The following is a 41,569-nucleotide window of genomic DNA, read 5'->3' on the forward strand; positions in this document are numbered from 1 at the left end:
CCGGTCAGGAGTATTGGGCTAACTCCATCGCTCACTGAATTTAAAGCGCCCAAACGCAACGAACCCCGGAAAAACCGGGGTTCGTCAGCAATCTGAGGCACCCGAAAGGGTGCCTTTTTTTTCAGTAGCCTGCTTCAATTCAGCCAAGCACTTCGGCCACGCGCTCACGCAACGCGGGCACCAGCTCCTGCTCAAACCAAGGATTCCTGCGTAACCACAGATTGTTGCGGGGGCTCGGGTGCGGCATCGGCACCAGTGTTGGCCAGTACTGGCGCCACTGGCGAACATTGTCCGTTAACTTCCTGCCGGCATCCGGTAAATGCCAGGCGTGAGCGTGCTGACCGATGACCAGCGTCAGCTCTATCTCCTTGAGTCGCGCCAGCAACGCCTCACGCCAGGCAGGCGCGCACTCGGGACGGGGTGGCAGATCCCCGGACTTACCCGTGCCGGGATAACAGAACCCCATGGGCAGAATGGCCAGCTTCTGCTCGTTGTAGAAGGTATCCCGGGTTATGCCCATCCAGTCCCGCAGACGATCGCCACTGGGGTCGTTGAATGGCAGGCCGGTCTCATGCACCCGCCGCCCTGGCGCCTGGCCCACCACCAGGATTTTCGAGCATTCACTTAATTGAATCACCGGCCTTGGGCCCATAGGCAATACGTCCGCGCATATCTGACAGGCACGCACCTGCCTTACCAGCTCTTCAAATGACAATTCCGCCAACCCATCCTGCATAGTTTCAGCTATCGTGATTCCAGAAAAATGTGGCACCCTCTTCCGGATGACTGGCACCCTTGCGAAACCACCCAAACAGCTCCCGGCCGAAGCCGGCGTGGTTGCCGCTAACGTCTTCCCTGGCCGGCTCGCGGGCCGCCAGCTCCTCATCGGACAGATCCACGGACAACCGGCCATTGACCGCATCCACAGTCACCAGGTCGCCGTCCCTTAGCCTGGCAAGGGGGCCACCCTTCAGGGCCTCCGGATAAATGTGGATAGCCGCCGGAACCTTACCGGAAGCACCGGACATCCGGCCATCGGTTACCAGCGCGACCTGGTACCCCCGGTCCTGAAGCACACCAAGATAGGGGGTCAGCTTGTGGAGTTCCGGCATACCGTTGGCTGCAGGCCCCTGAAACCGCACAATCACGACACAGTCCCTATCCAGCTCGCCGGCTTCGAAAGCCACCTTTAACTGGTTCTGGTCACTGAATACCACAGCGGGCGCTTGTACCCGCTGGTGCTCCGGCGCAACGGCGGACGTCTTTATCACCCCACGCCCCAGGTTACCCTGCAACACCGTTAACCCCCCACCCCAGGCAAAGGGTTCCGCAGCCGGACGGAGAACGTCCGGATTGCTGGATGCAGTCACCGCCGGCTCCCAGCCAAGCCGCTCTCCCTGCAATTCAGGCATGCGGGTATAACGGTCCAGGCCAAATCCCGCCACGGTGTTTACGTCCTCATGCAGGAAACCGCCCTCAAGCAACTCGCGAATCAGATAGCCGGTACCGCCCGCTTCGTGAAACGCATTCACATCCTCCTCGCCATTGGGGTAGATCCGGGTCATGGCCGGCACCACTGCGGACAGTTCGGCGTAATCGTCCCAGTTGATGATGATTCCGGCCGCACGGGCAATGGCAATCCAGTGCATGGTGTGGTTGGTGGAGCCCCCGGTTACCAGCAGGGCCACCAGGGCATTAACAATGGATTTTTCATCCACCATATGACCCAGTCCCAGCTTACCGCCATGGGGACGGGACAAGCGGATCACCTGCTCGGTGGCGGCACGGGTCAGGGCATCCCGCAGGGGCGTATCAGGGTGGATAAACGCCGCACCAGGCAGGTGCAGCCCCATCACCTCCACCAGCATCTGGTTACTGTTTGCGGTGCCGTAGAAGGTGCAGGTGCCGGGGCTGTGATAGGATTTGCTTTCAGCTTCCAGAAGCTCATCTCGGCCGATCTTCCCTTCCGCATAAAGCTGGCGAATGCGCTGCTTCTCCTTGTTGGGAATCCCCGACGGCATGGGCCCACCCGGTACCAGGATGGCCGGCAGGTGCCCGAAGCTCAGGGCACCAATCAGCAGGCCCGGCACAATTTTGTCACAAATGCCCAGTAACATGACGGCATCAAACATGTTGTGACTGAGGGCGATGGCTGTGCTCATGGCGATGGTATCCCGGGAGAAAAGACTCAGTTCCATACCCGGCTGCCCCTGGGTGACACCATCACACATCGCTGGTGTGCCGCCCGCAAACTGGGCAACAGAGCCCATGCCGTGCGCAGCCTCCCGGATAACATCCGGAAAACGATGGTAAGGTTGATGGGCCGACAGCATGTCGTTGTAGGCCGATACCATCGCCACATTGGCCCGGTTCATGAGCTTGAGGGTATCCTTGTCTCCTTGCTGACAGGCGGCAAAACCATGGGCCAGATTCCCGCAGGAGAGTGTGCTCCGAAGAGGCTCCTGCCGCCCCAGCGCTTCCATCCTGTCCAGATAGGCCTGGCGGGTACGCTGGCTCCGGTGGATAATCCGGTCTGTCACTTGCTGGACGGTGGGGTGCATACAGTCTCTCCGGTTATCATGGCTACACTAAAACTCAGTTTACTGTCTTTCGCGCCACCTTTCAGGCGCCGTTGTTCAATCACCAGACAGCTTTAAGGATCACAGTTATGTTAAGGCGCACCAAAATTGTTGCCACTCTCGGCCCCGCCACCGACAGCCCCGACGCGTTAGCGGGCATCATAGCGGCGGGGGTGGACGTAACCCGCCTCAACTTCTCCCATGGCAGCGCCGAAGAACACATGGAGCGGGCCAAACGAGTGCGGGACACTGCGGCTAGCCAGGGCCGCTTTGTGGCCCTGTTGGCGGACCTGCAGGGCCCCAAACTACGTATTGCCCGGTTTGCCAACAACAAGATCACGTTAACCCCCGGCCAGACCTTCACCCTTGATGCCGCCATGGACAAGGAAGCCGGCACCGAACAAGCCGTGGGCATTGATTACGAAGACCTCATCAACGATGTCGCCCCCGGCGACGTGCTGGTGCTCGATGACGGCCGGATCGAAATGGAAGTGACTGAAGTGGGTGAACACAGCATCACCTCCCGGGTCCTCATTGGCGGCCCACTCTCCAACAACAAGGGCTTGAACAAGCGCGGCGGAGGCCTTTCGGCCGATGCTCTTACCGAGAAAGACAAGCAGGACATTGTAACGGCGGCGCGGCTGGGCGCGGACTACGTGGCGGTTTCGTTCGTGCGCACCGCAGACGACATGCATACTGCCCGCCAGCTCCTCAGGGAAGCGGGTTCCGAAGCCGGCCTGGTCGCCAAAATCGAGCGCGCCGAACTGGCCCACGACACCGACGCGCTGGACGCCGTGATCAGTGCTTCCGATGCGGTGATGGTGGCCCGTGGCGATCTGGCCGTGGAAATTGGCGATGCCGAGCTGGTAGCGGTCCAGAAGCACATCATTTCCCGGGCAAGGGTCCTCAATCGCGCGGTGATCACGGCCACCCAGATGATGGAGTCCATGATCACCAACCCGATGCCAACCCGGGCGGAAGTCTCGGATGTTGCCAACGCGGTCATGGACTACACCGATGCGGTTATGCTGTCGGCGGAAACCGCCGTGGGCGATTATCCACAGGAAGCGGTGGAAGCCATGGTGCGCATCTGTATCGGTGCCGAGCGTCACCCCTCCATGCACCAATCCAAGCACCGCATCCACCAGGATATGGTGCAAGTGGATGAAGCCATCGCACTGTCCGCGATGTACGCCGCCAATCACCTGCAGGGTGTTTCTGCAATCATCTGCCTGACGGAGAGCGGTGCCACGCCCCGGCTGATGTCCCGTATCAAGTCCAGCCTGCCGATCTTTGCCCTGTCACGAAACCACACGACCCAACACCGCGTGGTGCTGTACCGGGGCGTGCAGTCCGTTCCTTTTGATTCCGCTACCGTGCCCAATGACCAGGTCAACAACATGGCGGTCAGCAAGCTCAAGGACCAGGGCATTGTCCAGGACGGTGATCTGGTCATCCTCACCAAAGGCGACTACGCCAATGCCCAAGGCGGCACCAACAGCATGAAGATTGTCCGGGTCGGAGCCGATATCCGCTAACCCCTCAAGCCCTGGCCAGGGCCTCCAGGCTGGTCCTGGCAATTTCTGTAATGGCTGCCCAGTCCTGTCGAGCCACTGACTCGGCAGGCGTTAGCCAGGAGCCGCCGACCGTGAGGACGTTTGACTCCTGAAGATATCCCGAAGCGGTGTCCTGTGCGATGCCGCCGGTCGGGCAAAACATAACGTCTGGAAACGGCCCGTTCAGCGCCTTGAGCGCACGGGTGCCGCCCGCCACTTCCGCCGGAAAAAACTTGAAGTATCGATACCCCCGACTGTACGCCAGCATCAGATCCGACGCCGTGGCGACACCGGGCAATAACGGCACGTTGGCAGTCATGGCAAAATCCAGGATGTCTTCGGTGACGCCCGGTGTGATGGCAAACTGGGCCCCAGCAGACTCCACCTGCCGGTATTGCCGCCGGCTCGTCACTGTGCCCGCTCCAACGATCGCTTCCGGTAGTGCCGCCCGAACCGACTGAATGGCTTCCAGCCCATGCTCGGTGCGCAAGGTGATCTCCAGCACACGCACGCCACCCTCCACCAATGCCCGACACAATGGCAACGCATGGTCGGGATTCTGAATGGTAATAACCGGCATCAGCGGGCTGGCTTGCAGGACCTTACGAATCTGTTCCTGGTGCTCTGTGGAAACCTGTGACATAACACTCCTCCAAGCTAGCCGGCTAACGGCTCCAATAGATGTTCAGGCCAGGCCTGAGCAAAGCACGAATGGGCATAGCCTCCCAGTTGCCTGGGTCAACCGTTGCCCTGGCCAGGGTTCTGAGCTTTTCCTCTCCGCGCACATGCAGCGCCGTAAAACGGGCGCTCATCAGAACTGGCAGCGTCAGGGTCACCCGGGTCTGGGCCTGGGAGGGCGGAGTCATGATCGCCACACGCTGCCCATCCTTGGGCGCAAGCCCCTGCATCAGCTCCGGCGCATCCGGAAACAGCGAGGCCGTGTGGCCATCGCTACCCAGCCCCAAAATCAGTACGTCCAGCGGTAATTCAAGTTCGGCCAGACGCGATTCAATCTGAGATACCCCCTGCCGAGGCGCTGCCCCCGGCACAAACAATTGCAACCACTGGGCAGCAGCCGCCCTGTTCTGCAACAGTCGCGCTTTCACCAGGGCGGTATTACTGGCCGGGTCACTTTCGGGTACCCAGCGTTCGTCAGCCAGCAATACCGTGACCCTGGGCCAATCCAGCTCCGCCCGCGAGAGTGCATCAAAAAGCGGCACCGGCGTGGAGCCGCCGGACACCACCAGCGACACCCGGTCAGCCCGGGATAACCGTTGCCGGAGTTCTGCGCTCACAGCCTCGGCCAGAGCCTCAGCCGACTCCTCCGGGGTATCACTGGCCAGGATCTCGACCCCTTCGGGCAGGGCAAGCTCAGATGTCTTCATACCAGCTCCGGCCATCACGGGTGATCATGGCAATTGAGGCCACCGGCCCCCAGGTGCCGGCGGCGTAACGCTTGGGTGGCTCACCACTGTCCTGCCAGTTTCGGATAATCTGGTCGACCCAGCGCCAGGCGTGTTCCACCTCGTCCCGACGTACAAACAGGTACTGGTTGCCCCGCATAATCTCCCACAAAAGACGCTCGTACGCGTCAGGGATGCGCTCGGCCTCAAAAGTTTCCGAAAAGGTCAATTCCAGCGGCCCCTGGCGCAATCTCATGCCCTTGTCCAGACCCTGATCCTTGGTGAGTATTTTCAGGGCCATGCCTTCATCCGGCTGCAGCCGGATAATCAGCTTGTTGTTGGCCAGGTGTTTCTGGTCCGGGTCGAAAATGTAATGGGGCGCCGGCTTGAAGTGGATAATGATCTGGGAATACTTCTCGGGCAGTCGTTTGCCCGTTCGAATATAGAAAGGCACACCGGCCCAGCGCCAGTTGTCGATTTCGGCCTTAAGGGCAACGAAGGTTTCCGTTGAACTGCTTCGGTTGGCGCCCTCCTCTTCCAGGTAACCGGGCACCGGCCGGCCCTCGGACGTGCCAGCGGTGTACTGCCCCCGGACCACGTACTGGTCCATCATGTCCCGGGTGATCGGCTTCAGGGCCTTGAGCACTTTGACCTTTTCATCCCGGATACTGTCGGCGGAAAGATCGGAGGGGGGATCCATGGCGATCAGGCACAACAGCTGTAACAGGTGGCTCTGGATCATGTCCCGCAGTTGCCCGGCCTTGTCAAAGTATCCCCAGCGCCCCTCAATGCCCACGCTTTCGGCCACGGTAATTTCAACATGGGAGATATGGTTCTGGTCCCACTGGGAGGCAAACAGATTATTGGCAAACCGGAGGGCAATAAGATTCTGGACGGTTTCCTTTCCCAGGTAGTGGTCGATGCGAAATAGCTGACTCTCGTGGTAAACCTCTGCCAGTTCGTCATTAACCACCCGGGACGAATCCAGGTCATGGCCTATGGGCTTCTCCACCACCACCCGGGTGCGATCTGTACAGCAATCCTGGGCCCGCAAATTGCGGGCGATCACCCCGTACATGGACGGCGGCGTGGCCATGTAAACAATCAGCTGGTTGCCGGGCGTGCGCCAGCCATTGAGCTCGGAAAATCCTTCGGTATCGTTAAAATCCAGCTGGCAGTAGTCCACCCGCTGGACAAACTGGCGGAACACGGCGTCGTCGATGTCATCCAGCCCCAGCTGGGCCTCAAGCTCCTCCCGCAAGGTGTCCCGGACCTGCTCAGTGGTCATATTACGACGGGCAATGGCCAGAATCCGGTTATCAGGCGCCAGCAGGCCCGCCCGGTCTAACTGAAACAGCGCCGGGAAGAGCTTGCGTTTTGCCAGATTCCCCAAGGCGCCGAAGACCATCAGGTCGCAAGAGGTTGTTTGATTGTCGACCACTGTATTTCCTCCGGACTGGCAGCGGGAGACCGCCGTCATGTGGTAACTTTAGCTAAATAATGACACTTACGTCCGATCACACCAAGAGATAATCGAACATTTGACAGTTTTACTACCCGGACCTGTGCATTAAAAGGTTATACTGTCGGCCACACGACGCAACATAAGGGAGCTGACCTTGATGGTGGAAAACACCGGCCGCCGAGACGACAATCTGATCGAACAGATCCAGAGCCGCCTTCAGCGTTTGAACAAATCCGAGCGCAAGGTGGCTGAAGCCATTCTACGGGATCCCACAGCCGCCACGCGCTACAGCATCGCCGCCCTGGTCCGGGCCGCAGACGTCAGCGAGCCCACCGTTAACCGGTTCTGCCGGGGGTTCTCCGCCACCGGCTTCCCTGACTTCAAGATCCGGCTGGCACAAAGCATAGCGACAGGCACCCCCTATGTTGGCCAGAATATCGAACCGGACGACACTGCGGCGGAATTTACCGACAAAATCATGCTGACCACCATCGCGAGCCTGGACAAGGCCCGGCAGTCGTTGGACCCGGAAGCCATCGCCACCGTGGTGGACTACCTGATCCAGGCCAAGCAGATCAGCTTTTTCGGCACCGGTGGGTCGGCGTCAGTGGCGATGGACGCCCAGCACAAATTCTTCCGCTTCAACATTCCGGTTTCGTTCTACGATGACGTGCTGATGCAGCGCATGTTGGCGGCCGGCTCCAACGTGGGCGATGCCATCGTGCTGATCTCCTACACCGGCCGGACCCGGGAAAGCGTCGAGATTGCCCACCTGGCCCGGGCCAACGGCGCCACTGTCATCGGAATCACCAATCCGGACTCACCGCTGGCCGCCGAATGCACGGCAGTCCTCGGGGTGACGGCGCCAGAGGACACCGAAGTGTATATGCCCATGACGTCCCGAATTATTCACCTGGCGGTGATCGACATCCTGGCCACCGGGGTCACGCTCAAGCGGGGGCCCGACTTCCTCGAACACCTGCGCAAGGTCAAGGAAAGCCTCAAGGCCACACGCTTTCCGCTCCAGTAAACCTGTAAGCGGGCCGGAAACAAAAAACCCCCGCCCGATGGGCGAGGGTTTTTGTTATCACCGAATAGATCAGTTGCGTTCTATCTCGGCGTTTTCTCTCAAGTACTGCTGGTACGCCTGGTACTCGCGCTGGCCATCAAGTTGAGCCAGGAAAGAGATCAACTGCTGGTACTCGCGGGTATCACGGGCCACGTCCGGCTCATTCACCCCTTCAAGCACAAGCACCGCTGCCTGATCGCCAGCGACCTCCTGGGCAACCTCGACGCCCTCATCTCCCGGGCGCTGCATTGAGAAAACGGCCTGCACAAACTGTGGATTCAAATCCGCCACGTTGCGGCCCTGGCCAGAATAGCTCTGCCACTGCTCGGGCATGGGCTGCTCTCCAGCTTCCACCTGGGCCACCAGCTCGGAGGCACGCTCGGAAAGCGCCTCACGAATCTTGCGGGCACGCATCACTTCGCTGATCTGATCACGAACTTCAGCCAGCTCCTGCTGCCTGGGCTCATGGTATTCGCGTACCCGGGCAACCACGGATACGCTTTCCGAGAGATCCACCAGCTCGGTGTTGTAACCGCCTTCCAATACGTCTTCAGAGTACAACTGACGAACCAGTCCGGGGTGGTCAAAGGGGCCGGGGCCGCCATCACGGGTCACGCCGTCAACCTCCTGCACCTGCAATCCCAGCTCCTGCGCCGGGCCCGCCAGATCTTCCGCGGCGTAAGCCGCATCAGCCAGTTGCGCACGCACTTCGGCAAAACGCTCCGAGGCTTTGGCGCGGGCCAGTTCCTGACGCAGTTCACCCTTCAGCTCATCGAAGGCGGGCGGCTCGGAGCGACGAATTTCTTCCAGTTTGATCAGGTGCAGACCGAAACTAGTCCGAACCGGCTCAGAAATCTCACCTTCTTCGAGAGCAAACAGGGCCTGCTCGAAAGCGTCGTCATAAACACCGCGACCGGCAAAGCCCAGGTCACCACCTTCCTTCGCAGAAAAGGTATCCACTGAGTATTCCTTGGCCAGGTCGGCAAAGGATTCACCGGAGGCCAGACGCTCTTGGATGGTTGCCATGGTCTCCTGGGCATTATCGCCATCAATCAGGATGTGGGACGCACGACGCTCCTCGTTGGCGTACTCCGCAGCCTGCTGCTCGTAGTAATCCCGAAGCTCCTGTTCTGAGACTTCAATACTGTCAGCCAGGGACTCCAGCGACAAACGGATGTAGGCAGCATCAATCTGCTCTGGCACCTGAAACTGGTCACGGTTGTCCTGGTAGTAGGCCTCAATGTCTTCGTCGGTAACCGTCACCTGATCGGCAACGGAGGCCTCGTTGATGGTCAGAACCCGGAAGTCGCGGGTCTGGTCCTGGATGGCCAGCAACTGGGCAGCGTTTTCCGGAGCTGCAACACCGCTCTGGGTAATAGCGGCCCGAATCTGGTTCACCACGTAACTTTTGCGCATCATTTCCCGGAACTCGGCCACGCCCATTCCTGCATTACGAACCGTCGCCACAAAACGGTCCCGATTGAACTGGCCGTCCACCTGAAACTGGGGCATCTGGGTGATCAGTGAGTCGATGTCCTGCTCGGACAATTCCAGACCCTGCTGCTGGGCGCTCTGGACCAGTACCGCTTCCCGAATAAGACCATCCAGCACATCGCGACGGATCTGATCTTCATCCAGCAGGGACTGATCAGGATTCTCCATCTGCCTCAGGCGCTGCTGACTTTCCATCTGGACCGAACGCAGGAATTCACGCTCAGTAATGTCCTTGCCATTCACGGTTGCGACGGCTGGCTCACTGGAGAAGCCCCCGATGATGGCGTCCATCCCCCAGATCGACAGTGAGACAATCAAAAGGCCAACGATAACCTTGGCAATGGTACCTTGGGCATTGTTCCGAATATCTTGAAGCATGTTGTTCCTGAATTCCTGTTCAAGGTCCTGGAAGCTATCCAGGTAAGACGTCTATGAAACGCAAAAAGGCGCACCCTGTACGGTGTGCGCCTTGAATTCTACAACAGTTCCCGGAACGGAAACTGTAAAAGAGCCTTTACTTGACGGCGTCTTTCAGGGCCTTGCCTGCCTTGAATCCAGGCACTTTGGAGGCCGGGATCTGGATTTCAGCGCCGGTCTGCGGGTTGCGACCAGTGCGGGCGGCACGCTCTTTAACAGAGAAGGTACCAAAGCCAATCAGGGTAACCTGATCGCCTTGCTTCAGAGCACCGGTGATTGAGTCGGTCATGGCATCCAGAGCACGGCCGGCGGCGGCTTTGGAGATGTCAGCTGACTCGGCAATTGCATCGATAAGTTCGGACTTGTTCACACTAAACCCCTTCGATTTCAGGTTGCAGATGTTATGGGTCGGATTCTAGTTTCGCGGACGTTCCCGACTATCGCATAAGCGGTCGGAGAATTCCATTCTTCCGTTTTCTTATTCCTTTCGGCTGAACACCGGTGATCGGAATAGGCATAAATTGCGCGGGAGCCCTTGATACTGGCTGTTTCACGGCGAAACAGTTATACCAATGGGCTCTCTGACGTGTCAATAACTCCGGCCCGACTCAATGCGTATTTATGCGCTCGGCCGCATCGCCGGACTCGTCTTTGGCCTTCGAAGAACCCGACTCAGAGACCGGCTCAACCGGCCGTGGTTCAGGTGCGTATTCCAGAGCAATATCCAGAACATCGTCAATCCACTTCACCGGGCGAATGTCCAGAGACTCCTTGACGTTGGCCGGTATCTCCTTGAGATCCCTTACGTTTTCGTCCGGAATCAGGACCGTCTTGATGCCGCCCCGATGCGCCGCGAGCAGTTTTTCCTTGAGCCCGCCGATGGCCAGCACGCGTCCACGCAGGGTGATCTCACCGGTCATGGCAACGTCTGCCCGAATCGGAATCCGGGTCAGCGCGGAAACCAGCGCGGTGCACATGCCAATACCGGCACTGGGGCCGTCTTTCGGGGTAGCCCCTTCCGGCACGTGGATGTGCAAGTCGTGTTTTTCATGGAAATCGTCTGCGATGCCCAGGCCGGCGGCACGGCTGCGAACGACCGTGAGAGCGGTCTGGATAGACTCCTGCATGACATCGCCCAGCGACCCGGTCTTGACCACCCGGCCCTTGCCAGGGGTCAATGCCGCCTCAATGGTCAGCAGCTCGCCACCGACGGACGTCCAGGCCAGACCGGTAACCTGACCGATCTGGTTCTTCTCTTCGGCCAGGCCGTACTTGAAGCGCTGCACGCCGGAGTAATCCTCGAGCATGTCCGGAGTGAGCGTAAGTTTGGTTACCTCTTTTTTCTCAACGTTTTCACGCACCACCTTCCGGCAGATCTTGGCGATTTCCCGTTCCAGGCCCCGCACACCGGCTTCCCGGGTGTAGTAACGGATCAGGTCGCGCAGGGTGTCTTCCGGCACCTCCAGCTCGTTCTTGCGCAGGCCGTTGGCCTTGATCTGCTTGGGTAGCAGGTAACGCAGGGCAATGTTGACCTTCTCGTCCTCGGTGTAACCCGGAATACGGATAATCTCCATACGGTCCAGCAGGGCCGGCGGAATGTCCATGGAGTTCGAGGTACACACGAACATCACATCCGAGAGATCGTAGTCCACCTCCAGATAATGATCGTTGAAGGTATGGTTCTGCTCCGGATCCAGCACCTCCAGCAGAGCAGAGGCGGGATCGCCACGGTGGTCCATGCCCATCTTGTCGATTTCATCGAACAGGAACAGCGGGTTCTTGACTTCCACCTTCGACAGCTTCTGGATCAGCTTGCCCGGCAAAGCACCGATGTAGGTCTTCCGGTGGCCCCGGATCTCCGCCTCGTCACGCACGCCACCCAGGGCCATGCGGGTATATTTGCGGTTGGTCGCCCGGGCAATGGACTGGCCCAGGGAGGTCTTGCCCACACCGGGAGGCCCCACCAGGCACAGTACAGGCCCCTTGATCTTCTTCACCCGGCTCTGGACCGCCAGGTACTCCAGAATGCGTTTTTTGACATCTTCCAGGCCATAATGGTCCTGATCCAGGATTTCCCGGGCCTTTTCCAGGTCATGCCGGACGCGGCTGCGCTTTTTCCAGGGCACGGCCAGCATCCAGTCGATATACCCCCGCACCACGGTCGCTTCCGCCGACATGGGCGACATCATCTTGAGTTTGTTGAGCTCGGCCTCGGTTTTCTTGCGGGCCTCTTCGGGCAGGTTGGCTTCCTCAAGCTTGCGCTCGAGGTCTTCAAAGTCGTTGTTGCCCTCACCCAGGCTACCCATTTCCTTCTGGATGGCCTTCATCTGTTCGTTCAGGTAATACTCACGCTGGCTGCGCTCCATCTGCTTCTTGACGCGGCCACGGATGCGCTTTTCCACTTCGATCAGGTCGATCTCGCCGTCGAGCTTGCCCAGCAGCAGGTCCACGCGGGTACGCAGGTCCAGCGCCTCGAGCAATTCCTGCTTTTCGGGAATCCGCATATCCAGGTGCGAGGCCATGGTGTCCACCAGCCGATCCAGCTCTTCAATGCCGGTCAACGCATTAGACACTTCTGAAGGCACCTTCTTGGAGAGTTTGACGTACTTTTCAAACTCATCCATCAGGGTGCGGGTCAGTACTTCTTCCTCCTGCTCCGGCAGCGGCTCGTCATCCATCAGGACGGCACCGGAGGTCAGGAAATCACCTTCCTGAATGCCCTCAATCTTGGCACGCGCATTACCTTCCACCAGCACTTTCACCGTGCCGTCCGGCAGACGGAGCATTTGCAGTACGGTTGCCAGGGTGCCCATGTCGAACACATCTTTCGCACCCGGCTCGTCGGTGGCAGGGTCTTTCTGGGCGACCAGAAGGATTTCCTTGCTGCCCTCCATCGCGGCTTCAAGGGCCTGAATGGACTTATCGCGGCCCACAAACAGGGGGACCACCATGTGCGGGAACACCACCACGTCGCGCAACGGCAACAGCGGATATTCATGCACGGCTTGTTCTGGTGTAAGGGTCATAGGGAATCCTCTGACGGTCTTTCGTTGAGCATATCACCCTTTCTTGGGGGCGCTGCAATCGTCCGGGACGGGAAAATACGGACAGGAAGGTCAGGGGGTATCAATAAAAAAGGGCGTTACCGCCCTTTTTTAGATCCCCTGTGAATCAACCGAACCTCAATCCTCTGGGACGGCCTTGGCGTGATCACTGTTGGCGTAAATCTTGAACGGCTCGGAATCGCCGCGAATCACGCTCTCGTCAATCACCACCTTGGTCACATCCGGCTCGGACGGGATCTGGTACATGGTATCCAGCAGGGTGCCTTCCATGATGGAACGCAAGCCCCGAGCACCGGTTTTCCGCTCCATGGCCTTACGGGCCACGGCACGCAGTGCCTCCTCTCGGAAGTCCAGCTCCACCCCTTCCATATCAAACAGCTGTTGATACTGCTTGGTCAGGGCGTTCTTGGGTTCCGTCAGAATCTGGACCAGTGCGGCTTCATCCAGCTCAGTCAGGGTTGCCACCACAGGCAGACGACCCACGAATTCCGGAATCAGGCCAAACTTGACCAGGTCCTCGGTTTCCACGTGCTGAACGATGTCACCAATGCTCTTGCTGTCGTCCTGGCTCTTGACCGTCGCCGAGAAGCCAATGGAACTGCGATCCGAGCGTTCCTGGATAACCTTCTCCAGCCCGGCAAAGGCACCGCCACAGATAAACAGCATGTTGGTGGTGTCCACCTGCAGGAATTCCTGCTGCGGGTGCTTACGGCCACCCTGGGGCGGAACCGACGCCACCGTGCCTTCGATCAGCTTCAGCAACGCCTGCTGCACGCCTTCACCAGACACATCACGGGTGATGGACGGGTTGTCAGACTTGCGGGAAATCTTGTCGATCTCGTCAATGTAGACAATGCCACGCTGGGCCTTGTCGACATCGTAGTCGCACTTCTGCAGCAGTTTCTGGATGATGTTCTCAACATCCTCACCCACATAACCGGCTTCGGTCAGGGTTGTGGCATCCGCGATGGTAAACGGAACATTGAGCATGCGCGCCAGGGTCTCGGCCAGCAGGGTTTTACCGCTACCGGTGGGGCCGATCAGGAGAATGTTACTCTTGCCCAGCTCCACATCGCCTTTCGATTCACCGAAGCGCAAACGCTTGTAGTGGTTATACACCGCTACCGAGAGCACAATCTTGGCGCGATCCTGACCAATGACGTATTCGTTCAGGGTGTCCCGGATTTCGGCCGGTGTCGGCAGGCGATCGCTGGCCTCTTCCTGGGCACTTTCCTGAATTTCTTCGCGAATAATGTCATTGCACAGATCGACACACTCGTCGCAGATGAACACCGAAGGCCCTGCAATGAGCTTACGGACTTCATGCTGGCTCTTTCCACAAAACGAGCAGTAGAGCAACTTGCCGTTATCGTCGCCTCTGCCGTTTCTTTCATCTGCCATTGAAATACCTCTGTTCTTCATTGACCGGCGTTATGCACTATATATACGCCAGCCAGGAATGGTGCGATGAGTTTCAGTATTATGTATTCGATACGCGTTTATCAAGTACCGTATCGACCAACCCGTACTCTTTGGCCTGGCTGGCATCCATGAAGTTATCGCGATCGGTATCCCGGGCGATAGTCTCCAGGTCCTGGCCGGTATGGTGCGCCAGCAGAGAGTTCAGGGTGTGTCGGATTTTCAGGATCTCACGGGTGTGGATCTCGATATCCGCTGCCTGCCCCTGATATCCACCTAGCGGCTGGTGAATCATCACTCGTGAGTGCGGGAGACACGCCCGCTTGCCTTCGGCACCACCCGCCAACAGGAAAGCGCCCATGCTGGCCGCCTGACCAACACACAGGGTCGCCACGTCCGGCTTAATAAACTGCATGGTGTCGTAAATCGACATGCCGGCCGTCACCGAGCCACCGGGGCTATTGATGTACAGGTGGATGTCCTTGTCCGGATTTTCGGATTCCAGGAACAGCAACTGGGCAACCACCAGGTTGGCCATGTGGTCTTCGACCGGACCGACCAGAAAGATCACCCGCTCTTTGAGCAGACGAGAGTAGATATCGAAAGAACGCTCACCGCGTGCTGTTTGCTCGATAACCATCGGCACCAGGCCGGAACTGGTTATCATCGTTGGGCCGTCAATCGGTTTCTGCGTCATGTGCGCCTGAACTCCTCGTGGACAGTGGTTAGGGCTTAAGGGGCCTGAACATTACTTTGCCACCCCTGAGCCCAGATGAAAACAGCCGGACACACCGGCTGTTTCCAGAAAGCAATTCCCAATGGGATCTGGGTCCAATCAGCGCTGGGGCTGCCCAGCCTGTACTGCTTCCTCGTACTTCATCTTCTTCTCTTTCACCTTGGCCTGCTCGAGCACGTAGTCGACCACGGCATCTTCCAGTACGGAAGACTCGATCTGAGCCTTCTGCTCCGGGTTGTTCTGGAAATGCTCAATCACTTCCTGCGGCTGCTCGTAGGTGGAAGCGATCTCCTGGATCTTCTCTTCCACTTGCTCCGGCTCGGCTTTCAGGTCGTTGGCCTTGACCACTTCCTGGAATAGCAGGCCAGTCTTAACGCGACGGGTGGCCTGATCCTGGAAAATTTCCTTCGGCAGCTGCTGGAAATCCACCTGACCGCCAAAGCGCTGAACGGCGTCCTGACGCAGGCGATCAATCTCCTGATCCACCAGGGCGTTCGGCACTTCCAGCTCGGTCACTTCCAGCAGGCCGTCGACCACGTCGTTCTTGACCTTGTTGGAAACCGCCTGCTTGAGCTCGCGCTCCATGTTCTTCTTCACTTCCTCGCGGAAGGTTTCTTCGTCTTCCGCATCGATACCGAACTGCTGGAAGAATTCCGGCGTCATTTCCGGCAGCTGCGGCTCTTCCACCTTGTGGATCTTGATGTCGAACTTGGCGTCTTTACCCGCCAGGTCTTCGTTCTGGTAGTCTTCCGGGAAAGTCACTTCGATCGGGAACTCTTCGCCGGTCTTGCCACCCACGATGGCCTTTTCGAAGCCAGGGATCATCTGGCCGGAACCCAGGGTCAGGCGATGGCCTTCGGCCGCGCCGCCTTCGAATTCCTCGCCGTCCACGTAGCCCTTGAAGTCGATGGTTACGACGTCCTTGTTCTTGGACTTGCGCTTCACTTCCTTCATGGTGGCGTGCTGACGACGCAGGTTATCGATCATCTTGTCGATGTCTTTGTCGGTCACTTCGGAAGCCGGCTTCTCAACCTCGATCTTGGTCAGATCGCCCAGCTCGATTTCCGGCAGCACCTCGAAAGTGGCCACGAACTCAAGGTCCTTGCCTTCTTCCATGGTTTTCGGCTCAAGCTGCGGCCAGCCCGCCGGATTAATGTCCTGCTCCTGCAGTGCCTTGATGTAGTTGTCGCGCATCACCTCGCCCACAATTTCCTGGCGAACGCTGGCACCGAAACGACGCTTAACCACGCTCATGGGTACCTTGCCAGGACGGAAACCATTCAAACGAACAGTGCGGGCCGTTTCCTGCAGGCGTTTCTCAACCGCCTGATCAATTTCCTGGGCGGGCACACCAATCGTCATCCGACGTTCGATGTTGGAGGTCGTTTCAACAGACACTTGCATGGAAGATCCTCAAATTACAGATTCTGTATGTGAATGAAAATTAAAACAAAATCCCTGACAGGGCCAAACACCCAAAAGGGACGCAAAATTAAAAGGCGACAGTTTATCACGGTTTGCACCGTCGAGAGAATCACCCGACGCACAGGAATGGCGGTTTATCACCGTCGCCAACAATCACTTGAGGACTCTTTATGGGGACGGATCTAAAAATTAAAAGGGAAGATTGTTGAAATGGTGCTCGGGGGGAGAATCGAACTCCCACTCCTCTCGGAACCAGAACCTAAATCTGGCGCGTCTACCAATTTCGCCACCCGAGCAGAACAATCATCACGACGCCCTAATCAGGGAGCATCGCAAAAGGGAAAAGGGGAAATGGGGTGGACGAAGGGGTTCGAACCCTCGACCGCAGGAGTCACAATCCTGAGCTCTACCAACTGAGCTACGTCCACCATATCAAGACCGGCGCATTAAGCGCCTTATTGACTATCAACTTTGCTGCATCTGCGCGAGCCCGGTTCTGACCACAAGGGAAGAATGGCGCGCCCGGCAGGACTCGAACCTGCGGCCATCCGCTTAGAAGGCGGATGCTCTATCCAGCTGAGCTACGGGCGCTTAACCGTTCGCCCACCTGAATATCCAGAAATTTGGTCGGGGTAGAGAGATTCGAACTCCCGACATCCTGCTCCCAAAGCAGGCGCGCTACCAGACTGCGCTATACCCCGTTTGACTGAACAACAAGTGCCTCAGCAAAGTTGGCGCGCATATTACCCGCGCCGACGGCATCCGTCAACATACTTTTCAAAAATCGCAAAAGAATCCGGCACATTGGTCTTCCCGCCGAAGCATGAGACAATAAGGGCCTTCCATTTTTTTATATCCATGCCTAACCGACAAGACACAAACATGAGCGCCAAACTGATTAACGGAAAAGAGATTGCCGCCCGGGTCCGGCAGCAGGTCGCTGCCGGCGTTGAAGCCAGAAAACAGAAAGGGCTGAGAGCCCCAGGCCTGGCGGTAGTATTGGTGGGTAACGATGCCGCCTCACAGGTATACGTGGGCAAGAAGCGGGAAGCCTGCGAGGAAGCCGGCATCATGTCCCTCTCCTACGATCTGCCGGCCGACACCTCCCAGGAGGCCTTGGAGGCCCTGATTGACGAACTGAACGAAAACCCGGCCGTGGACGGCATTCTGGTCCAGCTACCGCTTCCTGACCACCTGGACGCCGACCCCATCCTGGTAAAGATCCGCCCGGACAAAGACGTGGACGGCTTCCACCCCTACAACATCGGTCGCCTGATGCAGCGCAAACCGACACTGCGCCCGTGCACCCCGGCAGGCGTAATCACCCTGCTCGACTCCATCGACACCCCGTACAAGGGCCAGCATGCGGTCATCGTCGGCGCTTCCAACATTGTTGGCCGACCCATGAGCATGGAGCTTCTACTGAAAGGTGCCACCACCACGGTGTGTCACCGCTTTACCGACAACCTGGAAAAGTTCGTCGGCGAGGCGGATATCCTCATTGCCGCCGTTGGCAAACCCGGCATCATCAAGGGCGAGTGGGTGAAGCCCGGCGCCACGGTGATTGATGTCGGCATCAACCGCCAGGACAACGGCAAGCTGTGCGGCGATGTGGACTTTGAAGCCGCTGCCGAGCGGGCCGCTTACATTACGCCGGTACCCGGTGGCGTGGGGCCGATGACCATTGCCACGCTGCTGGAAAACACGCTGTACGCCGCGAACGAACTGCACGCCGACCAGTAGCACACTGACAAACAGAAGCTTTTAGCCACTAAATCCACGAAAGAACACGAAAGTTAAAGGCGGACATTCCCTCTCCCCTTTGCGGGAGAGGGCCAGGGAGAGGGGTTTTAGTGTTCTTTCGTGGATTTAGTGGCTAAAAAGTCTTCAAGCATTAAAAAACCCCGCCGAGGCGGGGTTTTTTAATGTCCGGTCGTTTTACGGACCGGATATTGACCAAACTATTATTGGCCGTACTTGGCTTTCGCCTTCTGACGGTAAGCGTGCAGAAGCGGCTCGGTGTAACCCGCTGGCTGCTCACGACCCTTCAGGACCAGATCCAGGGCGGCCTGGAAGGCGATGCTGTCATCGAAGTTCGGAGCCATGTTGCGGTAGGCCGGGTCACCCTCGTTCTGCTTATCCACAACGGCAGCCATGCGCTTCATGGTTTCCATGATCTGCTCTTCGGAGCAAATACCATGGTGCAGCCAGTTGCACAGCAGCTGGGAGGAGATCCGCAGTGTGGCGCGGTCTTCCATCAGGGCGATATCGTTGATGTCCGGAACCTTGGAGCAACCAACGCCCTGCTCTACCCAGCGAACCACGTAGCCGAGGATACCCTGCGCGTCGTTATCCAGCTCTTCCTGGATTTCTTCGGCGGTCAGCTTGGACGGATCGTCCATAACCGGCACGGTCAGAATGTCTTCCAGGGCCGCGCGCTGACGGCTGGCCAGCTCTTTCTGCACATCAAACACGTTGATCTGATGGTAGTGAGTGGCGTGCAGGGTAGCCGCGGTCGGGGACGGAACCCAGGCGGTGTTGGCGCCAGCTTTCGGATGGCCGATCTTGGCTTCCAGCATACCCGCCATCAGGTCCGGCATGGCCCACATGCCTTTACCGATCTGGGCAACGCCGGAGAAACCGGTTTCCAGACCGATGTCCACGTTCCACTGCTCGTAGGCGTTGATCCAGGCCGCCTGCTTCATCGGCGCCTTGCGGATGAACGGACCCAGCTCCATGGAGGTGTGGATCTCGTCACCGGTGCGGTCCAGGAAGCCAGTGTTGATGAACACCGCACGCTCCTTGGCGGCGTGGATGCAGGACTTCAGGTTCACCGTGGTGCGGCGCTCTTCGTCCATGATGCCCACTTTCAGGGTGAAACGCGGCAGACCCAGGGCATCTTCCACGCGACCGAAGAATTCGTTGGTGAAGGCCACTTCTTCCGGGCCGTGCATCTTCGGCTTAACGATGTAAACAGAACCGGTGGTGCTGTTCTGGTAATCACCGTCGTTCTTCAGGTCGTGGATGGCGATCAGAGAGGTGACTAGGCCGTCCATCAGGCCTTCCGGCACTTCGCTGCCGTCTTTCAGCAGGACCGCCGGGTTGGTCATCAGGTGACCCACGTTGCGAACGAACATCAGGCTGCGGCCCTTCAGGCTCATTTCGCTGCCGTCCGGCGCGGTGTAGACGCGATCCGGGTTCATGCGGCGGGTCATGGACTTGCCGCCTTTCTCGAAGGTCTCTTCCAGGTTACCCTTCATCAGGCCCAGCCAGTTGCTGTAGGCCAGTTCCTTGTCTTCGGCGTCAACCGCAGCAACGGAGTCTTCGCAGTCCATGATGGTGGTCAGGGCCGATTCCAGCACCACGTCCTTCACGTTGGCACCGTCGTCCTTGCCGATCGGGTGGCTGGCATCGATCTGGATCTCAAAGTGCATGCCGTTCTTGACCAGCAGGACACCGGTCGGCTCGTCGGCGGCACCGGTGTAACCAGCAAAACCAGCTTCGTCTTTCAGGCCAGTCACTTCGCCGTTCTGCAGCTTAACGGCCAGCTTGCCGCCATCCACGTAATACTTGGCAGCGTCCACGTGGCTACCGGACGCCAGCGGTGCGGAGCTGTCCAGCAGCTTGCGGGCCCACTCGATAACCTTGGCGCCACGCACCGGGTTGTAACCCTTGCCTTTTTCCGCGCCGTCGTCTTCGGAGATGGCATCGGTGCCGTACAGGGCGTCGTACAGGCTACCCCAGCGGGCGTTGGCCGCGTTCAGGGCGAAACGGGCGTTCATCACCGGCACAACCAGCTGGGGGCCGGCCATGGTGGCGATTTCCGGGTCCACGTTGGAAGTGGAGATCTTGAAGTCTTCCGGCTCATCGACCAGGTAATCGATTTCCTTCAGGAAGGCCTTGTATTCGGCCATGTCCAGCTTCTGACCTTTGTGCTCACGGTTCCAGCTGTCCATTTTTTCCTGGATGGCATCGCGCTTGGCCAGCAACTCGCGGTTGCGCGGGGCCAGCTCGTTCACGATCTTGTCGAATTCCGCCCAGAATTTGTCAGGATCGATGCCGGTACCCGGAATCGCTTTGTTGTTCACAAAATCATAGAGATTCTTCGCGACCTGGATGCCGCCAATTTCTACGCGTTCTGTCATTGTGGTCTGCCTCAATGGGTTCGTCGTTCCCTTTCCCCTGCCAAGTGCCTCAGCACGGGGGCGTTATCATTCGAGCGCCGCATTATACGGGATTTTCCTTACAAGGTCATTCCCGCACCAACAAAGGGCGCTCTCCGCTTTTTCGGACAATCAGGCCCGGCGCCAGCTGGTTCCCTCGCGGGAATCGTCCAGAATCACGCCCTGCTCCGCCAGCTCGTCACGGATACGGTCTGCCTCGGCAAAATCTTTGGCCTTGCGGGCATCGGCCCGGGCCTGAATCATCGTCTCGATGTACTCAGCACTCAACTCTCCGTCGGCACCGGCGTGGAAAAAGGCTTCCGGGTCCTGCTGCAACAGGCCCAGCACGCCGCCCAGACGCACCAGCACGGCAGCACTCTGTTTAGCCTGCGCTTCATCACCGTTACGGCGATGCTGGTTAATCTCATTGGCCACCGCATGCAACACGGCGATGGCGCCTGCGGAGTTGAAATCGTCGTCCATGGCCTCTTCAAAAGCCCGATCATGCTCGGTTTCGGGCACATCGCCGGCCTTGGCGGGAATCACTCCGCGCAGGGCGTGATACAGCTTGGTTAGCGTTTGCCCCGCCTCCACCAGGTTATCCTCGGAGTAATCCACCTGACTGCGGTAATGGCTGGACACCAGGAAATAGCGCACCACCTCCGACGGGTACTTTTCCAGAATCTCGCGGATGGTGAAGAAGTTGCCCAGGGATTTGGACATCTTCTCCTTGTTCACGCGAATGGCGCCGGCGTGCATCCAGGTGTGCACGAAGGCATGGCCGGTGGCGCATTCGGACTGGGCGATCTCGTTCTCGTGGTGCGGGAACAGCAGATCCGGACCACCGCCGTGGATATCGAAAGTATCCCCCAGGCACTTGGTGGACATGGCGGAACACTCGATATGCCAGCCCGGCCGGCCTTCGCCCCAGGGCGAGTCCCAGCTGACTTCCCCGGGCTTGGCCGCTTTCCAGAGTGCGAAATCCGCCGGACTGCGCTTGGCTTCCTGCACGTCCACCCGGGCACCGGCCACCAGATCTTCCAGCTTCTTCCTGGAGAGCTTGCCGTAATCCGGGAACGACTCCACCGCAAAATAGACATCGCCGTTATCCGCCTCGTAGGCATGACCACTGCTGATCAGCTTGTGGATCATGGCGATGATGTCGTCAATGTGTGAAGTAGCACAGGGCTCTTCGGACGGCGGCAACACGCCAAGACGCGCTTCGTCCTGGTGCATGGCCTGGATCATCCGGCGGGTCAGCTCGCTGTAACTCTCACCGTTTTCATCGGCACGCTGCAGGATCTTGTCATCAATGTCGGTGATGTTGCGCACGTAGTGCACGTCGTAGCCCCGGTGGCGTAGGTAACGGGTGATCACGTCGAATGCCACCAGCACCCGGGCGTGGCCCAGATGGCAGTAGTCATAGACCGTCATGCCACACACGTACATGCGGATCTTGCCGGGCTCGATGGGTTTGAATGTTTCCTTCTGGCGCGTCAGCGTATTGTAGATACGCATTATTTGCCTCCCTTGCCCCAGGAATCCCGGAGTGTCACCGTTCGATTGAATACCGGCTTGCCAGCCTTGTCCGTCAGCTCCGGATCGCAAAAGAAATACCCTTCACGCTCGAACTGGTACGGCAGGTCGGTGCGTGGCTTGCCCAAGCTTTTCTCCACGCGGGCTCCTTCAAGCACTACCAGGGAATCCGGGTTCAGGTGGTCGGTGAAATCACCCTCTTTGTCACTGTCCGGCGACTCGTGGTTGAACAGACGGTCGTACAGATTGATCTCGGTCTCGACACTGTCCTGTGCCGATACCCAGTGCACCACGCCGTTGGGCTTGTAGCCTTCGGGGTTCACACCCAGGGTGTTCGGATCGTATTCGCATTTCAGCTCAATGATCTCACCCTTGTCGTCCCGGATAATCTCGCGACAGGTCATCACGTAACCACCGCGCAGGCGCACCGCCTGATCCGGCGCCAGACGCTTCCATTTACGTGGCGGTTCTTCCACGAAATCCTCGCGGTCGATGTACAGCTCACGACCCCAGGTGACTTCCCGCTGCCCCATGTCCGGATTCTGCGGGTGTACCGGGAGACTCAGGGTTTCAGTCTGCCCTTCGGGGTAATTCGTGAGCGTCACCTTGAGCGGGCGCATCACACACATGGCGCGCGGCGCTCGGGTGTTCAGGTCTTCGCGGATGGCGTGCTCCAGCATGCCCACATCCACGGTACCGCCCGCCTTGTTCACCCCGATCATGTCACAGAAGGTGCGCAGGGACTGCGGGGTGTAACCCCGGCGGCGCATACCGGAAATGGTGGGCATGCGCGGGTCGTTCCAGCCATCCACATAACCTTCGTCCACCAGGCGCTTTAGCTTGCGCTTGGAGGTGATGGTGTAGTTCAGGTTCAGCCGGGCAAACTCGATCTGGCGCGGGTGACACGGCACCGAGATGTTGTTCAGCACCCAATCGTACAGTGGCCGATGATCCTCGAATTCCAGGGTGCACAGGGAATGGGTAATGCCTTCCAGCGCATCGGAAATCGGGTGCGTGAAGTCGTACATCGGGTAGATGCACCACTTGTCACCGGTCTGGTGGTGATCGGCGTAACGGATGCGATACAGGATCGGGTCCCGCAGGTTGATGTTCGGAGACGCCATGTCAATTTTTGCGCGCAGCACCAGCTCGCCGTTCTGGTATTTGCCGGCGCGCATGTCGCGGAACAACTGCAGGTTTTCTTCCACCGGACGATCACGGTACGGGCTGTTTTTGCCCGGCTCTTTCAGCGAGCCCCGGTAGGCGGTCATTTCCTCTGCGCCCAGGGCGCAGACATAGGCCTTGCCTTTCTCGATCAGCTCCTCGGCAAAGGCATACAGCTGGTCAAAATAGTCCGAAGCGTAATGAATGTCGCCGGCCCACTCGTAACCCAGCCACTCCACGTCCTGCTTGATGGCGTCGATGTATTCCTGGTTTTCCTTTTCCGGGTTGGTATCGTCAAAGCGCAGGTTACAGTCACCATCAAACGTTTCGGCAATACCGAAATTCAGGCAGATGGACTTGGCGTGACCAATGTGCAGGTAGCCGTTGGGCTCCGGCGGGAAACGGGTCACCACCTTGCCGGTGTGATCTCCCTTGGCCACGGCTTCTTCAATCATGCTTTCAATAAAGTTATGGGCTTTCTTCGACTCGGCGCTCATACAATCTCTGTCAACAGGGAATGAATCATGGGAGCTATCCGGAGGCTCCGTGAAACCGACTATTATACTCACAAATGCACCCGGGACTCATGCATCGTGAAAAACTCTTGAGTACAATACCCCCTCCCAATTCATTAACAGGAAGGCCTGATGATTCTGCTGCAAACCAATCTTGGTGACATCAAACTCGAACTCGATTACGACAAAGCCCCGGAAACCGCGAAAAACTTCGAACAGTACGTTCGTGACGGCTTTTACGATGGCCTGATCTTTCACCGCGTTATTCCGAACTTCATGGTCCAGGGCGGTGGTTTCGAGCCGGGCATGCAGCCGCGCAAAACCCGCGAGCCGATCCAGAACGAGGCGGACAACGGCCTGAGCAACAAGGCCGGCACCATCGCCATGGCCCGCACCATGGACCCGCATTCCGCCACGGCCCAGTTCTTTATCAACGTTGAGGACAACGGCTTCCTGGACCACAGCGCCAAGAACGCCGAAGGCTGGGGTTACTGCGTGTTCGGCAAAGTGGTCGAAGGCATGGACACCGTGAACAAGATCCGCGCTGCCCGCACCACCATGAGCGCCGGCCACCAGGATGTGCCCCAGCAGGACATCGTCATTGAAAAGGCCGAGGTTCTGGAGGACGCGTGACCACGCTGTTTATCTCGGATTTACATCTGGAGGAGACGCGCCCGGACATCACGGACGCGTTCCTGCGGTTCCTGGACCAAAAAACGTCCGGCATTGAGCGACTGTACATACTCGGCGATTTCTTCGAAGCCTGGATTGGCGACGACGAGCAAACGCCGCTGCAGGAAACCATCGCCGGCGCCCTGAAGGCGGTCAGCGACCGGGGCGTCGAGATTTTCCTGATGCACGGCAACCGGGACTTCCTGATTGGCGAGGAATTCTGTGAGCGTGCCGGCGCCACCCTGCTGGATGACCCGACGGTCGTGGACCTCTACGGCACTCCGACCCTGCTGATGCACGGCGACAGCCTGTGCACCGCCGACGAGGAATACCAGAAGTTCCGCGCCAATATGCGCAATCCGCAGATGCAGAAAATGATGCTGGCCCGGCCTCTGGAAGATCGCCAGAAAATGGCCCGGCAGTTGCGGGACATGTCCATGGCCAAGAACCAGGGCAAGGCGGAAGACATCATGGATGTCACACCGGAAGAAGTGGTGCGGGAGATGGAAACCCATGGCGTGCAGCAGATGATCCACGGCCACACCCATCGCCCGGCCATTCATGACCTGCAGGCCAACGGCCAGCCTGCCACGCGGATTGTCCTGGGAGACTGGGATGAAAACGTCTGGTGGTTGGAAGCGGCACCCGGGCAAGCACCGGAACTGCGAAAAGAAGCCCTAAAGTAGCGGACCCTGCGGGGGTTCACGGTAGGTCTGCAGGCGTACCAGCCACCCCCGCAACCAACGCTCCCGCTCGATGGGATCTTCGGCATTCTCCGCACGCCGGGTAAGCACCCGGCCTGCGGCCTCCCGGAACGCTGCCAGAGCCGACTGATCCGCCTTCGGCTCCATAGTCAGAAGCACCTGCAACAACCCCCAGCCTTCATCCTGATAGCGCTCTGTCACCGCCAGACCTTCGCCCTTGAAGTTGACGTAATCGATCACGGCATAAGTGCCACCAGGCGTGGCGGTTAACGCCTGGAGATGGCGGCGGACGCGTGCGCGCTCATCCGCAGGGGCCGCCTCGACCACATCGTGCAGGGAGTTCTGGGCCCGCTGAAAAATAAAACGCGCCTGCTCACCCTTGGTTTGGGCCAGGAAATTGCGCAGGGACTGGACCCGACCGGACCCTTCCACCTGCAGAAAAGCCGCCCGGTCGGGCCAGGGCGCCGCCATGGGTTCCAGCTTTGCCAACCACGCAGGAACCTCTATATCACGCCCCTGGAGATAATCCACCAGCGCCGGAAAACTCTCTACAAACGGGCCGTCCACACCCTCGGGGTACCAGATAAAGTGCCCGATCCCCAGAGATGGAAAGGCTTCACCCTCGTTCCAATGCACCAGACAGCGGAACTGACCGGAACACTCGTTCAGGTAGATCTGGCCGCCGACCCATTCCAACTGGGCCGGGGATAACTGCAGGGCCATTTCCGGGCGGGCGGAGGGCTTAGGCTCGCCCTCGGGCTCTTTTTCGGTATCCGCCGGTTCGGCTGGCGTCATGATTTCCGCGCCCGGCGATTCCTTGTCAGCGGTCTCCGGTGTTGCCACCACCTCCGGCTCTCTCTTTGTTTGCGAAGGGGTCAGGCTGCAACCCACCAGCACCAAAGAGGTGAGAAGCGCCAATAGAACTGAAAGTCGTGGCAAACCGGTTTATCCTTACTGTTCGACGAAAGCCCTCTCGATCACATAGTGCCCCATGTCACCGCCCCGGGCTTCCTTGAATCCCATGTTATTGAGGATCGCACAGGTATCCTTCAGCATGCTCGGGCTGCCACAGATCATGAATCGATCGTTTTCCACATCGAACTCCGGCAGTCCCAGATCGCGGGTAATCTTACCGGATTCCATGGCATCGGTCAGCCGTCCTTCATTACGGAATGGCTCCCGGGTCACAGTCGGGTAGTACAGAAGGTTGCCTTCCACCATCTCGCCGAAATATTCGTTCTTCGGCAGGGCTTCGATTTCCTCCTGATACGCCAGCTCAGAAATATAACGAACGCCGTGCGTGAGAATCACCTTGTCGAACGCCTCATACACGTCCGGGTCCTTGATGATACTCATGAACGGCGCCAGACCGGTACCGGTACTGATCAGCCACAGGTTGCGACCCGGCAGCAGGTGATCCAGCACCAGGGTGCCAGTGGGCTTCTTGCTCAGCAGGATTTCATCGCCCGGCTGGATCTTCTGCAGACGGGACGTCAAAGGGCCATCCGGCACCTTGATGGAAAAGAATTCCAGCTCCTCTTCATAGTTCGCGCTGGCAATGCTGTAGGCACGCATCAGCGGCTTGCCATCCGTCTCCAGGCCAATCATGACGAAATGGCCGTTCTTGAACCGGAAACCGGGATCTCGACTGGTCTTGAAGCTGAAGAGAGTTTCGTTCCAATGGTGAACACTGGTCACGGTTTCTTTGATCAGGTTACTCATATTTACTCCGCCCGATGTATGCGAACTTGCAAAAAGTGAATATCAATTGCGATAAGTATAACCTGACGATAACATATCGAAGAAATGGGATATTCCCATAACGTTTTTCGGAAAAATCGATTACAGGCGCATTCACCATGAAATACACCTTCCGCCAGCTTGAAGTTTTCCTGGCTGCCGCCCGCTTCCAGAATATCACCCGGGCCGCCGAATACCTCGCCATGTCGCAATCGGCCGCCAGTAGCGCACTAAAAGAGCTGGAAAACCAGTTCGACATTCAACTGTTTGACCGGGTTGGCAAACGTCTGCAGCTGAACGAACTCGGCCGCCTGTATCGCCCCCGGGCCGAAGCCCTGCTGGCCGAAGCCACGGATCTGGAACTGGCCCTGAGCCGCCACTCGGAAGTGGGCGCACTGAAAGTTGGCGCGACACTGACTATAGGAAACTATCTGGCCGTAGGCGTGATGGCCCAATACATGAATCCCCCTACCCGCCCCAAGGTAACGCTGGAAGTGGCCAACACCCACACCATTGCCCAACGGGTTCGGGATTTCGAGCTGGACATTGGCATGATCGAGGGTGAACTTCAGGCATCCGAGCTTGAGATGATCCCCTGGCGGGACGATCGTCTGGTGGCCTTTTGCTCGCCCCAGCACCCATTGGCCAAAAAAGGCACCCTGACCGATGACGACCTGCGCTCGGCGACCTGGATCATGCGGGAGCCAGGTTCGGGCACCCGGCAGAGCTTTGAACGGGGCATGCACGGCCTGCTACCAGACCTGAAAGTCTTGCTGGAACTGGAGCACACCGAGGCTATCAAGCGTGCAGTGGAGGCTAATCTGGGCATTGGTTGCCTGTCGGAAGTGGTACTGGCCGACGCGTTCAAACGGGGCAGCCTGGTGCCATTAAGCATTCCCCACCGCCCATTCGACCGCCATTTCTACTTCATACTGCACAAACAGAAATACCGCAGCGCCGGCATTGACCGCTGGATACAGCTCTGCCGGGAGCTTTAGTCAGGCATAAAAAAACGCCAGCCCGGAGGCTGGCGTTTTTGTCAGAGCTTCATCAAGAAGCGTTTCAGGCTACGGAAGCCTCAGACGCCTTCTTGCTGTACTCCTCCATCTGGTCGAAGTTGAGATACTTGTAGATCTCTTTCGACATGCTGTTCAGGTCCTTGGCGTACTCCATGTACTCTGCCGGAGACGGCAGTTTACCCAGAACCGCACCCACAGCTGCCAGTTCCGCGGAGGTCAGGTACACGTTGGCACCATCGCCCAGACGGTTCGGGAAGTTACGGGTGGAGGTGGACAGCACGGTTGACTTCGGAGCTACACGTGCCTGGTTACCCATGCACAGGGAGCAGCCCGGCATCTCGGTGCGTACACCGGCGCTGCCGTAGGTGTTGAAGTAACCTTCTTCCATCAGCTGCTGCTGATCCATCTTGGTCGGCGGAGACATCCACAGACGGGTGCTCAGGTTGCCTTTGTGCTGCTCCAGCAGTTTACCGGCGGCACGGAAGTGACCGATGTTGGTCATGCAGGAACCGATGAACACTTCGTCGACCTTGTCACCAGCCACTTCAGACAGGAAGCGGGCGTCGTCCGGATCGTTCGGGCAGCAAACGATCGGCTCTTTGATGTCAGCCAGATCGATTTCAACCACGTGCGCGTACTCAGCGTCTTTATCAGCACGCATGAGCTTCGGATCCTTCAGCCACTCTTCCATCTTCTGGGCACGACGCTCCAGGGTACGCGGATCGCCGTAACCTTCGGCAATCATCCAGCGCAGCATGGTGATGTTGGAGCGCAGGTACTCAGCAACGGAGTCTTCAGACAGGTTGATGGTACAGCCAGCAGCGGAACGCTCGGCAGAGGCGTCGGACAGCTCGAACGCCTGCTCAACGGTCAGGTGCTCCAGACCTTCGATTTCCAGGATACGACCGGAGAATTCGTTGATCTTGCCCTTCTTCTCAACGGTCAGCATGCCCTGCTTGATGCCGTACAGCGGAATGGCGTGTACCAGGTCACGCAGGGTGATACCCGGCTGCATTTCACCCTTGAAGCGAACCAGAACAGATTCCGGCATATCCAGCGGCATAACGCCAGCAGCAGCGGCGAACGCAACCAGACCAGAACCGGCCGGGAAGGAAATGCCCATCGGGAAACGGGTGTGGGAGTCACCACCGGTACCCACGGTGTCCGGCAGCAGCATGCGGTTCAGCCAGGAGTGGATGATGCCGTCGCCCGGACGCAGGGAAACACCGCCACGGTTGCGGATGAAGTCCGGCATGGTGTGCTGCATTTCAACGTCAACCGGCTTCGGATAAGCGGCGGTGTGACAGAAAGACTGCATCACCAGGTCGGCCTGGAAGCCCAGACACGCCAGGTCTTTCAGCTCGTCACGGGTCATCGGACCAGTGGTGTCCTGGGAACCAACGGTGGTCATCTCAGGCTCGCAGTAGGTGCCCGGACGAACGCCCTGGCCTTCTTCCAGACCACAGGCCTTACCAACCATCTTCTGGGCCAGGGAGAAGCCTTTGTTGCCAGCTTCCGGATCTTTCGGCAGACGGAAGATGTCGGTGGCGCCCATGCCCAGCGCTTCACGCGCCTTGTTGGTCAGACCACGACCGATGATCAGCGGGATACGACCGCCGGCCTGAACTTCGTCCAGAATCACTTCGGACTTCAGGGCGAATTCAGAGATCACTTCGCCGGCTTCGTTCAGGATCTTGCCTTCGTACGGACGAATTTCGATCACATCGCCCATGTTCATGTTGTCTACCGGTGCTTCGAATACCAGGGCACCCGCATCTTCCATGGTGTTGAAGAAGATCGGAGCAACCTTGTTACCGATACACACACCGCCGGCGCGCTTGTTCGGCACACCCGGAATGTCTTCACCGAAGTACCACAGTACCGAGTTGGTACCGGACTTACGGGAAGAACCAGTACCCACTACGTCACCTACGAAGGCAACCGGCAGGCCCTTGGACTGGATTTCTTCGATCTGCTTGATCGGACCAGTCACACCCGGCTCTTCCGGGTTCAGGCCGTCACGCTCCATTTTGTACATGGCGCGGGCGTGCAGCGGGATGTCCGGACGGGACCAGGCATCCGGGGCCGGAGACAGGTCGTCGGTGTTGGTTTCGCCAGTAACCTTGAAAACCACCATCTTGGTGCTTTCAGGAACCTTGTCCTTGCTGGTGAACCACTCGGCGTTGGCCCAGGATTCGATCACTTCCTTGGCCACGGCGTTGCCCGCGTCCATCTTTTCTTTCACGTCGTTGAACGCGTCGAACATCAGCAGGGTGTGCTTCAGCTCTTCACCGGCCAGCTTGGCCAGTTCGCTGTCGTCCAGCAGTTCAACCAGGGTTTCGATGTTGTAGCCGCCCTGCATCATGCCCAGCAGCTGAACGGCCTTCTCCTTGCTGATCAGCGGAGAAGTGGCTTCGCCTTTAACGATGGCGGACAGGAAAGCGGCTTTTACGTAAGCAGCTTCGTCCACACCCGGCGGAACACGGTTTTCCAGCAGGTAAACCAGAGTTTCCTCTTCACCGGCAGGCGGGTTTTTCAGCAGTTCTACCAGACCGGCAACCTGCTCAGGATTCAGCGGCTTGGGGGGGATACCCAGAGCTTCACGTTCGGCAACGTGTTCACGATAGGCTTCTAACACGATATGGACCCTCATCAGTTGGAATGTCCCGCGTTATAGGCATCAGCCTGCGGGAAGTTTTTTGGCGGTAAAGGCCGCGGGAGCCTCTGAATAACGCCTCAAACCACCGGCTCGAGTTTCAGGGTTTATTCAGAGACTCCCATAACTGGCGCTGCATTCTATAGGAAAACCCGTATGAAGTTAAGTTGGACAGAGGTCGGAGAGATCTGTTAGTTGCGATATACTCCGGAGCTTTGCCACACAACCGGGTTTGTACCATGACCGACGCCCTGCAAGAGATTCACGATTTCCTGCCCTGCCGGACACCGGCACAGTGGATTGATAACGCCCTCGAAAACCAGGATCTGCTGTTGATCGACCACGCCCATTGCGAGAAAAAAGCGGCGTCCACTGCACTCAGCCTGATGTACCGGTATCTGGACAACGTCGACCTACTGAACAAGATGTCCCGCCTGGCCCGGGAGGAACTGCGCCATTTTGAGCAGGTGCTGGCGATCATGCAAAAGCGCGGGGTGGAATACACCCATCTATCCCCTGCCCGGTACGCGGCGGGCCTTCGGGCGGAAGTCCGGGGCGACGATCCCGGCCGCCTGGTGGACATCCTGATCGTCGGCGCGATCATCGAAGCCCGCTCCTGCGAACGCTTCGCCGCTCTGGCCCCGTACCTGGATGAAAAACTGGCCGATTTCTACAACAGCCTGCTGAAATCCGAGGCCCGCCATTACCAGGATTATCTGCACCTGGCCGAACAGGCCCATGGAGGGCCGGTGGATGAGCGCGTGGCGGAATTCCTGGCGATCGAAAAGGAGCTGATCGAAGCGCCGGATACCGAGTTCCGGTTCCACAGTGGGCCGCTAACAAACTGATTTTTTTGCCACGGAATCCACGGAAGAACACGGAATAAAGCAAAAGACAAAGACATATTAGCCACTAAACCCACGAAAAAACACGAAAAAACACGAAAAAGTGAATAGCGATACTGATTGGTCGTCTTTTAATTTCGTGTTCTTTCGTGGATTTAGTGGCTAGAAAACCGTTTTAATCTTTTCTTTCCGTGTTCTTCCGTGGATTCCGCGGCCATAACAAAAAAAGGGGCTCCCACGGTTCTGTATAGTACATAAAACTGTGTAATTTTGATAAAACCCCCTTAATTGGGGGTTTCTTTTTCCTGAAGACTGCACTATATGTATAGTGAATACTGTGTAGTATGTGTAGGGCTCAAGGATGTTTGCAACGAAGGTCACAGCCAAGGTAGTTCAGGACAAAAGTGGAGTGGCCACAGAGATTCCGGTCATTCTGACTGACCAAGGGGTTTTGGGATCAGTCACAGATTATGTGCTTAGCCTTCACCTAAACGGCATCTCACTTTCAACAATCACTAACCATATTCAGTCGATTAGACTCCTCATCGAGTTCATGAGTGCCAACGAAGGCATGTTCGATGAACCCGAAGCGTTGTTCGCGGCCTTTGTCCGACGGCTCTACAGCGGCACCATCGGTGAAGATGGATTGGACCCCTCTGGCCTTTATTGGATACCGGCCAGTAATGGCACGATACATCGGCACATCATCAATCTGACGAATTTCACCAATTGGCTCTTGGACAAAGGTCTGGGTAAGCCTCTTAATACCTTGCGCACAGCCACTCGACATGAGGAGCGCATTCAGTATGCCGCTTGGTTTAGGCGCAATCAGAACGATTTCCTCGGACACATCAAAGACAAGTCGATCAACAATACTGTGAAGAGAGCCCGCAGCATCAAGGGCCGAACACCTCTGGCAAAAACCAATGACGATGCCATTGCTTTCCCGACGGGAAAGTTTGAAGACTTCTACATGAATGGATTGGGAGGAGCCAAAGACCCGCGAGTTGCGCTGCGAGACAAGCTTATCTTGCTCCTGATGCACGCGGCCGGGTTGAGGCGTAGCGAAGCACTGTTGCTTTGGGTCACAGATGTCTTCGAGGCCCCCTCAGATCCGGACCAGGCAATCGTGAGGATCTACAACGAGATAGAAGGCAAGGCACCTGAAGGATGGAAGTCCCGAAAAGGGATAAAAACCCGCAAGGCGTACCTACAAGAAAAGTATTCACGCATACCGCGTCAGGAGATGCAAAACACCCAGCATCTCGGCTGGAAATCCAAAACCCTGGATCATAAGGATGGCTACCTGGAGGCGTATTTCTTCCCGCAGGAGTTTGCTCGGATATTCATGTTGCTGTGGCGACAGTATTTGGTTTTCCGTGCATCGTTGGAGTGCCATCACCCCTATGCGTTTATCAGCTTCGACTCTCGCTATCTGGGCAATCCCTATACCTACAACGCCTTCACCCAAAGCTACGCGGCGGGATTAAGGCGAATTGGGCTCGAACCCAACAAGAGCATAGGGCTCGATCCTCATGGCCATCGCCACAACTATGGCCGTCGATTGACGGATGCCGGGGTCGATCCGCTCATTCGCAAAAAGTGCCTGCATCACGCAAGCCTGGAGTCTCAGGTTCCTTACACCATGCCCTCCAGCGTGAAAGTCTCAGAAGCGCTGTCTCAGGCAACCCAGCAACTTCAGTTGGGATCGGATAAGGAAAAGACCACAGCCTCTTTCGACTGGAAGAAGTTGGCCGAACACGGTTTTGAACACCTCGATCCAAACGGCCACTTCACCGGCAAAAATCCACGGTTATGGAAACGGTAACATGAACAAAAATTCAGGAAGCAAAGGCTACACCACGGATCTGACGCTGGGGTGGGTGACCGAGGAACTGGGGCACGACTGGCTGCAATGGCAGCAGTACGCCGCCGAATGGCTAAAAGCGCAAGACAGAGGCGTTAATACGCGCTTGAAGAGTATAAGAAAATTTCTTCTGTACCTGAACGCGAAAGCCCCGTATGCCACTGACGTGGCCACAATGTTCAAGGGCCATCCGAGCGGCCATAAAGTGTCCAGTGAAGAATTTGAGGCCGTTCTGGTTAATAGTGGAGCGAGTGCTGATAACCATAAACACGTTTCGCACACAGTCGAATTATGCGACCACATCCTCAAGCATCATCTAAGCGCCGAGGACGATAACGGCGTCGAGCGACCCCTGTTCTCTAATCCGTTCGATAAAATCAAGAACAACACATCAAACACCGAAACCGTCCACAGCCCGTTACCCTATCGTTATATCCAGCAAGCCAGGCACATTCTTTGCCCCTACCCAACCGATGACTCCGGCAATAAAACGCCATGGGTCGGGTTTCATTTTAAAGACTGGCAGTGGGCCATCGATCAGCTTCAGTCTGGCAATCAGGCGTGGATGGAAGTGCCTCCGGAGGTCATTGATCCCGATGATCCGGATTGTATTGCCCGCACACGAATGGTCAATCGAAAAGCCGGTAAATCAAACAAGCCTGTGACCATTCATGAGATCTGGTCGCCTGTGATGGCGATGTTTCTATTCACGAAACTCCATCTGCCCCTTCGTTCTTTTCAGGTACGGTTTCTGGATTCCGGTGAAGGTGATACGTGGCGTTACGAGCACGGTCATTGGGTCGAGAACATCCAGCACCCATTCAGGTACGGGACCCCCAAACGCCCCTATCAGAAAGGCGTCTTCCGGCGCATTTTTGACTCGATGACGGAGAGCTATGCCACGGGGCTGTACGTCTCGACTAACAAAACCGCCGACCGAAACAAGGATGAGATTCAGCGCGGCTACACTATCCCCTGGCAGCACGAAGAACTGCTGTATTGGCTGGAAAAACTCCGCAACTGGCAGGAAAAATACAACCCGATTAACCGACTGGTAAGTGGCACAGAGCTTAAGCGTAGCCATATTGGCGAAGCCAAACCTAAGAAGCAATTGACCGAAATGGGCGAGTTTGCCTTTTTGTTTCGGGACCGAAATTCCGCCCTCCCGATCGGCAGAAACTCTTTCCAGAATTCTTGGTACCGCCTTTTGTCGAAACTGGAAGAAGATCTGTTCCAGTCAGGCCTGACCATGAAGAACGGCGACCGCCTTCGGTTTGTGAAAGACTACGGCGAGGACTTTGAAGGCCAGGAAACCTCTAAGGTGGCAACGGAGTACCCGCTGCACAGCCTTCGGGTATCCTTGATCACCAGCTACACCATGGACACCGATCTGCCGTTGCCGGTGATCTCCAAGCTACTGGCTGGTCATACCCGGCTGTTGATGACGATCTATTACAACAAGATCACGCCCTCGGTGATGGCCGAGAAAATGAGCGAGGCCGACTCCGCCCTGGTTGAACGCGGGGAAACGTCCCTGAAGAACTTTCTTCAGGACGCAGAGATGAGGCAGATCCAGCTTCGCACTGCGTCGCTCGGTGATACATACAACTCTGTCGAAGCCGTGCTGGCGAACCGGAATCCGATTGGCTGGGAAGAGCGGGCCACCGGTCTGTGCCTGGTCGGCGGCAACTCCGTGCGTTCGGATGAACTGTCCACCGTTGGCGGCTGCTGGAACGGCGGCTCCCTTATAAAAGATTCAGAACGTGCGTACTCAAGGATTTATGGCCCGGTACCCCATGGCCCTGAAAACTGCCCCCGCTGTCGCTGGCATATCACCGATGCGACCTACCTGCCAGCGCTGAATTCCAAGTTCAATCAGGTCAGCTACAAGGCGCATCAGGCGGCTGAACTGGCCGTCGAGATTGAAGGCCAATTAGAGGCCCTGAAGGATGAGCTGTTCATCGCCGAGGAAACCGGTAAGCCGTTCCTAAAGCACAGCGAACTTCAGGCGCTGGTGCGTCGGTTCGAAAAACAGCACGTGGAGGCAGATCAGTACGCCAAGGACTACATCGCCATCTTCAATCTGATCAACAAAGTGGTCCTGATTGAGAATGGGCGAACTGAGGACGATGACCGTCAAAAGCTGGTCGCAGTGGGGTCTGAGGAAGACCTCAACGTCAGCATGAAATTCACCGAAACCGACTCGGAATTGCTGCACCTGTCCTTGCTCTGCGAGGACGCTGAATTCTATCCCGACTTGCACGATGACCTGCGCAAAACACCTGCCATTGCCAAGCGCACCAACGCCTTGAGTCGCATGATGGCCCGCTCCGGGTACAAGCCCGTCTTTCTGGAAATGGACGAAAACACACAGTTGATCGTGGGTAATGCGCTCGTTCGAAAGATGGCTAAGATCGCGGACCCAGACGACAAGATGGAGGGTTATCGAATCGCAACAAACTACATCGAAGCGCAAGAGTTCCTGGAGAACGATGGGCTGCTGAAATCCGGATTTGAGGCCGTCAAACAAATCACCCCGATCACGCTGTCGTCGGGCGCTCTTAAGCGGATTCCGGCCTTGGAGGTGTCTGAATGAACATTGATGTTGATGCGATTCTGGACACCCTCAAAGACGGCAAGACTGCGAAGACGAAGGCATCTCTGGATAAGCTCCACGAAACGTTGAGCGCCTACTTCGACTCCGGTGCTCGGGACTTTTCCATTACCACCATTGGGCGCGTATCCGAGCAAGATGGCGGTGTGGGCTACCAATCGATTCGTGCCACCGCAAACAAGCATTATCGGGACCTGGTGGAAGCGTGGGCCGCCAAGGCAAAGACCACCACGAAGAAACCACCGGTCGGGCCACCCAAGAGAGTGAGCCAAGATCACCAACTTCTGGAGCGTATTGAGGACGCGGCGGTGCGTGCCCTCTTTGGGCAAATCATTCGGGAGCGGGATCGCTACAGAAGCGAAGCCAACATGCTCAAGAGCACAACCGAGATCGTGATTGATAAGCGACCGACGACCTATGTGGAGCCCCAGTCTGAAGCCAGTGTGGAGCTGCTGCCCTCGTTAAAGGGGATCTGTTCGGAGAACGAGATCAAGGCGTTGCAAACCGTCTGCACCGAGGAATGGCTGGAGAAACTCGGATTCAAAGCGAACGCATTGGGCCAAGTGAAAGATGAGCTGGGTACGGAAATCCTACCTCGCGGATTTCTAACAGCGATCAAAAAAATCCTAGGGGAAATGGATGAGTAATGGTCAGGAAAGAGCGCGTCAGAACCTGAGTGCCTTCCAGAGCTGGGTGGCTACCCAAACGGATGACGATTTTAAGCAGATCATCTTTCGGGGCCAGTTAAACCGTGGCGAAGTGGCCAAAGCCATAGGCATCGGAAAGAGCGCGTTGCGCCAGAATCCGGCCATTAAATCAGCACTGGAGAATCTGGAGCAGAGCCTGCGTGATCGGGGTGTTCTGCCAGAATTTACCGCAACCGCCCAGGCCCAGCGGTCAGAACCGAAGCGCTATGATCCTAGCGTTAACCAAAGAGCCATGGAATCGAGAAGGCTCTCAGTGCTGGAGCAGGAAAACATTGAGCTAAAGGCCCGCGTGGCCACCCTCGAAGCCAAGCTAAAGCGTTACGGTGAACTGTCCGAAGTCCTCACAGAGTTCGGAGTAGCGCCCGATGCATGAAGAGTATTTCCGTGTCACTAGCTGCCAGCATAATGGCTATAAATACACGATCTTCACGGGCATTCCCCTCAAATCTGACAGTTACAAAATCAACTCGGGCAAATACATCGTTAGCATCCGATGTGAAAACCAGTCTTTGCCTATCAAGCCGTCGGTTGGCCAGCAATGGCGGGTGCGTGGTATGAGGACGCTGGAGACCGTTCAGGCAGGCGATTATGAGCTTCAGCAGCATATGTATGAAGCCCCAGCTGAGATGGAATGCACGCTGCCGGAAACGGGTGAGGCGCTGATCCGCTTCATTGCCAATGAAAAAGAGTTCACGGGTATCGGTGAGGCCAAAGCACGAGCCCTCTGGGACGCTTTTGGCAGCGACCTGCACTCCATGCTCCAGGCCGACACTGCTAAGCACAGAGGCCTTCTCAGAAAGGTTCTCAGCGAGGTTTCAGTAACCGCGCTTTACAACGGCTACGCCAAGTACAAAAACCTTGCGCATGCGAACTGGCTGGCTTCTCTGGGAGTGCCGCTGAGCATTCAGCAACGCATCCTGAAATACCACGATGATCGCACCGTTGAGATACTCAAGAGCAATCCTTACGCATTGCTCGGATTCGGGATGTCTTTTCCCGATATCGATGCCATTGCTGAACAGATGGGCATGGAGAAATCGGCACCGGAGCGGCTCGCAGCTGCTTTAGAAGGCGCGATACGAAAAGAGGTAGAAAAGGGGCACACCTACGCCTCCCATCAGGCTCTCAGGCCCGAGGTTATCAGGCTTCTGGGCGATAAAGCCCTGGTCGCAGAGGCGTTCGCCAGCGGTTATCGCAACGGCCAGTTTATTCTCAGGCCAGAAACCGGCACCTACCATCCTACCGCACAAATCATGATGGAGTCGGTCGTTGCCAAGCGGCTCAAGGCCTTGGCCGCCACCAAGGACGAAGATGAATCCGTCTTCAAGGCGCTCACCGAGGCCGTGCAGGAGCTTCCCTACGACCTGACCGAGCAGCAGGTCCAAGCGGTCGAGTCGAGCCTTACAAATGCGGTGTCCTGCATCACGGGTGGTGCCGGTACGGGTAAAACCACGGTCCTTCGTACCGTGCTCAAAGCCTATGCCGCACTAGGCTATCAGGTTCATGCCGTCGCTCTGTCGGGGCGAGCAGCCATGCGACTGCACGAGAGCATCGGATTCTTCACCATGACAATTGCTCGCCTGTTGCGGGAAGAGCCGATCTCGCCGTCACTGGATCAGGCGCAGCATCTCCTGGTCATCGACGAAGCCAGTATGATCGACCTGCCGACCATGTATCAGATCGTTACGCACCTCGATCCGTCGGTACGCATCATCATGACCGGCGACCCGAAACAGCTGCCAGCCATTGGCTGTGGCAAAGTTCTGTCAGACATCGTTGAATCCGGCGCAATCGCTACGGTTGAGTTGAATATCATCAAACGCCAAGAAGGCTCAACGGGCATCCCGGAATACTCGACCACCATCAATCGGGGCGAGGTGCCTCCATCTTTATCGGTTGGCGCAATCACGTTCCACGAGACGCCTACGCAGCAGGTGGTCGATAGGTGCACATCCTTGTACGCGGAGTCACCCTCCAACACCCAGATCATCGGAGCCACCAAGGTTCTGGTTGGCGAGGTGAACCGAGAGTGCCAAAAGCGGATCAATCCGGATGGAAAGCGCTTGCAGTTTAGACTGCATGGCGATGAATTCTTCCTCGATATGAGAGTGGGCGACCCGATCCTCTTCATCAGGAACAACTACAACATCGGCATTCAGAATGGGTCTCTTGGCGTATTATCCTCAACAGAGCGCGACACCCAGGACGGCCAGGAAACATTTGGTGTCGTGACACTGGATACCGGCGAAGCCATTTCAATTACGGATGAAGTCTTCGATTGCATGGAGCTTGGCTACGGAATCACGCTCCACAAGGCCCAAGGGAGCCAGTTCCCGAGAATCATCGTGGCAGTCCAGAAGGGTCACATCTCCGACCGTGCGTGGCTTTACACGGCGATTACCCGTGCCGAGGCAGAGATACACATTGTCGGGCGGGCTAGTGATTTTTCGTCCATCGTAAAATCGGTAAGCAATGCCACCAGAAGAGCGAGTTTCTTGAGGGACTTGCTGAAAGAGAGGGATTCGGGGGTTAGCCATTAACGGCACGCCCCCTCATCGCCGGTCGCGGCCATCGGGACCTCTCCCTGTACCGCAACGTCATCTTAAACGATCATCGCTGGTCGTGAAATACCTCGGGTGAATCGCCGCTTGCGGCGAGAGGGCAGAGCCCTCCATAAAAGTCATGGCGGTACTTTCATTCTGATATTGCACTGTTGGTCCATTCCAACAAAACGAAGCTCCTATTCTTTGCAAAGTTTGGTCTAAGGCATCCATCGGTCCCAACACCTGTTCCATACGGAGGCTGGTTGGAGTTAGTTAGCAAAAGCAGCCGATTCGCGCACAGGGCGAAGTGTTACCGTTTACTGATCAGCTGCTTTTCTGCTGCAATACTCCATTGACAGGTTATCCAGCTCTCTCCATAAAAGCCTGTATATACTCTTTCGGGACCTCCATAACTCGCGTACCCCATCTCTTTGCATTAATTCTAATCTTCAGGCTTCTATCACCTTTTAGATATTTTTCCTTATCGAGTAGAGCAAATCCAACTTCAGTAAACGAACATCCTTTAGAAAGACACACCGGCGTTTCTTGACTAACCTCTTGTAGCTCAATTGTTTCTTTTTTTAGGGTCGTTATACTCTCAATAAACTTCCAGCCTTTCCCTGAGTGGAAGTTATGTACCCGTAAGTAGTAGTTGTTGTTCTCTGTTTTCATCAGCTGTATTGATACTTTATCATTATAGAGTAGGCCGCTATAGTCAGCCTCAATTACTGGCCCGAATATTCGGTGCTCGCCAAACTCGGACTTAACTTCGTATATCTTTTGCGAAACGAGAGTCTTGTTCGACGGGTTTTCTACAACGTATTTTGTATTTGCACACGCTGAAAGAAAAATAGTGAGAATGATAACCAAAAATTTCTTCATTGCCCTCTCCTTGGATTAGACGGTGTTGCCAGCCCCGAGGTAAATTAATTCCGCTATGAAGAGCAGAGATGGTAATACAAACCAGTTTGGGACGTCGTTCTGTGTACCCATTTTTTGTATTTCTTTCCAGTCCTCTGGGGTCAAACCTTTCTTCTCAAGCCGATGAATCGTTTTTTCTTTTACCTCAATGGGCCGGATTTCTCTAGTACCACATTTGGGGCACTTTGCCGGGGGGGTATTCCTTCTGCTTTGCCATTGATAAAGACATTTTCTGCACCGCATAGCCCCGTACCAAACCGGCTTGTAGTAAATAACACCTACGAAGTGAGCTTTCTCATACACGAAAAAAATTGCGGCCAAAACAGCCAATACAGGAATAACCCATAGAGCAGCGGTGAAAATCCACGAGAAAATGAAAGCGTACTCTTTTAGCCATGAAACCGCGAAAGCTATCCCGAGGACGAAGACAACAAACTGTGGCGAACCCCTCATCTATCTCATTCCTGGCCAAGTTAAGCAGCGAACCTTGAGAACCTGCGGTGGGTCGTCGTGCCAAGAACATGCCTAAGTGATTTACTTAAGTCACTATTGCTCAAGGACCTTCCGTTCTTTAATTAAATCTCTGAGAACAGACAGTTGGCCATGTGCCCAGCTAACATGCTGATCGACGCTATGGTCATTAGCGATGTCATATCCAACAGAAGCACGAATGCTCCAACATGCGGATGATAACTTTTCTAGGGTATAACCATCCAGACTGTCCTCGATAGCCCCAAATTCTGATTTGATTGCCTGAGTTGCAGCATAAATTGTTGCTCGCTCAAAACTATTTTCAGCCTCCAACGCAAGATCAGCTAACTCTTCAAGCCGGTCTACCATCAAAAGTTGATCGTTCATTGCCCCCCCCCTTGTGTTAAAGAATTTATTCATTTGCATGTGTGGTACGGCGCAATCGCGTCTACACCAGGCTTCTCATGAGGGAATGAGAAAGCTGCTAAACGCGAGAGTACAATTAGTTCATAGGCAATGAGTATCCACAAGGATGCTCAATCATTCAAGAATCAACAGTTGTTTCTTGAATGATATCCGAAAAGCTGAGCTTCAAGTCACTCTATTGCCCCCCCCCCCAAATTGAAGCCCTGTTCTGGAGGTATCACTTCCATGAACTTCTTAAAGATCACGTAACTTTTACACACAGACCTACACACTGTGTAAAAAAAGAAAATGCCCCAAAAGCGTCAGCTTGAGGGGCACTCAGTCACTCACTCACACGATTACATAACTTTCAGTATATACTCTTTCGGGAGCCCCAGA

At 56.8% G+C, this 41,569-nt stretch carries 32 protein-coding genes and 4 tRNA genes; 12 read left to right on the plus strand and 24 right to left on the minus strand.

The window, feature by feature from the left end; all coding sequences use genetic code 11:
- Positions 1-139: 139 nt before the first annotated feature.
- Together BY454_RS13915 and edd are read right to left on the minus strand one after the other, a co-directional pair.
- Entirely contained in the window at positions 140-652 is a 513-nt protein-coding gene (locus tag BY454_RS13915; RefSeq protein WP_258075665.1) for a uracil-DNA glycosylase family protein, read from the minus strand.
- Positions 653-740: 88 nt separating this feature from the next.
- Positions 741-2,561 (minus strand): phosphogluconate dehydratase, encoded by a 1,821-nt coding sequence (edd, locus tag BY454_RS13920; protein WP_104417348.1) that lies wholly within the window; start codon positions 2,559-2,561, stop codon positions 741-743.
- Between the two features lie 107 nt (positions 2,562-2,668).
- Between edd and pyk the strand changes: the two genes are divergently transcribed.
- Positions 2,669-4,117: a pyruvate kinase gene (pyk, locus tag BY454_RS13925; RefSeq protein ID WP_104417349.1), complete on the plus strand. Its 1,449-nt coding sequence runs from the start codon at positions 2,669-2,671 to the stop codon at positions 4,115-4,117.
- 4 nt (positions 4,118-4,121) lie between these two features.
- On the opposite strand, the gene BY454_RS13930 is transcribed toward pyk, so the two are convergent.
- From BY454_RS13930 to zwf, 3 genes are read right to left on the minus strand one after another with little or no spacing between them, the layout of a single operon-like run.
- A complete protein-coding gene (locus tag BY454_RS13930) occupies positions 4,122-4,778 on the minus strand; it encodes a bifunctional 4-hydroxy-2-oxoglutarate aldolase/2-dehydro-3-deoxy-phosphogluconate aldolase (RefSeq protein WP_104417350.1) in 657 nt (218 codons plus the stop codon).
- A gap of 22 nt (positions 4,779-4,800) precedes the next feature.
- Complete coding sequence (pgl, locus tag BY454_RS13935) at positions 4,801-5,520, minus strand: 6-phosphogluconolactonase (protein WP_104417351.1); 720 nt, start codon at positions 5,518-5,520, stop codon at positions 4,801-4,803.
- Complete coding sequence (gene zwf / locus BY454_RS13940) at positions 5,507-6,946, minus strand: glucose-6-phosphate dehydrogenase (RefSeq protein ID WP_258075666.1); 1,440 nt, start codon at positions 6,944-6,946, stop codon at positions 5,507-5,509. The genes pgl and zwf overlap by 14 nt, the downstream gene beginning before the upstream one ends.
- A 214-nt stretch (positions 6,947-7,160) precedes the next feature.
- Here zwf and BY454_RS13945 point away from each other — a divergent pair, with 214 nt between their 5' ends.
- On the plus strand, positions 7,161-8,033 hold the full coding sequence (locus BY454_RS13945) for a MurR/RpiR family transcriptional regulator (protein ID WP_104425566.1): 873 nt from the start codon (positions 7,161-7,163) through the stop codon (positions 8,031-8,033).
- Positions 8,034-8,102: 69 nt separating this feature from the next.
- On the opposite strand, the gene BY454_RS13950 is transcribed toward BY454_RS13945, so the two are convergent.
- The 10 genes from BY454_RS13950 to BY454_RS13995 form a co-directional block, all read right to left on the minus strand.
- Positions 8,103-9,944 carry a SurA N-terminal domain-containing protein gene (locus tag BY454_RS13950; RefSeq protein WP_104417354.1) on the minus strand — a complete coding sequence of 614 codons (1,842 nt, stop codon included), beginning with the start codon at positions 9,942-9,944 and terminating at the stop codon, positions 8,103-8,105.
- Between the two features lie 136 nt (positions 9,945-10,080).
- Positions 10,081-10,353 carry an HU family DNA-binding protein gene (locus BY454_RS13955; protein WP_104417355.1) on the minus strand — a complete coding sequence of 91 codons (273 nt, stop codon included), beginning with the start codon at positions 10,351-10,353 and terminating at the stop codon, positions 10,081-10,083.
- Between the two features lie 238 nt (positions 10,354-10,591).
- On the minus strand, positions 10,592-13,009 hold the full coding sequence (gene lon / locus BY454_RS13960) for an endopeptidase La (RefSeq protein WP_104425567.1): 2,418 nt from the start codon (positions 13,007-13,009) through the stop codon (positions 10,592-10,594).
- Positions 13,010-13,165: 156 nt separating this feature from the next.
- Positions 13,166-14,449: an ATP-dependent Clp protease ATP-binding subunit ClpX gene (gene clpX, locus BY454_RS13965; RefSeq protein WP_104417357.1), complete on the minus strand. Its 1,284-nt coding sequence runs from the start codon at positions 14,447-14,449 to the stop codon at positions 13,166-13,168.
- 79 nt (positions 14,450-14,528) lie between these two features.
- Positions 14,529-15,164 (minus strand): ATP-dependent Clp endopeptidase proteolytic subunit ClpP, encoded by a 636-nt coding sequence (gene clpP, locus BY454_RS13970; protein WP_104417358.1) that lies wholly within the window; start codon positions 15,162-15,164, stop codon positions 14,529-14,531.
- A 138-nt stretch (positions 15,165-15,302) separates the two neighbouring features.
- Positions 15,303-16,607, minus strand: a complete 1,305-nt coding sequence (gene tig, locus BY454_RS13975) for a trigger factor (RefSeq protein WP_104417359.1) — start codon at positions 16,605-16,607, stop codon at positions 15,303-15,305.
- 232 nt (positions 16,608-16,839) lie between these two features.
- Positions 16,840-16,924, minus strand: a tRNA-Leu gene (locus tag BY454_RS13980).
- A 56-nt stretch (positions 16,925-16,980) separates the two neighbouring features.
- Positions 16,981-17,056, minus strand: a tRNA-His gene (locus BY454_RS13985).
- 86 nt (positions 17,057-17,142) lie between these two features.
- Positions 17,143-17,219, minus strand: a tRNA-Arg gene (locus BY454_RS13990).
- Between the two features lie 33 nt (positions 17,220-17,252).
- Positions 17,253-17,329: transfer RNA gene (locus tag BY454_RS13995), tRNA-Pro, on the minus strand.
- Positions 17,330-17,510: 181 nt separating this feature from the next.
- Between BY454_RS13995 and folD the strand changes: the two genes are divergently transcribed.
- Positions 17,511-18,371, plus strand: coding sequence for a bifunctional methylenetetrahydrofolate dehydrogenase/methenyltetrahydrofolate cyclohydrolase FolD (gene folD, locus BY454_RS14000; RefSeq protein WP_104417360.1), 861 nt, complete (start codon positions 17,511-17,513; stop codon positions 18,369-18,371).
- Positions 18,372-18,592: 221 nt separating this feature from the next.
- Here folD and BY454_RS14005 read toward each other — a convergent pair whose 3' ends face one another.
- The 3 genes from BY454_RS14005 to BY454_RS14015 form a co-directional block, all read right to left on the minus strand.
- Complete coding sequence (locus tag BY454_RS14005) at positions 18,593-20,773, minus strand: malate synthase G (protein WP_104417361.1); 2,181 nt, start codon at positions 20,771-20,773, stop codon at positions 18,593-18,595.
- Between the two features lie 150 nt (positions 20,774-20,923).
- Positions 20,924-22,309: a cysteine--tRNA ligase gene (gene cysS, locus BY454_RS14010; protein WP_181049714.1), complete on the minus strand. Its 1,386-nt coding sequence runs from the start codon at positions 22,307-22,309 to the stop codon at positions 20,924-20,926.
- The gene (locus tag BY454_RS14015) at positions 22,309-23,988 is read right to left on the minus strand and encodes a glutamine--tRNA ligase/YqeY domain fusion protein (RefSeq protein ID WP_104417362.1); all 1,680 of its coding nucleotides are present in this window, start codon (positions 23,986-23,988) and stop codon (positions 22,309-22,311) included. The genes cysS and BY454_RS14015 overlap by 1 nt, the downstream gene beginning before the upstream one ends.
- Positions 23,989-24,138: 150 nt before the next feature.
- On the opposite strand from BY454_RS14015, the gene BY454_RS14020 reads away from it, so the two are divergent.
- Complete coding sequence (locus tag BY454_RS14020; protein ID WP_104417363.1) at positions 24,139-24,639, plus strand: peptidylprolyl isomerase; 501 nt, start codon at positions 24,139-24,141, stop codon at positions 24,637-24,639.
- The gene (lpxH, locus tag BY454_RS14025; protein WP_104417364.1) at positions 24,636-25,364 is read left to right on the plus strand and encodes a UDP-2,3-diacylglucosamine diphosphatase; all 729 of its coding nucleotides are present in this window, start codon (positions 24,636-24,638) and stop codon (positions 25,362-25,364) included. The genes BY454_RS14020 and lpxH overlap by 4 nt, the downstream gene beginning before the upstream one ends.
- Here the strand turns inward: lpxH and BY454_RS14030 are convergent.
- Complete coding sequence (locus BY454_RS14030) at positions 25,356-26,321, minus strand: hypothetical protein (RefSeq protein WP_146082719.1); 966 nt, start codon at positions 26,319-26,321, stop codon at positions 25,356-25,358. The two genes, lpxH and BY454_RS14030, sit on opposite strands and share 9 nt — an antisense overlap.
- Before the next feature lie 12 nt (positions 26,322-26,333).
- Positions 26,334-27,104, minus strand: coding sequence for a ferredoxin--NADP reductase (locus BY454_RS14035; protein WP_104417366.1), 771 nt, complete (start codon positions 27,102-27,104; stop codon positions 26,334-26,336).
- Positions 27,105-27,241: 137 nt separating this feature from the next.
- Between BY454_RS14035 and BY454_RS14040 the strand changes: the two genes are divergently transcribed.
- On the plus strand, positions 27,242-28,120 hold the full coding sequence (locus tag BY454_RS14040; RefSeq protein WP_104425568.1) for a LysR substrate-binding domain-containing protein: 879 nt from the start codon (positions 27,242-27,244) through the stop codon (positions 28,118-28,120).
- Between the two features lie 64 nt (positions 28,121-28,184).
- Here the strand turns inward: BY454_RS14040 and BY454_RS14045 are convergent, their stop codons facing one another.
- A complete protein-coding gene (locus tag BY454_RS14045) occupies positions 28,185-30,779 on the minus strand; it encodes a bifunctional aconitate hydratase 2/2-methylisocitrate dehydratase (RefSeq protein ID WP_104417370.1) in 2,595 nt (864 codons plus the stop codon).
- 257 nt (positions 30,780-31,036) lie between these two features.
- Between BY454_RS14045 and BY454_RS14050 the strand changes: the two genes are divergently transcribed.
- From BY454_RS14050 to BY454_RS14075, 6 genes are all read left to right on the plus strand, one after another.
- Positions 31,037-31,645 (plus strand): tRNA-(ms[2]io[6]A)-hydroxylase, encoded by a 609-nt coding sequence (locus tag BY454_RS14050; RefSeq protein WP_104417368.1) that lies wholly within the window; start codon positions 31,037-31,039, stop codon positions 31,643-31,645.
- A 358-nt stretch (positions 31,646-32,003) separates the two neighbouring features.
- Positions 32,004-33,470, plus strand: a complete 1,467-nt coding sequence (gene gmtY / locus BY454_RS14055; protein WP_104417655.1) for a gamma-mobile-trio recombinase GmtY — start codon at positions 32,004-32,006, stop codon at positions 33,468-33,470.
- A 1-nt stretch (position 33,471) separates the two neighbouring features.
- The gene (gmtZ, locus tag BY454_RS14060; RefSeq protein WP_104425569.1) at positions 33,472-36,105 is read left to right on the plus strand and encodes a gamma-mobile-trio integrase GmtZ; all 2,634 of its coding nucleotides are present in this window, start codon (positions 33,472-33,474) and stop codon (positions 36,103-36,105) included.
- Positions 36,102-36,770 (plus strand): gamma-mobile-trio protein GmtX, encoded by a 669-nt coding sequence (gene gmtX, locus BY454_RS14065; RefSeq protein WP_104417595.1) that lies wholly within the window; start codon positions 36,102-36,104, stop codon positions 36,768-36,770. The genes gmtZ and gmtX overlap by 4 nt, the downstream gene beginning before the upstream one ends.
- Positions 36,763-37,203: a VPA1267 family protein gene (locus tag BY454_RS14070; protein ID WP_104417594.1), complete on the plus strand. Its 441-nt coding sequence runs from the start codon at positions 36,763-36,765 to the stop codon at positions 37,201-37,203. The genes gmtX and BY454_RS14070 overlap by 8 nt, the downstream gene beginning before the upstream one ends.
- A complete protein-coding gene (locus BY454_RS14075) occupies positions 37,196-39,370 on the plus strand; it encodes an AAA family ATPase (RefSeq protein ID WP_104417593.1) in 2,175 nt (724 codons plus the stop codon). The genes BY454_RS14070 and BY454_RS14075 overlap by 8 nt, the downstream gene beginning before the upstream one ends.
- 363 nt (positions 39,371-39,733) lie before the next feature.
- Here BY454_RS14075 and BY454_RS14080 read toward each other — a convergent pair whose 3' ends face one another.
- The 3 genes from BY454_RS14080 to BY454_RS14090 form a co-directional block, all read right to left on the minus strand.
- A complete protein-coding gene (locus BY454_RS14080; RefSeq protein WP_104417592.1) occupies positions 39,734-40,255 on the minus strand; it encodes a hypothetical protein in 522 nt (173 codons plus the stop codon).
- A 15-nt stretch (positions 40,256-40,270) separates the two neighbouring features.
- On the minus strand, positions 40,271-40,747 hold the full coding sequence (locus BY454_RS14085) for a hypothetical protein (RefSeq protein ID WP_104417591.1): 477 nt from the start codon (positions 40,745-40,747) through the stop codon (positions 40,271-40,273).
- A 93-nt stretch (positions 40,748-40,840) separates the two neighbouring features.
- Positions 40,841-41,152, minus strand: coding sequence for a hypothetical protein (locus tag BY454_RS14090; RefSeq protein WP_104417590.1), 312 nt, complete (start codon positions 41,150-41,152; stop codon positions 40,841-40,843).
- Between the last annotated feature and the right edge of the window lie 417 nt (positions 41,153-41,569).

Origin of the sequence: Marinobacter persicus (genome assembly GCF_002934325.1) — a bacterium.
Classification (GTDB): domain Bacteria; phylum Pseudomonadota; class Gammaproteobacteria; order Pseudomonadales; family Oleiphilaceae; genus Marinobacter; species Marinobacter persicus_A.

What these genes read in the sequence shown, in the direction of transcription:
- BY454_RS13915 (WP_258075665.1), bottom strand. Translation starts at nt 652, where the DNA reads ATGGGCCCAAGGCCGGTGATTCAATTAAGTGAATGCTCGAAAATCCTG.
- edd (WP_104417348.1), bottom strand. Translation starts at nt 2,561, where the DNA reads ATGCACCCCACCGTCCAGCAAGTGACAGACCGGATTATCCACCGGAGC.
- pyk (WP_104417349.1), top strand. Translation starts at nt 2,669, where the DNA reads ATGTTAAGGCGCACCAAAATTGTTGCCACTCTCGGCCCCGCCACCGAC.
- BY454_RS13930 (WP_104417350.1), bottom strand. Translation starts at nt 4,778, where the DNA reads ATGTCACAGGTTTCCACAGAGCACCAGGAACAGATTCGTAAGGTCCTG.
- pgl (WP_104417351.1), bottom strand. Translation starts at nt 5,520, where the DNA reads ATGAAGACATCTGAGCTTGCCCTGCCCGAAGGGGTCGAGATCCTGGCC.
- zwf (WP_258075666.1), bottom strand. Translation starts at nt 6,946, where the DNA reads ATGGTCTTCGGCGCCTTGGGGAATCTGGCAAAACGCAAGCTCTTCCCG.
- BY454_RS13945 (WP_104425566.1), top strand. Translation starts at nt 7,161, where the DNA reads ATGGTGGAAAACACCGGCCGCCGAGACGACAATCTGATCGAACAGATC.
- BY454_RS13950 (WP_104417354.1), bottom strand. Translation starts at nt 9,944, where the DNA reads ATGCTTCAAGATATTCGGAACAATGCCCAAGGTACCATTGCCAAGGTT.
- lon (WP_104425567.1), bottom strand. Translation starts at nt 13,009, where the DNA reads ATGACCCTTACACCAGAACAAGCCGTGCATGAATATCCGCTGTTGCCG.
- clpX (WP_104417357.1), bottom strand. Translation starts at nt 14,449, where the DNA reads ATGGCAGATGAAAGAAACGGCAGAGGCGACGATAACGGCAAGTTGCTC.
- clpP (WP_104417358.1), bottom strand. Translation starts at nt 15,164, where the DNA reads ATGACGCAGAAACCGATTGACGGCCCAACGATGATAACCAGTTCCGGC.
- tig (WP_104417359.1), bottom strand. Translation starts at nt 16,607, where the DNA reads ATGCAAGTGTCTGTTGAAACGACCTCCAACATCGAACGTCGGATGACG.
- folD (WP_104417360.1), top strand. Translation starts at nt 17,511, where the DNA reads ATGAGCGCCAAACTGATTAACGGAAAAGAGATTGCCGCCCGGGTCCGG.
- BY454_RS14005 (WP_104417361.1), bottom strand. Translation starts at nt 20,773, where the DNA reads ATGACAGAACGCGTAGAAATTGGCGGCATCCAGGTCGCGAAGAATCTC.
- cysS (WP_181049714.1), bottom strand. Translation starts at nt 22,309, where the DNA reads ATGCGTATCTACAATACGCTGACGCGCCAGAAGGAAACATTCAAACCC.
- BY454_RS14015 (WP_104417362.1), bottom strand. Translation starts at nt 23,988, where the DNA reads ATGAGCGCCGAGTCGAAGAAAGCCCATAACTTTATTGAAAGCATGATT.
- BY454_RS14020 (WP_104417363.1), top strand. Translation starts at nt 24,139, where the DNA reads ATGATTCTGCTGCAAACCAATCTTGGTGACATCAAACTCGAACTCGAT.
- BY454_RS14035 (WP_104417366.1), bottom strand. Translation starts at nt 27,104, where the DNA reads ATGAGTAACCTGATCAAAGAAACCGTGACCAGTGTTCACCATTGGAAC.
- BY454_RS14040 (WP_104425568.1), top strand. Translation starts at nt 27,242, where the DNA reads ATGAAATACACCTTCCGCCAGCTTGAAGTTTTCCTGGCTGCCGCCCGC.
- BY454_RS14050 (WP_104417368.1), top strand. Translation starts at nt 31,037, where the DNA reads ATGACCGACGCCCTGCAAGAGATTCACGATTTCCTGCCCTGCCGGACA.
- gmtY (WP_104417655.1), top strand. Translation starts at nt 32,004, where the DNA reads ATGTTTGCAACGAAGGTCACAGCCAAGGTAGTTCAGGACAAAAGTGGA.
- gmtZ (WP_104425569.1), top strand. Translation starts at nt 33,472, where the DNA reads ATGAACAAAAATTCAGGAAGCAAAGGCTACACCACGGATCTGACGCTG.
- gmtX (WP_104417595.1), top strand. Translation starts at nt 36,102, where the DNA reads ATGAACATTGATGTTGATGCGATTCTGGACACCCTCAAAGACGGCAAG.
- BY454_RS14070 (WP_104417594.1), top strand. Translation starts at nt 36,763, where the DNA reads ATGAGTAATGGTCAGGAAAGAGCGCGTCAGAACCTGAGTGCCTTCCAG.
- BY454_RS14075 (WP_104417593.1), top strand. Translation starts at nt 37,196, where the DNA reads ATGCATGAAGAGTATTTCCGTGTCACTAGCTGCCAGCATAATGGCTAT.
- BY454_RS14080 (WP_104417592.1), bottom strand. Translation starts at nt 40,255, where the DNA reads ATGAAGAAATTTTTGGTTATCATTCTCACTATTTTTCTTTCAGCGTGT.
- BY454_RS14085 (WP_104417591.1), bottom strand. Translation starts at nt 40,747, where the DNA reads ATGAGGGGTTCGCCACAGTTTGTTGTCTTCGTCCTCGGGATAGCTTTC.
- BY454_RS14090 (WP_104417590.1), bottom strand. Translation starts at nt 41,152, where the DNA reads ATGAACGATCAACTTTTGATGGTAGACCGGCTTGAAGAGTTAGCTGAT.